Genomic DNA, 56299 nt, shown 5'->3' with positions numbered 1-56299 from the left:
CCTGCCGTTCCTACGACCCGGAGGTCTTCTTCGCCGAGTCGCCGGCCGATGTCGAGTACGCCAAGTCGCTCTGCCGCACCTGCCCGCTCGTCGAGGCCTGCCTCGCCGGCGCCAAGGAGCGCCGCGAGCCGTGGGGCGTCTGGGGTGGCGAGCTCTTCATCCAGGGCGTCGTCGTCGCTCGCAAGCGGCCGCGTGGCCGTCCGCGCAAGAACCCGGTCGCGGCGTGACCGCCGGCCTGGGAGCCACGGCTCCCAAACCCATGAAGCGCATCGGAACCATCGATCGTCCCCGGACCCACGACCCTCGAAATCAGGCACCAATGACCGTCCCCACGAATGAGCCCATCGGCTCCGCGACACCGAACGTCACGATCATCGGCGCGAACGACTCGCGTCAGAACAGGACCCGCGAGATGCAACTCATCCCAGAAGCCCTGGCGCGTGCGCATATGCACGACCGCCTGAGGGAAGCCGACGCGGAGCGCCGGGCCGTGCGCCTGGTCACCGCTCGGCGGATGCAGCGCCGGGCGGAGCGCGTTTCGATGCGCGCCCGCCGTGCGCTGGCCATGGCGGTCATGCACTAGCCAGGCCGGAAACCGCAGCACCCGCTGCCGGGCGCCGCTCCGCCCGGCAGCAGCCAGTACCCCCCCTTGTCAGTACCCCTTCCGCGGGGCCGGTCCGAACGGACCGGCCCCGCGGCCGTGCTGTGTGGTGCCGTGCCGCGCAGCGGGGACGGAGTTATCGTCACGGGGTGGACGAGGAGACTCATCACCCCGCGCACCCGGGTGCCGAGATCGTGGTGTGCACCCTGTGCGGCACCACCGCCGACAGCGCGTACGCTCCGCCGAGCTGGATCTGCTCCGTGGAGAACGGCAGGCGCCAGTACTTCTGCGACGACTGCGCCCGCACTCACATCAGGGCGATCGAGGGCCGCCTCGATTCGGCCTGGTGGTGACCTGCCCTTTGGCGCCGAGGCCCGTGCCGGCGCCGCGGTCGGGGTCGGCGGGGACGGTCCTGGACACCGTGCCGGATCCTAGTGCCCCTCCCGGCAAGCTTTGCCCCGTCGCGCCGCCCAGCACGCCCGCTCGTCACGTTGGCCAAAAGCCCTGGTAGCTCCTTCCCCAAACTCTCAACTTCGTTCGAGCAGGGGAGACCCCACTGGGGGACTTCCGGCCGCCTTGCGATCGCGCGCACCGGACGACGCTCCTCATGGGGCAAACATTGCCGGTCACGGCACTAGGCCGGCCGGTTGTCGAGCAGTTCGTCCTAGGTCAGCTCCTGGCCGGTCAGTTCCTGGTCCGGGAATCCAGATCCCGGCTCTGCTGATCGGGCAAATCCTCGATGGGCAGGAACCCCGGGACCCAGGACTCCAGTTCGTCCCGCAGCCGCACCGTCGCACCCAGCTGGCACAGCACCCCGATCGTGCTCAGCGTCACCCGGTGTATCAGCAGATAGGCGGGCGGCAGATTCAGCTGCTTGCCCAGCTGATGGGCGGGGGAGCGGGGGTCCGCTATCCGGGCCGCCTGATTGCGCATCCAGCTCCGGGTGAAGGTGAACTCCTCCACCTGCGCCGGCTCGATGATGGGCAGGAGGTAGTCGAGTACCTCATCCGGGTCGAGGTCGATGGATTCCTTGACGAAGCCCTCCTCGCGCAGCAGTTCGTACACTGCCTCCGCGTCACCCTCCAGCGTCAGCCGCAACGAGTCCCCGATGGGCTGAGGCAGGCCGCCCGGCAGCCGGTCCACCGTGCCGAAGTCCAGCACCCCGAGCCGCCATGGCCCGCTCCCACCGCCTTCCGCCGCCCCGTCCACTTCCCCGCCCCCGGGCAGGAGCCGGAAGTTGCCGGGATGCGGGTCGGCGTGGAGCAGATTCGTGCGCGCCGGACCCGAGAAGAGGAATCGCGCCAGCAGCTGACCCGCCCGGTCCCGTTGTTCCTGGGTGCCCTCCGCGATCACCTCGGACAGCGGGACGCCGTTGATCCACTCCGTCACCAGCACCTGGTCGGACTGGTGCACCACACCGGGAACCACCACATCGGGGTCGTTCGCGAACTCCTCGGCGTGTTCCCGCTGCGACTGCGCCTCCAGTTCGTAGTCCAGCTCCTCCGACACCCGGTCGCGCAGCTCCGCGATGAGCGGCTTGATATCCATTCCGGGGATCAGCGGGCCGAGCAACCGGGCAAAGCGGCTGAGTTGGGTCAGATCCGAGAGCAGGGCCTCCCCGGCGCCCGGATACTGAACCTTCACGGCGACGGCCCGCCCGTCGTGCCAGACCGCCCGGTGCACCTGCCCGATCGACGCGGCGGCCGACGGCTTGTCGTCGAATTCGAGGAACAGCTCCCGCCAGTCCTCACCGAGCCGCTCCGTGAGCACCGCGTGGACGGTACGGGTCGGCATGGGGGGAGCGGCTTCCTGCAGTTTGGTGAGCGCCGCCCGATACGGCCCGGCGACCTCCTCGGGCAGCGCCGACTCGAAGACGGACAGGGCCTGACCGAGCTTCATGGCGCCCCCCTTCAGCTCGCCCAGCGTGCGGAACAGCTGGTCCGCCGTGCGCTGCTGGAGCTCACGGGCCACTATCTCCGCGGACCTGCCGCCGATCCGCTTGCCCAGCCCCCACGTGGCACGGCCGGCGAAGCCGAGTGGCAGTGCGGCCAACTTGGCTGTACGGGTGACCGCTTTCCGGGGAAGATCAGACATACGCCCCTCCAAATCCCAGACTGCCGTGCCGCGTGCGGCGATTACCCGGCCATTGTGTCCTGCGCCGCGCCGAGCCCGAAGGTGCGCTCCCTCCCAGTGTGCCCACCCGCCCCGCAGGAACAGTCGAAGTGTGGCCCGATCCGCTCCGACCGCCAGTCCAACAGCGGCAGGGCGGCTTCGCATCTGGCTCCCGTGCCGGCGGGCAGTTCGCCATCGAGAAACGCCAGTGCCTGGGCCGCCGCGAGACCGGCCACCGCTGTCGCCAGCCCCAGGTCGCACGCCTGTACGGCGCCGCGCCGCCCGGACCGCCACTGCGCAAGCATCCGCGGCCACTGCGGATCCCGATCCGCGCGGTGCAGGTCCAGGCATCCCGCGCAGGCCGTACCGCCGGGCAGTACCAGCGGACCGACCACGCCGGTGGCCTCGATCACCCCGGCATAGAGATGAGGAGTGCCCGAAGCGATCCATGGCTCGGCTGCACGCGGGTCGGGGGCGTACGCCGCGAGACCGTCCCGCGGAGCGACCACGACCAGGGACAGCCCGGGACCACCACGCGACGGGGAGCGGTCCGGACCGGTCGTCCGGGGGGCGGGACCGACAGCGGATCGTCGCACCAACTGCCGGGCGGCGGTGTCCCTGCGCTCACCGACCGCAGTGGCCGGAAGCCCGCCGGGTGCGACGTCCGACTGCTCGGTGACCCCACCGTCCAGGACTTCGACCAGGCCCACACCGGACCCGGACAGCACCGCCGCGATTGCCGCACCGACCCGGCCGGAGCCCCGCACCTGGACCCGCATCGCGCGGCGGGCCGCCAGCCGCCTCAGCCCGCCCCCGGGTTCGGGGTGCACGACCGAGAGCGACGCGAGGTCGGGGCGCTGTCGCTCCAGTACGTCGGCCCGGTTCCGTAACGCATCGGCTTCCGGCCCGCCCGCCCGGACATCGTCGATCAGTCCCGCTTCCGCCAATCGCGCCACCAGCATGTCCACTTGATGGTCCGACAGATCCAGTGCCCTGGCTTCCTCGCGCAGCAGCGGCAGGCCGCGCGTTCCGTCGAGCAGTTCCAGGAAACTGCGCGTGGCGATATCCATCGGCCCCACCTTCACCGCGTGAGCGGGCGTCACCCCGAATTGCACGGTGTTCCTTCCACGCCACGCTCGGCGCAGTGCGGGTTTCAACATCGGATGCATGGCTTCCCCCTGGCCCGTGTTCGTCCTGCTGCTGTCGCTGTTCTGTGCGATCTCTGTGCGATCTCTGTGCGGTCCGGAGTGATCTGCGTGCGCCGGCCGCGGACCGGAGCTTCGCGAGATCCATTGCCAGAATGCAGGCCGGCGCCGAAGCGTGCAGAAAGTTATCCACAGGCATGGGGTATTAGTCGTTCAAATGGTGCATGCCATGGAACGGATCATGCGCGAACCCTCCCGGAGGCGGGACTTCCCGCACTGACAGCGGGTAACGTCGGGGCGTGCCCGCCGACCCGTCACCCGGCTTCGCCGGGGAGACCCCCGCGCGCAGCGCCAAAGACCATCAGCGCAGCGCGGCCAGCCATCCGCCCCGCGTCTCGGTGACGAGCGCGGTCGAGGTCCGCAGGAGCACCCGCCGTAGCAGAACGGTCTCCGCGTACCGGGAGGGCGACCGCACCATCGTGCTGATCCCCGCCAGGATGTCGGAGGCGGAGGAGCGGCGCTGGGTGACCGTGATGCTTGACAGACTCGCGGCCCAGGAGCGCAAGCGCATCCTCGGCGACAGCGAACTCGCCGAGCGTGCCGAGCGGTTGTCCGCCCAGTATTTCGCGGGCCGGGCCAGGCCCGCCTCGGTGCGGTGGGTGACCAACCAGAACACCCGATGGGGGTCCTGCACCCCGGCGGAGGGCAGCATCCGTCTGTCGCACCGTCTGCAGGGTATGCCGGAGTACGTCGTCGACTACGTGCTCATCCACGAGCTGGCGCATCTGCTGGTCCCCGGTCACGGTCCTCGGTTCTGGCGGCTGCTGGAGGCGTATCCGCGTACCGAGCGGGCCCGCGGCTACCTCGAAGGAGTGGTGGCGGCGGACCGGCTGCCTCATCTGCCTGCCGCGCGTGGTGAGTGACGTTCAGTGATTCTGTACCGGGTGTGTACCGACTTAGCTCAATGTCGGAGTTTGCGGTTAGCCTGGCGCGACGCATTCACATTCGGGATGGGGGACGGTCGTTACGCATGGCCAGGGAATTCCAACGCGGCCACAAGGCCAAGATCAGTGATCTCACGCCGGGGACGGATCTGTACGTAGGTGTGCAGATCGCCGGTCCTGGACTGACCTTCGACATCAGCTGCTTCGGCCTCGATGCCCATGAGCAGCTCTCCGACGACCGGTATTTCATCTTCTTCAATCAGCCGAAATCGCCCGAGGAGTCCATTCAGCTCCTCGGCGCCCAGTCCGGTGACACCGAGTCGTTCCGCGTCACTCTGGACCGCATTCCGGCGAACATTCACAAGCTGTCGTTCACCGCGACCGTCGACGGCGCGGGGCAGATGTCGCAGATCGGTCCGGGATACATCCGGATCGTCGCGGGTGGCGAGGAAGTCGTCAGGTACGCCTTCACCGGCTCTGAGTTCACCACCGAGCGCGCGGTGATGCTGGGCGACTTCTACCTGAAGGACGTCTGGCGGTTCGCCGCTGTCGGACAGGGCTTCGACGGCGGCCTCGACGCGCTGCTGAAGAACTTCGGCGGAGAGGTCGCCGAGGAGGCGCCCGCCGCACCGCACCCGCAGGCGGCGGCCCCGTCGTTCGCCCCGCCCGCGCAGGCCCCGGCGCCCGCTCCGTCCTTCGGTGTCCCGGCCGCCCCCCAGGTCCCTCAAGTCCCGCAGCCGGCTCCGTCCTTCGGTGCCCCGGCCGCGCAGGCCCCCACTCCGCAGCAGCAGATGCATGCCGCGCCGACGATCGCGGCGCCGATGGCACCGCAGGGTGGCACCGTCCCGCCGCCCGCGCCCGCCCCCGTTCCCTACGGTCAGCCGGGACAGCCGCCCCAGCAGCCCCAGTTCGGGCAGTTTCCCGGCCAGGCCGTGCCGGCCGCCCCTTACGGTCAGCAGGCCCCGGCTCCGTACGGGCAGCAGCCCCCCGGAATGCAGCCGGGCATGCCCCAGGGTGTGCCGCAGGCCGGCGCCGGTCTGCAGGCCGCGCTCCAGCCGTACAAGGAGACGGCCACCGGCCAGCGTTGGACGCCGCAGAACCAGCAGCTCATGCGGGTCGACCTCACCATGGGCGGTACACCGGTGCTCGCCCGTCAGGGCTCCATGGTGATGTATCAGGGGAAGGTCGACTTCAGCTACAAGGGGGCCGGTTTTGCAGGCCGCATGGTCGGGAATGCGACCGGCCAGGAAATGCAGCTGATGCGCTGTACCGGTCGCGGCCAGGTCTTCCTCGCCGAGGACGGCTCTCATCTGCACTCCATCGAGCTCCAGGGCGACGGCATCTGCGTCTCCGCGGAGAGCGTCCTCGCCTTCGACGAGTCGCTGCAGTACGAGGTCCGCAGGATCGAGGGTCACGGCATCCCCGGTGGCGCCCTGTTCACCATGCAGTTCCAGGGCAGCGGCACGGTCGTCGTCAAGACCCACGGCGTCCCCGTCGTCCTGCCGGTCACGCCGACCACGTTCGCCGACTGCAACGCCGTCGTGGCGTGGTCGTCCGCGTCCCAGGTGATCATCTCCAGCCAGGTCCGGCTGCGCCGCAACGCGTACCCGGGGCACAGCGGAGAGACCGTGAACCTCCAGTTCCGGGGAGCCCCCGGCAACTTCATCGTCGTCCAGCCCTACGAGGTCTGAGGGAGCCCGTCATGAACCAGCAACTCGCGGGCTTCGCCCCGACCCCCGTCACGGCCCGTATGGAGAACCACGGCCATACGATGCTCAAGGTCGCCATGGCCACGGGCCAGGACCTCTACGCACGTACCGGCTCGATGGTGTCCTCCGAGGGCTTCATCCAGTACGAGCCCAACCCGCCGGCCGTCCGGCAGATCGCCTCCCAGTGGATCACTGGCGAGGGTGCACCCCTGATGAAGTGCTCCGGTGACGGGCTGCTCTACCTCGCCGACTACGGCGCGGATGTGGTCGTCATCAATCTCAACAACGACTCCCTCTCGGTCAACGGCACCAACGTCCTGGCCTTCGACGGCCACCTCACCTGGGGCGTGGAGCGGGTCAAGGGGCTGGCGAAGTTCGCCGGCCAGGGCCTGTGGAACGTCTGCATCTCCGGCACCGGCTGGGTCGCGATCACCTCGCGCGGCACGCCGATCGTCGTCGACTGCGGACGCGGCGAGGACGAGACCTATGTCGACCCGGACGCCCTTGTGGCGTGGTCCCCGAACCTCAAGGTGAAGGGCAAGCGCAGCTTCAAGGCCTCCTCGTTGATCGGGCGGGGAAGCGGCGAGGCGTTCCAGATGGCGTTCTCCGGCCAGGGCATCGTCGTCGTCCAGCCGAGCGAGGACAGTACGGACCGCCTGCGGGTCCGGAACTGAGGGGGAGCGAGAACACACCATGCAGAGTCCGCTTTTCAACTACACGGAACAGCAGTCCCAGGACCGGTACACCCTGCAGAACCCGCAGCTCCTGCGGGTCTCGCTGACCGGCCACGACGACGTCCTCGCCCGTAAGGGAGCCATGGTCGCGTACCAGGGGCTGATGGAGTTCGACGGCGAGTACCAGTCGCACGGGCAGCGCCGCGCCCGCGCGAACACCGGTGAGGGCCTCGACCTGATGCGCTGCTCGGGGCAGGGCACCGTCTACCTCGCCAACCTTGCGCAGTACGTCCATGTCGTGGACGTCGACCGGGACGGCATGACGGTGGACAGCGCCTATGTCCTGGCACTCGACTCGTCGTTGCACACCGAGGTCATCGCTGTGGACAGCCAGTACGGCATCTCGGGCACGGGCAAGTACCAGCTCAACATCTCCGGCACCGGCAAGGTCGCCCTGATGACGTCCGGCCAGCCGCTGATGATGCAGGTCACGCCCGACAAGTACGTCAACGTCGACGCCGACGCGATCGTCGCCTGGTCCAGCTCGCTGCGCGTGCAGATGCAGGCACAGACGCACTCCTCGGGAGTCTGGCGGCGGCGCGGCAACACCGGCGAGGGCTGGGAGCTCAGCTTCCTCGGACAGGGCTTCGCCCTGGTCCAGCCGAGCGAGGTGCTGCCCCCGCAGAGCGCCCAGATCGGCCAGGGGGTGCGCGCGCAGTACGGCATGGGCCAGCAGGGAGCGCACGGCCAGAACCAGAACAACGCCTGGAACTGAACCGCGGCGCACGGACACGGGTAAGGGGCGACCTCGTGGGAGGGCGCCCCTCACCCGTTGATGTGCCGGTGCCGAGGGCCGTCGGTACGGCTACCGGCCGCCTTCCAGCGCCGCGCGCGTACGTGCCACCAGCCGCACGACCGAGGTGTCGGCCACCTCGGCCACTTCGTCGTACGCGAACCAGCGCAGATCCAGCGACTCGTCGCTGATCTCTTCCGTCGCGCCCGACGGCGCCAGCGCCGCGTACTGCACATCCAGATGCCAGTGGCAGGGCGCCGGGATCGCATGCCGGTCCAGCACCACCGGGCCGCCCGCCAGCAGCGTCAGACGACTGATGCCGGACTCCTCGGTGGCCTCACGCAGCGCAGCGGCCGCCAGCGTGGCGTCCTCGGGTTCGCAGTGGCCGCCCATCTGGAGCCACATCTGCAGCTTCCGGTGCAGTGTCAGCAGCACCCGTCCGCGCTCCGGATCGACGACCAGCGCGCTGGCCGTCAGATGCCCGGCCCCGCACGCCTTCCACATGCCGTCCGGATGCTGTGCCAGATGGTCGAGATAGGTCTGCCGCAGCTGCTCCTGATCAGCGTCGGCCCGGTCCTCGTACCTCTTCAGTACGAGAACGGCGTCGTCGTACAGGCTCACTGGTCGGTGTCGTCCTTGCCGTCGCTGTCGCCGGTGGCGCCGGTTTCCTCGCCCTTGTCGTCCGCGGGCTTCCGGGGCCCCTTCGCGGCCTCGCCGAGCATCTTGTCCAGCTCGGAGAAGTCCAGCTGCTCGTGGTGCACGAACCCGTCCGGGTCGTCCAGGTCATGCGCGGTCGGCAGCATGTCCGGGTGCTCCCAGAGCGCGTCGCGCCCGTCGAGACCGCGCGCGTCCGTGAGCGACGCCCACAGCCGCGAGGCGTCCCGCAGCCGCCGCGGCCGCAGCTGCAGCCCGATCAGCGTGGCGAACGTCTGCTCGGCCGGGCCGCCGGAGGCACGGCGCCTGCGCATCGTCTCGCGCAGTGCGTCCGCCGAGGTCAGCCGGGACTTCGCGGCCTCGTGGACCACCGCGTCCACCCAGCCCTCGACCAGCGCGAGCGCCGTCTCCAGCCGGGCCAGCGCCGCCTTCTGCTCCGGTGTGTCCTCCGGCTGGAACATGCCCTGCTGAAGGGCGTCCTGAAGCTGCTCGGGCTGCGACGGGTCGAACTGGCCGACCACATCCTCCAGCTTGCTGGTGTCGACCTTGATGCCGCGCGCGTACCCCTCGACAGCGCCGAACAGGTGCGAGCGCAGCCACGGCACATGGGCGAAGAGCCGCTGGTGGGCAGCCTCGCGCAGGGCGAGATAGAGCCGCACCTCGTCCTGCGGCACGCTCAGGTCCTTGCCGAACATCTCGACGTTCAACGGAAGGAGCGCGGCCTTGCCCGCCGGGCCGAGCGGCAGCCCGATATCGGTCGAACCGACCACCTCACCCGCCAGCACACCCACGGCCTGCCCGATCTGCTGACCGAACATCGCACCGCCCATCGATCTCATCATGCCGATCAGCGGGCCGGCCATGGCCTGCATCTCCTCGGGCAGCACATCGCCCATGGCCATGCCGACACGCTCCGCCACCGGGTCGACCAGCTTCTGCCAGGCGGGAAGGGACGCCTCGACCCACTCCGCACGGCTCCACGCCACGGTCGAGACCGCACCGGAGGGCAGCGACGTCACGCCGTCCAGCCAGTGATCCGCCAGGCGCAGCGCCTCGTCGACCGCCGACCGCTCGGACGGGCCGACGCTCGCGTCCTTCGTTCCGTCCGGCGTGCCCTGCGCAACCGTCTGGCGGGCGATCTGCTTGGCCATGTCCCAGTTCACGGGACCGCCCTCGTAGCTCAGCATCTGGCCGAGCTGCTGGAAGGCTGCTCCCAGGTCGTTCGGGTTCATCGTGCCGAACATTGCCGCGAACGGGTTGTCCCCGCCCGCGCCCGGCCCGAAGCCGAACGGGTTCGCCGGCCCGCCCGAACCCTGCCCACCTCCGGTGGGGTCCTTCTTCTTGCCCTCGTCGCCGTTCTCCGGCTCCTCCGGCGGAAGGCCGAATCCGAATGGGGTGTCACTCACGGGTTTCCTCGGCTCGTAGGGCCGCCGGCTCGAACCGACGGCGACTGCCCGACATCACCATCCAGCGTAGACACCATGTCCGCTCAGGGCCTCAGTGCTCCGCCGGGTCCCGGCCTGCGGCAGGATGGACGCCACCTGGTACGTACGCGTCATTCGGGTACGTACTGAAGACAACCGCTGGAGACGCCCGGTGAGTTCCCCAGATCCTCAGGTTCGCGCAGCGCGAAACCTGGCCGACCCTTCGCCCGAGAGCACGCCCTCGAAAAGCCGCTCCAAGAGCCGCGGCCCCGTCGTCGCGGTCACCGGTGCCGCGACCGGCGTCGGTGAGCTGCTCACCGCGCGCCTCGCGGCATCCGAGGAGATCAAGCAGGTCATCGCCATCGACGAGCGCCGAGGCGAGGTCTCCGATGCGACCTGGCACATTCTCGACGTGCGCGACCCCGCCATCGCCGAGAAACTGCGCGGCGCAGACGTCGTCGTTCATCTGGCACTCGATCTCGACCTGGAGACCGACCCCGCCGCCCGTACCGCGTACAACGTCCGCGGCACCCAGACCGTGCTGACGGCCGCCGCGGCCGCCGGAGTCCACCGGGCCGTGCTCTGCACCTCGGCGATGGTCTACGGGGCGCTGCCCGACAACGACATCCCGCTCGCCGAGGACGCAGAGCTGCGTGCCACGGCCGAGGCCACCGGTGTCGGTGACCTCCTGGAGATCGAACGGCTCGGCCGCCGCGCACCTCGTGCCCACCCCGGGCTCAACGTCACCGTGGTCCGCCCCACCGTTCTGGTCGGCGGTACGGACACTGCGCTGACCCGCTACTTCGAGTCGCCGCGCCTCCTCGTCGTCGCCGGATCGCGCCCCGCCTGGCAGTTCTGCCACGTCGACGACCTGGTCACGGCCCTCGAGTACGCCGCGCTGGAGAAGATCGACGGGGAGTTCGCGGTCGGCTGCGACGGCTGGCTGGAGCAGGAGGAGGTCGAGGAGCTCAGTGGTGTACGCCGGATGGAGCTGCCCTCCGCCGTCGCCCTCGGCGCCGCAGCCCGGCTGCACCGGATCGGTCTCACCCCGTCCCCCGCGGGCGACCTCGCATACACGATGCACCCCTGGGTGGTCAGCGTGAGCCGACTGCACGACGCCGGCTGGCGTCCCCGGTGGACCAACGAGGAGGTGCTTGCCGCGCTCCTCGAAGAGGTCGAGGGCCGCCACACCGTCGCCGGACGCCGGCTCGGCCGCAAGGACGCCACCGCTGCCGGTGCCGCCGGTGCGACCGTCGCGCTGCTCGGCACCGCCGCCCTGGTCCGTCGCGCCCGCAAGGCGCGCCGACGCATCTAGTGCCCCTCCCGGCAAGCTTTGCCCCGTCGCACCGTCCAGCACGCCCGCTCGCCGCGTTGGCCACAAGCCCTGGTAGCTCCTTCCCCAGGCTCTCACCTTCGTTCGAGCAGGGGGAGACCCCACTGGGGGACTTCCGGCCGCCTTGCGATCGCACGCACTGGACGACGCTCCTCATGGGGCAAACACCGCCGGTCACGGCACCAGCTAGGGTCTTTCGTCCGGATCATGCCGGGCGGGTCTGTAGAAGACTCCAAGGCTGCCGATGGTCCGCCGGTGAAAAGGGCTATTCCGCGATGTCGGCGCGGTACGGCACCATGGGCGGTATGGCACCCACCCACGACCACCCCGGTGAGCAGGCAGCGCAGGACCCGATCCGGCTGCTGGAGATCCGCGAGACACCGTTGTCGGTCGACGAGATCTTCCGCGCCGTCGGGGACGACGCCGCGGGCGGCACCGCGCTCTTCGTCGGCACGGTGCGCAATCACGACGGCGGACAGGACGTCGGCGCGCTGGGCTACTCCTGCCATCCGTCGGCGCAGGACGAGATGCGCCGGGTGGCCGAGAAGGTCGTGGCCGAGTTCCCGGTCCGGGCGCTGGCGGCAGTACACCGTGTGGGTGAACTGGAGGTGGGAGATCCGGCCGTCGTCGTCGCCGTCTCCTGCCCGCACCGCGCGGAGGCGTTCGCGGCGTGTCGCAAGCTCATCGACGACCTCAAGCACGAGGTTCCGATCTGGAAACACCAGCGGTTCTCCGACGGCACGGAGGAGTGGGTCGGCGCCTGCTGAGCTCAAACCCAACCGGCGGTCATCCGCCCCGATTTGCGTAACCGCACCCCTGCCATGAGCGTTGATTCTGCAGATGGCTAATCTGCTGATCGGCAGTTGCGGTCGCTCATGGGGTAGGGAGGTCGTCATGGCAGCACTTGCCTGGTTGCTGATTCCGCTTTTCGCTGCTCTCGGCGCTGCGATATGGGGGAGCTGGGCCGCCAGAAATCGCACGACCGGCGATGTCACCGAACTCGCCGGGTATGCCCGGTTCCGTGAGGCGATGGAGAAATCTCACTCCGGTTCCGACGCTGCCTGAGGCAGCACCGCACGTACGCAGTCGCCAATCCGCATCGCGGCGCTGCCCACGCCGATCGGCACAGCACCTCACCTGGCCCTCCGCCCCTTACGGACCGGCCCCGGCAGTGCACTGACAGACCCTTCCCGTACTGTCGTTCCATGCCACGCCGCACCGCGACGATGCTCGCCTCCACACTGATCCTCATCGCGCTGCTCTGCGCAGGCGTGCTGATGAAAGTGCCGTACTCGGAGATGTCTCCCGGTCCGACGGTGAACACGCTCGGCAAGGTCGGTGGAGAACCGGTCCTGCAGATCTCCGGGCACAAGACGTACAAGACGTCCGGCAACCTCAATATGACGACGGTGCGGGTCACGGGCGCCGACTACAACATGAACCTCGTCGAGGCCGTCTACGGCTGGCTCGCCCACGACAGCGTCGTCGTCCCGCACGACACGCTGTATCCGGACGGCAAGACCGAGCAGCAGTCGACGCACGAGAACGCCGAAGAGTTCAGCCAGTCCCAGGAGAGCGCCAAGGTCGCCGCCCTGACCGAGCTGGGCATCCCGGTGACCTCGCGCGTCGTGGTCTCCACGGTGATCAAGGACAGCCCCGCGCAGGGCAAGCTGCACGCGGGCGATGTGATCAAGGCGGTCGACGGTACGGCGGTCAAACAGCCCGAGGACGTCGCGAAGCTCGTCACCAAGCACAAGCCCGGTGAGAACGTCACGTTCACGGTGATCCCGGCCAAGACGGCGGCCGCCGCCGAGAAGGCCGGCAAGGAGCCGCAGGGTTCCGAGAAGATCACCATCACGACGGCGAAGGCGGCCAAGGAGAACCGGGCGATCGTCGGCATCCAGGCCGGGACGGACCACACGTTCCCGTTCCATATCGACATCAAGCTCGCCGACGTGGGCGGCCCGAGCGCCGGCCTGATGTTCTCCCTGGGCATCGTCGACAAGCTGACGCCCGGCCAGCTGACCGGCGGCAAGTTCATCGCGGGCACCGGCACCATCGACGACCAGGGCAAGGTCGGTCCGATCGGCGGCATCAACATGAAGCTGGTCGGCGCGCGCAACGCGGGCGCCAGGTACTTCCTGACGCCGGACGACAACTGCAGGGCCGCCGCGTCCGACACCCCCAGCGGGCTCACGCTCGTGAAGGTCAGGACGATCGACGACGCGAAGAAGTCGCTGGAGAAGATCCGCACGGGGGACACGGCCGCTCTGCCGAGCTGCTCGGCAGGCTGACCGCGCCCCCCACAGGGACGGCGGGCGCGATACCGCCCGCCGTGGTCGGACTCTCAGGACTCGAACGTGGCGGCCAGCGCCTCGGCCAGCCCCGGTACCAGACCCGCGCCGGTCAGTACCTCGCTCGCGGAGTCCTTCTCCCGGAGCCGTACGGCGGACTCCCGCGCACCGTTGCGCAGGACGGCCACGGTCATCCGCACCTCCTGCCGGTCGGGGTGCCGGGCGACCCACTTCGTCAGCTGGGCGTCACTGAGCCCGTCCGGTACGGAGGCCTCGGCGGACGGCGGCAGCATCAGGCGCTCCACCGTCATCGCGCATCCGGCCACCGCGTCGGGCCAGGCAATGGTGGCGAGGAACTCGTCCAGCGCCTTTCCGCGGGGGATCTCCTCCTGCTCGATCGGGGTGAGTGCGGCGGTCGTCGACTCCGGGCTGTCGAGACCGAGCTGGGTGGCGAGCCCCGGCTCCTGGGCGCGCAGCTTGGCGGTGTCGACGAGAGCGAAGAGCCGGGCGGGCTGGTCCCAGCCGAGGCCGGCGGCGTACTCGTCGATTTCGAGCACGGCAACGGTGAGGGGGCTTGCGGCCATCGGGGGGCCTGAGGGGGAAACGTTGGGCATGCCTAACATCCTGCCTCCTTCCGCCCCGGGAACGGGAACTAGGTAAAGCCTCAGTAAGTTGCATAGGTGGGCTCTACGATCGCTGGGCCCGCTTCACACGACAGCGAACTTCGAGGTGCGCACGTTGGCTTTCCAGATGCCGGACCGCGGCGGAGGCCCGACCGGGCCACGGATCAGAGTCGGCCGCCCGTCCCGGCGCGCCCGTACCCTGCTCATGACACTCGGCGTCCTGGCGATTCTCGCCATGGCGTTCGTCATGTTCGCCGGGTTCTGGACGGACTGGCTCTGGTACCGGTCGGTCGACTATTCGTCCGTCTTCACCACCACCCTGTGGACCAAGATCGGGCTGTTCCTCGTCTTCGGACTGCTGATGGCGATCGCTGTCGGCCTGAACATCTGGCTCGCGCACCGGCTCCGGCCGCCGCTGAGCGCGATGTCGGTGGAGCAGCAGAGCCTGGACCGCTACCGGATGAGCGTCGCCCCGTACAAGAGGTGGGTACTGCTCGCGGTCACCGCGCTCGTCGGGCTGATCGCCGGAGCGTCCGCATCGGGCCAGTGGCGCACGTGGTTGATGTACGTGAACGGCGTGGCGTTCGGGCAGAAGGACCCCCAGTTCCATCTGGACGTCTCCTTCTACGCCTTCGACCTTCCGTGGTACCGCTTCCTGCTGGGCTTCGGCTTCGCGGCCACGGTGCTCTCGCTGATCGCCGCCGCGCTGACCCACTACCTGTACGGCGGGCTCCGCATCACCAGTCCCGGCGCGCGGGCGACCGGCGCGGCCACCGGCCATCTGTCGGTGCTGCTCGGCGTCTTCGTCTCGCTGAAGGCCGTGGCGTACTGGCTCGACCGGTACGGGCTGGCGGTGAAGTCCAGCGACTTCAAGGCGACGGACAACTGGACGGGCCTGCGGTACGTCGACGCCAACGCCTATCTGCCGGCGAAGACGATCCTGTTCTGCATCGCCGCGATCTGCGCCGTGCTGTTCTTCGCGACGCTGTGGCGCCGCACCTGGCAGCTCCCGATGATCGGCTTCGGTCTGATGGTGCTCTCCGCGATCCTGATCGGCGGGCTGTACCCGGCGATCGTGCAGAAGTTCCAGGTCCAGCCGAACGAGCAGGCCAAGGAAGCCCCGTTCATCCGGAAGAACATCCAGGCGACGCGTGACGCGTACGACATCGACGACGCCCAGGTGACCGACTACTCGGGCAAGAGCACCACGACGGACGACGCGAAGCTGCGCGCGAGCGCGGACGACGCGGCGAGCTACCGGGTGATGGACCCCAACGTCGTCTCCCCGGCCTTCCAGCAGCTCCAGCAGAAGCGGAACTATTACCAGTTCCCCAAGACACTGGACGTCGACCGCTACAAGGACGCCGCCGGCAAGGACCAGGACACGGTCATCGGTCTGCGCGAGCTCAACCTGGACGGCATCCCCAAGCGCAACTGGATCAACGACCACTTCACGTACACCCACGGCTACGGCGCCATCGCCGCGCGGGGCACCACGACGGGCCAGAACCCGAAGGGGTCCCCGGACTTCACCGAGTCGGGTCTGCCGACCACCGGCGAGCTCGGCACGTACCAGCAGCAGATCTACTACGGCGAAAAGACCGAGCAGTACTCCATCGTCGGCGGGCCCCAGAAGGAGCTCGACTACGAGGAGGACGGCGAGAAGACCACCAGCTACAAGGGCAACAGCGGAGTCAGCCTCTCCAACGCGTTCAACCGCGCCGCGTACGCGGTCTCGTTCAGCGAGCCGCAGATCCTCTACTCGGGGGCCATCGGCGAGGGCTCGCGGATCCTCTACAACCGCACGCCCAAGGAGCGCGTCGAGGCGGTCGCCCCGTGGTTGACCATCGACGGCGACGCGTACCCGGCGGTGGTGAACCACCGCATCCAGTGGGTCGTCGACGCGTACACCACCACCAACGGGTACCCGTACGCCTCGCGCACGACGCTCGGTGACACCACGGCCGACTCGCTGACCACCAACCAGCGCGCGGTCGTCGCCCAGCAGAACCAGGTCAACTACATCCGCAACTCGGTGAAGGCCACCGTCGACGCGTACGACGGCAAAGTCACGCTGTACGAGTGGGACACCGAGGACCCGGTCCTCAAGACCTGGCGCAAGGCGTTCCCCGGGACGGTGAAGCCACGGGGCGACATCCCCCAGGACCTGATGGCCCACCTGCGGTACCCGCAGGACCTGTTCAAGGTGCAGCGCGAGCTGCTCACCCGCTACCACGTCACCAACCCCGCACAGTTCTACAGCGGCAGTGACGCGTGGCAGGTCCCGGACGACCCGACGAACAAGGAGTCCGGCGCCGTCCCGCCGTACTACCTGAGCATAAAGATGCCGGACCAGTCGGCCCAGAAGTTCTCGCTGACCACCACGTTCACCCCGAAGGGGCGGCCCGACCTCGGGGCGTTCATGGCGGTGGACGCGGATGCGGCCAGCAAGGACTACGGCACCATACGGCTGCTCAGAGTCACCACGACGGTGAAGGGCCCCGGGCAGGTGCAGAGCGAGCTCAACGGCAACGACGATGTCGCCGAGTTCGTGAGAAACCTCAAGGGAACCGACTCCGACATCGAGTACGGCAACCTGCTGACGGTGCCGCTCGACGGGGGCTTCCTCTACATCGAGCCGGTCTACACGCGCGGTGGCACGCAGAACTACCCGCTGCTGCGCAAGGTGGCTGCCTCGTACGGTTCGAAGATCGTCTTCGAGAACAGCCTCGGGGAGGCGCTCAACGCGGTCTTCGGGGTGGACGGCACCGAAAGCACGCAGCCGCCGGGCGAGACCACGAAGCCACCTGCGACCACCGGCGACGCCGCGCTCAAGCAGGCGATCGCGGATGCGCAGAAGGCCTATGCGGAGGGTGAGGCAGCCCTGAAGAAGCAGGACTGGACCGCCTACGGCAAGGCCCAGGCCGATCTGCAGGACGCGCTGAAGCGTGCGGCGGCGGCCGCGCCCAAGGCGGACAAGGGCAGCTGAGCAGCTGCCGGTAAAGCCCCACCCCGCGTCGTGGTACGGTTTGAACACAACGACGCGGGGTGGAGCAGCTCGGTAGCTCGCTGGGCTCATAACCCAGAGGTCGCAGGTTCAAATCCTGTCCCCGCTACTGAAAGACGAAGGCCCGGATTCTTTCGAGGATCCGGGCCTTCGTCGTGCCGTGAAACCTTCCCATGTGGTGGGCGTGAAGTGCGGTTCGCAGGGCACGAGTTGGGTCCGGACGTGTTTGACTTATCTCTCTGTGGGCATGTCGACAAAACGCTGAAGTGACCTCACTGGCCGCGGTATACCAGGTGTACGCGGGTTGCAGGTGGTGGGACGATGGTATTTATGGGGGACAGGGCAACTCTGTTGGAAACAGGGCGGTTTGTGCAGCGGCACGTCCATGGGATGGAAAACGTGACGGACGCGGCTTTTGTCGCTGACGCTGCGGGTAACGCCGTGACCGTTGAGAACGCCGGGACCGTGGCGGCTTCCGGCGAGGCCGAGAGTACGGAGAGCGCCGAGACCGAAGCGCGGCACCGCCGCGCCGCCGACGCCGGGGACACCGTGTCCATGAGCGTCCTCGGCGCACTGCTGCTGCGCCGTGGTGATCTGAACGGCGCCGAGCCCTATCTGCGGGGAGCCACGGCCGACGGCGACCGGGCTGCCGCCAACAACCTGGGTGTTCTCCTCCACCAGCGCGGCTATGCCGACGAGGCGGCCGGCTGGTGGCGTATCGCCGCCGTCGCCGGTTCCGCCGCCGCCGCGCACGCCCTGGGCCGCCACTACCGCGAGCGCGGCGACGAGCCCGGCGCCGAGTACTGGCTGCGCCAGTCCGCCGAGCAGGGCCATGCGCTGGGCGCGTACGCCCTTGCCGACCTGCTGGAACATCGCAGCGACGTCGGCGCCGAGCGCTGGTTGCGTACCGCCGCCGAGCAGGGCCACCGGGAGGCCGCTTACCGCCTGGCACGCGCCCTGGAGCGCAGGGCCGCGGACGACCCGCACGACGCGTTCGGCCGTCCCGGAGCGGACGTGGGGCTCGGGATGGGCATGGGGTCCGGTCCGGGTGCGGCCGGTGGTCCCGTGACCAGTACACGTAACGCGGGTGGGGCCGCCGCGCGCAAGGACGACGGACCCGTGGCCGGTTCCGCCACCGGGCAGGTCGGTGGGGCCGAGCAGTGGTACCGGCAGGCCGCGGCGCGCGGACACCGTCGCGCCGCCCTGCATCTCGGCGCCATCCTCGAACGGCGCGGCGAGCTCAAGGAGGCCGGCCGCTGGTACCTCACCTCCGCCAAGGACGGCGAGGCGCGGGCCGCCTGCGCGCTCGGATTCCTGCTGCGCGATGCGGGCGACGAGGAGAGCGCCGCCGTGTGGTGGCTGCGCGCCGCCCAGGACGGTGACGGCAACGCCGCCAACGCCCTGGGCGCCCTGCACGCCGCCCGCGGCGAGCAGCAGACCGCCGAGCGCTGGTACCGCGCCGCCATGGACGCGGGCGACGTCAACGGCGCGTACAACCTCGGACTGCTCTGCGCTGCCCAGGACCGTACGCCGCAGGCCGAGCAGTGGTACCGCCGTGCCGCATACGCCGGTCATCGCGAGGCCGCCAACGCACTGGCCGTACTCCTGCTCCAGGCGGGGGACGCGACCGGTGCGGAGCCCTGGTTCTCCAAAGCCGCCGAGGCGGGCAGCGTCGACGCCGCCTTCAACCTCGGCATCCTGCACGCAGGGCGCGACGAGGACCGGGCAGCGCTCAGCTGGTACGAGCGGGCCGCCGCCGCCGGGCACACGGAGGCGGCGCTCCAGGTCGGCATGGCGCTGCTGCACCACGGCGAGGAGCAGGAGGCCGAGCGTCATCTCCGCTGCGCCGCGGGTGGCGGCAGCGCCGAGGCCGCCTTCCGGCTGGCCGGGGTGCTGGACTCGCGGCAGCCGCCGCCGGGACCGCCCGCGCTCGGCGAGCCGATGCCGGAGAAGACCGAGTGCGAGGAGTGGTACGAGCGGGCCGCCGAGCAGGGGCACCGCCGTGCCCAGGTGCGCGTCGGCATGCTCGCCGCCGCTCGCGGCGATGTGGACAGTGCCGCCCGCTGGTACCGCGAGGCGGCCGAGGCGGGCAGCCGCAACGGGGCCTTCAACCTCGGGCTGCTCCTCGCCCGCGAGGGCAGCGAGCGCGAGGCCGCGTTGTGGTGGAGCCGCGCCGCGAACGACGGGCACGGGCGGGCCGCGCTGCGCCTCGCCCTGCTCGCCGCCCGCCGCGGCGAACTCACCGAGGGGCAGCGCTGGTGCGCACGGGCAGTCGAGCTGGGCCCGGCGGAGGTCGCCGAGCGGGCAGCGCGGCTGCGCGAGGCACTGCACCAGGAGCTGACCGCGTAGGGGAAGCACCAGGGGCACGGTACGGAGCGTGGCGCCGGCCCTGGCGCCCCACCCGTCCGAGCCGGTGCAGGGTCGCCGGGCATGCTGCATGCCACGGGGATGTGCCGGCGGGCCCGGCGCCGTGCCACGGGGATGTGCCGGCGGGCCCGGCGCCGTGCCACGGTCAGCCCCGTCACCCGCGATCCTTCCCCGAGCCCCCGGCCCCCTGTGCGGGCCGGTACGCCGAGTCTCCGCGGGCCGCCGCGCCACCCCGCAGAAACGGATTTGCGCTGGTCGGGGGCGTCACGTAATGTTGTGTTCATCGACGCGGGGTGGAGCAGCTCGGTAGCTCGCTGGGCTCATAACCCAGAGGTCGCAGGTTCAAATCCTGTCCCCGCTACTGAAGGCAGAGGGCCGGATCCTTTTACAGGGATCCGGCCCTCTGTTCATGTCCGAGGCCATCGCCTCAGAGCGTGTGGCCCACCGCCTCCCCGTACATCGCCCGGTCGACGATTTTCTCCTCCGGTACCGGCTTGCCCGCCGAGACGCCCGCATCGTGGTATGCCTGCTGCAGGCGGTCCGTCGTGCCCTCCCGGATCTCCCAGTCCATTCGCATCGACGGAGTCGACCGCAGCGTCGCCCCGTCGATCTCATCGTCGGCACCAGGTGCGGTCCGGCGCCCAGGCCCTGGGGCGGCGGCATGCGAAAGGCCCGGTGCGAGTGTCGCTCGCACCGGGCCTTTCGCGGCGTCTCAGGCCGTTGCCGCGCAGTTCGGGCAGATGCCGCGGTACGTCACCTCGACGTCGGAGACCGTGAAGCCGAAGCGCTCGTCGGCCGGCAGGTCCGCCAGCGGATCGCCCGCCGGGTGTACGTCACGGATGGCGCCGCAGCGGGCGCAGACCAGGTGGTGGTGGGGGCGGTGCGCGTTCGGGTCGTACCGCTTCGCGCGGCGATCCGTGGAGACCTCGATGACCTCGCCGAGGGTCACCATCTCGCCGAGCGTGTTGTAGACGGTGGCACGGGAGATCTCCGGCAGCTTGGCGACGGCCCGGGCATGGACCTCGTCGGCCGTCAGGTGCACATGGTCCCCGTCGAGGACTTCGGCCACGACACGCCGCTGCGCAGTCATGCGCCAGCCGCGTCCGCGGAGCCGTTCCAACAGGTCACTCATGGAAACAAGCCTAACAGTGAGGGGACCCTGGTCCCGAACGGGTGTGACTTTAGATATTCACTTGACTTGGACTTAGTCCATTGTAGGATCGGGACCGGCATACGCCAAGGGACAGGCTGTGCGGACATCAGGACATGACGGATGTGCAGGAATGACGCAGGAGGCGCACGTGACGCAGGGACCGCTCACCACGGAGGCCGGCGCGCCGGTCGCCGACAACCAGAACAGTCAGACCGCGGGCGTCGGCGGTCCGGTCCTGGTGCAGGACCAGTCGCTGCTGGAGAAGCTCGCGCATTTCAACCGCGAGCGCATTCCGGAGCGCATCGTGCACGCCCGCGGCGCCGGTGCGTACGGCACGTTCACGCTGACCCGCGACGTCTCGCAGTGGACGCGGGCGAAGTTCCTCTCCGAGGTCGGCAAGCAGACCGAGACGTTCCTGCGTTTCTCCACCGTCGCGGGCAACCTCGGCTCCGCCGACGCGGTGCGTGACCCCCGCGGCTTCGCGCTGAAGTTCTACACCGAAGAGGGCAACTACGACCTCGTCGGCAACAACACCCCGGTGTTCTTCATCAAGGACGCCATCAAGTTCCCGGACTTCATCCACACCCAGAAGCGCGACCCGTACACCGGCTCGCAGGAGGCGGACAACGTCTGGGACTTCTGGGGTCTGTCGCCCGAGTCCACCCACCAGGTGACCTGGCTCTTCGGTGACCGCGGCATCCCGGCCACGCTGCGTCACATGAACGGGTACGGCTCGCACACCTATCAGTGGAACAACGAGGCAGGCGAGGTCTTCTGGGTCAAGTACCACTTCAAGACCGACCAGGGCATCAAGAACCTCACCCAGGCCGAGGCGAACAAGCTCGCCGGCGAGGACCCGGACAGCCACCAGCGCGATCTCCGCGAGGCGATCGAGCGCGGCGACTTCCCGTCCTGGACCGTGCAGGTCCAGATCATGCCCGCGTCCGAGGCGGCCACCTACCGCTTCAACCCGTTCGACCTCACCAAGGTGTGGCCGCACGCGGACTACCCGCCGATCGAGATCGGGAAGCTGGAGCTCAACCGCAACCCGGAGAACATCTTTGCGGAGACCGAGCAGTCGATCTTCAGCCCCGCGCACTTCGTGCCGGGAATCGGTCCGTCCCCGGACAAGATGCTCCAGGGCCGCCTCTTCGCGTACGGCGACGCCCACCGGTACCGCGTCGGCATCAACGCCGACCACCTGCCGGTGAACCGTCCGCACGCCACCGAGGCTCGGACGAACAGCCGGGACGGCTACCTGTACGACGGCCGCCACAAGGGTGCGAAGAACTACGAGCCCAACAGCTTCGGCGGTCCGGTCCAGACCGACCGTCCGCTGTGGGAGCCCACCACGGTCACCGGTGAGATCGGTACGCACGAGGCCCCGAGCCACGCCGAGGACAACGACTTCGTGCAGGCCGGAAACCTCTACCGGCTCTACTCCGAGGACGAGAAGGCGCGCCTGATCGACAACCTCGCCGGGTTCATCGCCAAGGTCTCGCGCGACGACATCGCCGAGCGCGCGATCAACAACTTCCGTCAGGCCGACGGCGACTTCGGCAAGCGACTCGAAGCGGCGGTCCAGGGCCTGCGCGCCTAGTGCCCCTCCCGGCACTGGAGTATCCGCCGTGTACCGGCTCTCCGGCCGACGATGGGACTGTCCCTCTTCACCGAGGGGGACAGGCCCATCGGCCGTACGTACGTGGGGGTGCTCAGCCGACCAGCTCCACCGGGTGACGCCGGGCCGGTGCCCAGCAGCGGATGATGTCGCGGACCGAGACGATGCCGACGGGCCCGTGGTCGTCCAGCACGATCAGATGACGGAATCCGCCGTGTGTCATGGCCTCCGCGGCCTCTTCCAGGGTCCAGCTGGGCGCGGCGAAGACCACATCGTTGGTGGTGTGGGTGGACGCGGTCTCGGTATCGGGGTTCTGGCCGGAGCCGACCGAGTTCAGGATGTCGCGCTCGGTGAGGATGCCGATCCCGCTGGTGTCCCGGTCGAGGACAACTGCCGCCCCGATGCGGCGTGCCGACATCAGTTGGGCCGCCTGGCGGAGCGTATGGGTGGGGCCGATAGTGAGGACCATCGTGCTCATGGCGTCACGGACGAGCATGAAGGGAGCCACCTCCTTCGTGAAGCGACTGCGTGAGCCGATTCACAAGTTCACAAGTGGGGGACTCTCAGCGTTGCATCCTTAGGGGGAGTCCAACAAGGGGTGCGTGGAGATCATTCGAGGGGCGCGCGGAAGTGCACCACACGCCCCTCGGAGTCCGCACGCCTCGTGACGGCCCGGGATCAGTAGCGCTGGTTGAGATATCCCAGCAGCTCGTGGTGGAGCAGGCCGTTCGAGGCCGCCGCGTTTCCGCCGCCCGGACCGGAGACTCCGTCCAGGCTGGTGAACCGGCCCCCCGCCTCCTGGACGATGATCGCGTTCGCTGCCATGTCCCAGAGCGAGAGCTCCGGCTCCGCGCAGATGTCGACGGAACCCTCGGCGACCATCATGTACGGCCAGAAGTCGCCGTACCCACGCGTACGCCAGCAGGCCCGCGTCAGGTCCATGAAGCCGTCGAGCCGGCCCTGCTCCTCCCAGCCGGTCATCGAGGCGTACGCGAACGAGGCGTCCGCGATCCGCTCGACCTTCGAGACGTGCAGCCGGGTCGCGGAGGTGAGGCTGCGGCCTGAGTACGCCCCCGCGCCCTTCGCCGCCCACCAGCGGCGGCCCAGCGCGGGTGCCGACACGACACCGACCACCGGCTGGAACCCGTTCTCGCCCGCCTCCATCAGCGAGATCAGGGTCGCCCAGACCGGGACACCGCGGACGTAGTTCTTGGTGCCGTCGATCGGGTCGATGACCCAGCGGCGCGGACCGGTGCCCTCGATCCCGTACTCCTCGCCGAGGATCGCATCGCGCGGACGTGCCCGATGGAGGTGGCCGCGGATCAGTTCCTCGGCGGCCTTGTCGGCCTCGCTCACCGGCGTCATGTCCGGCTTGGTCTCGACCTTCAGGTCCAGAGCCTTGAACCGGTCCATCGTCGCCGCGTCGGCGGCGTCCGCCAGCACGTGGGCGAGGCGCAGATCATCGTGGTAATCGGGCATGTCGTCACAGTATCGACCGCAGGTGAACAGGGCTACACGGCCCCGGAGGCTGCTCGAAGTCTTGACAGTGCCCAGTGGCGCGTCAACTCTGAACCGCAGAGTCCCTGGCGTGGGAGGCGACGATGCCGACAGCGCGCGAAGCATTGCTGGACGCCGCCCTCTCGGCGCTCACCACCCGGCCCTGGCCGACCGTGCGGATGGTCGATGTCGCGTCCGCCGCCGGAGTCTCCCGGCAGACCCTCTACAACGAGTTCGGCAGCAAGGACGGCCTGGCCCGGGCCCTGGTCCGGCGCGCTGCCGACGGCTATCTCGCAGGTGTCGAACGGGCGCTGGGATCGCCTGGCGGCACGGGGGACAGGCTGGCCGCGACCGCCGCTTGGACGGTGCGGGCGGCGCGTACGAATGCCCTGGTCAGGGCGTTGCTCACGGGTTGCTGGAGCGAGCGATTACCCCGTCCCGTACGCCTGGCGGCGCCGGCCGGTTCGTCCGTACCGGCGCAGCGGCGGGCCGATGCCGGACCGCCGACCCCCGTCGAACTGCTCGGTCTGGTGCGCGACCGCGCGGTGGCCGCGCTGGACGAGGGGCGCCCGCCGCGCGAATCGGCGACACTGGCCACGACCTGCGAGGTCGCGATGCGGCTCGCGCTCTCGTACGCGGTCGCCGCGTCCGCCCTCCCCACGGACGCGGCGCCGCTGGTGCGCGAGGTGGTGGAGCGGTGGCCCGCGGCGTGACGGGCGGGCCACCGGCGCCCCGGAGCGCGAGCGCCGCGGGCGCCAGGTGCCCGGCCGTGGAAGCGGCCGGGCACAGTGCCGCCTGTCACTGTCAGTGGGACGAGCCCGACAGCTGCAGTCCGATCACACCCAGGATCACCAGCGAGATCGACACCAGCTTGAGGGTGGAGACCACATCGTCAAGGAAGACCATGCCGTAGATCGCGGTGCCTGCTGCACCGATGCCGGTCCAGACGGCGTAGGCGGGCCCCACGTCGAGCTTCTTCAAGGAGAGCGTCAGCAGACCGAAGCTGCCGAGCGCGAAGATGCAGAACGCGATGGTCGGCCAGAGCCGGGTGAAGCCGTGGGACAGCTTCAGACAGACGGCGAAGCCGGTCTCCAGAAGTCCTGCGACCACGACCAGCAGCCACGCCATCGTCAGTGCCCTCCCACGTCGGTGACTGCTCCGTCCCGCTGAGCGCGATTATGCACTTACCGTCAGCAGCAGGTCGCAAACGTACCCGGATCAGTCGCCCTCGCGGCGCTCCCGGGTGGCCAGCAGCCGGTGCAGGGAGTCCAGCCGTGCCGGATCGGCGTGCCCGGCGGCGACCCAGGCGCCCAGCGCGCATTCCGGTTGGGTGGCGTCATGGGTGCAACCGCGGGGGCAGTCCTCGGTGCCCGGCTCCAGGTCGGGGAACGCGTGGATGACCCGCGAGTGGTCGATGTGGTTCAGCCCGAAGGAGCGCACCCCGGGGGTGTCGACCACCCAGCCGCGCCCGTCCGGCAGCGGCAGCGCGAGCGCCGAGGTGGTGGTGTGACGGCCGCGGCCCGTGACCGCGTTGACGACGCCCGTCGTACGCCGCCGGTCCTTCGGCACGAGGGCGTTGACCAGGGTGGTTTTCCCGACGCCGGAATGCCCGACAAAGGCGGTCACCCGGTCGTTCAGCTGCTCGCGCACCCGGTCCGCCGCGTCGCCGTTCTCCAGCTCCTCGCGGCTGGTGACGATGTACGGGACCCCCAGGGGGGTGTACGCCTCCAGGAGCTTGTCCGGCGATGCGAGGTCGGACTTGGTCAGGACCAGGAGCGGGGAGAGTCCGCCGTCGTACGCCGCCACCAGACAGCGGTCGATCATCCGCGGGCGGGGCTCCGGATCCGCGAGCGCGGTGACGATCGCCAGCTGGTCGGCGTTGGCGACGACCACCCGCTCGTACGGATCGTCGTCGTCCGCCGTCCGCCGCAGCACCGAGCGGCGCTCACCGATCCGGACGATGCGCGCGAGGGTGTCCTTGTCGCCGGACAGATCTCCGACGATCGAGACGGTGTCGCCGACCACCGCGGCCTTCCGGCCCAGTTCCCGGGCCTTCATCGCCATGACCGTACGGCCGTCGACGAGGCACGTCAGGCGGCCGCGGTCCACGGTGAGGACCATGCCTTCCTCGGCGTCCTCGTGCTTCGGGCGGGTATGTGTACGAGGCCGGTTGCCCTTCGGGTTGGGGCGGAACCGGATGTCGTCCTCGTCGAGGTTCTTGCCGTAGCGACGCATGATTCAGGCCCCGAGCATTCGGGTCCACATCTGCGGGAAATTCGGCAGGGTCTTGGCGGTTGTCGCCACGTTCTCGATCTCCACTCCGGGGACGGCAAGGCCGATGATCGACCCAGCGGTTGCCATCCGGTGGTCGTCGTACGTATGGAAGGTACCGCCGTGCAGCGGGCGCGGCTCGATGTGCAGCCCGTCGGCGGTCTCGGTGACGTTGCCGCCGAGCTCGTTGATCTCCTTGGTGAGCGCGGCCAGCCGGTCCGTCTCGTGCAGCCGCAGATGTGCGACACCGCTCAGTGTGGAGGGGGAGTCGGCGAGGGCCGCGACCGCAGCGATGCCGGGGGTCAGTTCGCCGACCTCGCCGAGGTCCACGTCGATGCCGTGGATACGCCCCGATCCGGTGAATGTCAGACCGCGTTCGGTCAGTTCACAGCTGCCGCCCATCGTGGTGAAGATCTCGCGCAGCGTGTCACCCGGCTGGGTGGTGTGCTCCGGCCAGTCCGGGATCGTCACCCGGCCACCGGTGACCAGCGCCGCCGCGAGGAAGGGCTGGGCGTTGGAGAGATCCGGCTCGACCGTCAGGTCGCGGCCGAGCAGCGCCGACGGGGACACCCGCCAGACATTCGGCTCGCCGCCCGTCTCCGGCTCGTCGACCTGGGCGCCGACGGCCCGCAGCATGTCGACCGTCATCCGGATGTGCGGCATCGAAGGCAGCCGGGAACCGGTGTGGCGTACCTCCACGCCCTGGTTGAAACGCGGTGCCGACAGCAGTAGCGCCGAGACGAACTGGGACGACGAGGAGGCGTCGATCGCCACCGGGCCGCCGTCCAGCGCCCCGCCGCCGTGCACGGTCATCGGCAGCGAACCGCGCCCGTCGTCGTCGATCCGGGCGCCGAGCACCCGCAGCGCGTCGATCACGCCGGTCAGCGGCCGCTCGTACGCACGCGGGTCGCCGTCGAAGCGGATCGGACCGTCGGCGAGGGCGGCGACCGGCGGCAGGAAACGCATCACCGTCCCGGCGTTGCCGACGTCGACCGTGGTGGGGCCGTGCAGCCCGGCCGGAATGACCCGCCAGGCCTCGCCGGAGCCGTCCGGGCCGACGCCCTCCTCGATGCCGACGCCCATCGCACGCAGCGCCTGCGCCATCAGCAAGGTGTCGCGGGAGCGCAGCGGGCGGCGCAGCCAGCCCGGCTCGGCGGCGAGGGCGGCCAGGACCAGCGCCCGGTTGGTGACCGATTTCGATCCGGGCACGGTGACGGTCGCGTCGACGGCCCCGCTCGCGTGAGGGGCGGGCCAGAGGGCGGGGTGCACGGGACTTTCGGTCATGGACCTCACTTTAGTGGCTCGCCGCAATCCCGGATCTTGATCAAATTGGCCGAAACCGGGGCGTAATAGAAGCATGGTAGGCGTCGCCGCAGGCTGTCGTCCCTCACCGGCCGAGCATCCAGCGGCCGCCGCCGATCAGTGAGCAGATCGACACCGCATGGAAAAAGCACAGCCACAGCACGGCCGGCACGTCCGTGAGCCGGGACAGCTGGTCCGCGTCCGAGTCCGGCGCCCCGCCGCGCCGCCGCTTCGACTGCAGCTCGAACGCCGGACGTACGCCCCCGAGCAGCAGGAACCAGACCACGGTGTACCCGAACAGCGACTGCACCGCGGGTGAAGCCAGCCAGGACACCAGCAGGAACGCCGTACCGGTGAAGATCACCGTGAGCGCCCCGTACAGATTGCGGATCATCACCAGCATCACTGCGAGCAGCGCCGTCGACACCCACAGCAGCAGCGTGATCCGGCCGTTCGCGAGCAGCCAGGCACCGCCGAGTCCCAGCAGCGGTGGCGCGGTGTAGCCCGCCGCCGCGGTGAGGGTCATCCCGATGCCGGTGGGCCTGCCGCGGCTGACGGTCAGCCCGCTGGTGTCCGAGTGCAGCCGGATGCCTTCCAGCCTGCGCCCGCTGACCAGGGCGATCAGCCCGTGCCCGCCCTCGTGGGCGATGGTGATCGCGTTGCGCGAGAGGTGCCACAGGACGTTCGGCACGACGGCGATGAGCGCGACCGTGGCCGTCACGACCACCAGCCACTGCTCGGGTGCGGGCTGGGTACCGAAGACGCGATCCCACAGATTGCCCAGTTCGGTGCTGTCCATGTGCGGGCGGCTCCTTGCGGTTGTATCGGTGGGTCGTGGCAGTCTGGCACTTATGTGCGGACGGTATGCAGCGAGTCGGCGGCCCGAGGATCTGACCGGACTCTTCGGCGTCGAGAAATGGGAACCGGCGGAGACACTGGAGCCCGACTACAACGTGGCGCCGACCAAAGAGGTCTACGCCGTACTGGAACGTCCCGTGAAAGACGCGGATGATCAACGCCCGGTTCGCCAGCTGCGCGCGCTGAAGTGGGGACTCGTCCCCTCGTGGGCCAAGTCGCCCGAGGGCGGAGCCCGGATGATCAACGCCCGGGCGGAGACCGTCCACGAGAAGCCGTCCTTCCGCCGCCCCTTCGTCTCGCGCCGCTGCATCCTGCCCGCCGACGGCTACTACGAGTGGGCCACCGCCGCCGACGAGCGGCAGCTGGAGGAGAAGGGGAAGAAGAAGCGGCCGCGGAAGCAGCCGTACTTCGTGACGCCCGCCGACGGATCGGTCTTCGCGATGGCCGGACTGTACGAGTTCTGGCGTGACCGGACGCTGCCGGACGACCACCCGCAGGCCTGGTGGGTGACCTGCTCCGTGATCACCACCGAGGCGGAGACCACCCCGCTCGCCGTCGCCCCCGCCGAGGGCCCGGGCGCGCTCGCCGACATCCACCCCCGGATGCCGCTGATGCTGACCCCGGACCGCTGGGACGCCTGGCTGGACTCCTCGCGCACCGACATCGGGGAACTGCGGGCGCTGCTGGAACCGCCGCCCGGCGGACTGATGCGGGCGTACCCGGTGGCCACGGCCGTCAGTAATGTGCGCAACAACGGGCCCGAGCTCCTGGAGGAACTGACCGCGCCGGAGGTCGGCACGCTCTTCTGACCGGGCAGGATGGGCGCTGTGAGCCGTAGAGAGACAGCCCCGACGACCGAGACGGTCGACACCGCCACCGGGCCCGCCCGGATCACCTGGCTGCCCGCGCGCAGACCCCGCCTGGTGCTCGCCGTCAGTCACGGCGCCGGCGGCGGCATCGAGACCCGCGACCTCCAGGCACTGGCCGCCGCCCTGCCCGCACGCGGCGTGACCGTCGCCCTGGTGGAGCAGCCGTGGCGGGTCGCCGGGAAGAAGCTCGCGCCCGCCCCGAAGACCCTGGACACCGGCTGGCGCGACCTGTGGCCCGCTCTCACCGCCCCCGGGCTGCCCGTCGTGGCCGGCGGACGCAGCGCGGGCGCGCGGGTGGCCTGCCGCACGGCGGCCGAGCTCGGCGCGCTCGCCGTCCTCGCGCTCAGCTTCCCGCTGCACCCGCCGGGCAGGCCGGAGAAGTCCCGCAAGGACGAACTGCTCGGCGCGGGCGTGCCCACGCTCGTCGTGCAGGGCGGCCATGACCCGTTCGGGCGGCCGGCCGAATTCCCCCCGGGGGAGTACGAGATCGCCGAGGTGCCGTACGGGGACCACGGCTTTGCCGTACCGAAGAAGTCCGGACTGACCGAGGACCGGGCGATGGAACTCCTCACCGCCGCCGTGACGGAATGGCTGGACCGACTCCCGTAACGCAGGCCCGCACATCCCCAGGTGGATCGGATCACACCCGCGGACGACCCGGCGCACCCCGGGAATGTTGCGTCGGGGACCACTGTTGTTGGGGACATCGGTACATCAACGTCGTACGTGGAGAGGGAGTCCGTCGCATGGGTTCGACCATCTGCCCGCGCCGCTCGAACGCCGCTGACCTGGAGTGGACGGTGCTGCACGCGGCGAAGACCACACCCGGGCGGGCACGGAGCGGATCGGAACGACAGCCCGCGTCGAAGCAAGGTCGACTATTCTCCGATTCGAGCGGGTCCGGTCTCGGAACCGCCACAGCGTTGGAGGAGGTGGGTCCGGTCACCGGTACCGACACAGGGACCGACGACGGCCGCGCGGAGGAGACGACCGCCGAGCGCAATGCGCGCTTCGAGCGGGACGCCCTCGGTTTCCTCGACCAGATGTACTCGGCAGCGCTGCGCATGACGCGCAATCCCGCAGACGCCGAGGACCTGGTTCAGGAGACGTATGCGAAGGCGTACGGCTCCTTCCACCAGTTCCGCGAGGGGACGAACCTCAAGGCGTGGATGTACCGCATCCTCACCAATACGTTCATCAACTCGTACCGCAAGAAGCAGCGCGAACCCCAGCGCAGTGCCGCCGAGGAGATCGAGGACTGGCAGCTGGCGCGCGCCGAGTCGCACATGTCCACAGGTCTGCGCTCCGCCGAGTCGCAGGCGCTCGATCACCTGCCGGACTCGGACGTGAAGTCCGCGCTGCAGGCGATCCCCGAAGAGTTCCGCATCGCGGTATATCTCGCCGATGTAGAGGGCTTTGCCTACAAGGAGATCGCGGACATCATGGGGACTCCCATCGGTACGGTGATGTCCCGACTGCACCGGGGCCGCCGCCAACTGCGCGGCATGCTGGAGGACTACGCCCGTGAACGCGGGCTCGTCCCGGCCGGTGCCGGAGAGTCGGACGATCGGAAAGGCTCGGGCTCATGAGCTGCGGAGAGCCGCACGAGACAGACTGCTCAGAGGTCCTCGATCATCTCTACGAGTTTCTCGACCATGAGATGCCCGACAGCGACTGCAGCAAGTTCGAGGTGCACTTTGAGGAGTGCTCCCCGTGCCTGGAGAAGTACGGGCTGGAGCAGGCGGTGAAGAAGCTGGTCAAGCGCTGCTGCGGTCACGACGACGTGCCGGCCGACCTGCGCTCCAAGGTGATGGGCCGAATCGATCTGATCCGCTCCGGGCAGGCCGTGCCGGACCAGGACGTGGTGGCCGAGCTGCCGACCGCCGCCACGGAGTGACCGGCGGCCACCCCTGAGGACGGGGGCCTTTTCTGCACGCTGAGGGCGTGCCGCGACTGCCGCGGCACGCCCTTACCCGTACCACCGCCAACGTATGCACTTCACCCGAACGTGCTAATCGGGCTCAACCATGCTCGACCGAGTGCCCAACTCGCTAGCGTGGCGCCTCCATTGACCTAGTGGGGGCGGGCAGGGCGGGTGGGAGGCACCGGGGCTGCGGCGCGCGCGGTCATTCTGGCCGCCGCGGTCTGCGCTGTCCTCTGTGTGCGGCCCGCGCTGCCGCCCGGCGGTACGGGGGTGCCCCAGGGCACCGTCGGTCTGCTCACCGGGCTCTATCTGGCCTGTGAACTGCCCGGACGCCGCCCGTTCTCCGGTAGCTCCGTGCCGATCGGTGCCGGATCGTTCTTTCCGGTGCTGCTCGCGGCGGCGTTCCTGCTGCCGCCTGCTGCCGCGGCGCTGGTCGCGATCCCCGGCTCACTCGTCGGCCGGGTGGAGAACGCGCCCGTCGCGGCCCGCCGCGTCTGGCGCACGGCCCAGTTGGTGATCACTGTCTGGGTGGCGTCGACCGTCCACGGTCTGCTCGGCGGCGGCGCCACGCTCGGCGGGCCCGGCCCCGGCCTGCTGCCCGACTTCCCGTACGCCGTCCTGCCCGCCTGCGTTGCCGCGCTGGCCTTCAGCCTCGTCCTGACCGCCCTGGACGGCTCGATCCTGGCCGCGGCCGAACGGCTGCCCGTCCGGCGCGCCTGGTGCGGGCTGCTGCCGAGCTCGCTCGGACCGCACCTGGTGCACGGGCTCGCCGGACTGATGATGGCCCTGCTGTGGCGCAGCTCGTACGGGCCGCTGTCGGCGCTCTTCGTCCTGCTGCCGATGTACATCTCCTGCTGGGTCTTCTCCCAGTACCACCGCCAGCAGGCAGCACACCGCGCCACCATCCGGGCGCTGGTGCAGGCTGTCGACATCAAGGACACCTACACCCGGGGGCACAGCGAGCGCGTCGGGCTGGCCTCCGTGCTGATCGCCAGGGAGCTGGGCATGGCGGAGGACCGGCTCGAAGTGCTCCGGTTCGCCGGGATCCTGCACGACGTCGGCAAGCTCGGCGTGCCGACCCGGGTGCTGCGCAAGGACGGGCCGCTCACCCCGGAGGAACGGCGCGTGATCGAGCTGCACCCGGAGTACGGCCACGAGATCGTCCGGGGCATCGGCTTCCTGGGCGAGGCGCGGGCGGCGATCCTGCACCATCACGAGCGGCTCGACGGCAGCGGCTACCCCTACGGGCTGAGCGGGCGGGAGATTCCCGAGTTCGCACGGGTCGTCGCGGTGGCCGACGCCTTCGACGCGATGACGTCGACGCGGTCGTACCGCAGGGGACGGCCGGTGCCGGTAGCGGTGGAGGAGCTGAAGCGCTGTGCGGGGACGCAGTTCGATCCGCAGATGGTGCGGGCGCTGGCGCGGGTGGTGGAGCGGTGCGGGTGGGCTGCGGAGGCGGTGGCGGTGACGGCGGACGAGGCAGTTCCGTCGCCGGGTGCGGGCGCCGGGTTCGTCCCGCAGGCGTCTCGTCCTCGGCCGCCGGACAGGTTTGGTGGTGCGGACGGGCTTGGTGGTGCGGACGGGCTCGACGGTGCCGCGGAACGTCCCCGGTGACCGGCGCCGTCGCTGCCGTCCGTGGCGGTGCCGTTGTGCTTGCCCTCGGGGGGCTGGCCCACACTCTCTGGCACGGAGTTCATGAACCCGGGCATGCCCTTGCCTTCGGGGTGCTCATCACCGTCGGCGAGCTCGCCCGCTGGGGTGCGCTGCCCGGGGAGCGGGAGCCCGCGCCGCTCGGGGCCGCCGGCGCGCTCGCGTACGCCCTGCTCGGCCGCAGTGGCGGGCAACCCACCACTCACGGGCTCCTCCAGGTCATCGCCGTCCTGGTCGCCGCGCAGCTTGTCGCTGCCGTGCCCCATGTGGCGCGCGGCAGCGGGCCCACCGCCGACCAGCTCGCCCGGCGGATCATCACCGTCTCGTTCGCCGCCGTGTGCTTCCAGCCGCTCTACAACTCCGGCCGGACCGCCGACTGGTTCGGCGACGGCCCGTTCTTCGCGCTCTTCCTTCTCGTCCTGCTCGGGCTCACCGCCCTGTGCGACGCCGTGCTCGGCGCCCTGCTGCTGCGCTCCGGCACCTTCCCCCACGGCTTCAGGAGCAGGGGCGGCACCTCCATCCCGTACGGGCCGCTGCTCCGCGACGAGCTGCGCGCCCTCCTCGGCATCGGTTCGGCGGTCTGTGCGACCGGTGCGGTGATGGCGCTCGGGGTCGCCGTCGCCGGGCTGTGGGCGCTGCCCGTGCTCTGCGTACCGCTGCTGCTGACCCAGGTGTCGTTCCGCAGGTTCGTCGCGGTGCGCACCACCTACCGGCAGACCATCGCCTCGCTCGCCCGGTCCACCGAGATCGCCGGCTACACCCCCCACGGGCATGCCCGCAGGGTGGCGGTCCTCTGTACGGCCGTCGGCCGGGAGCTGGGGTTCTCCGGGGCCGAGCTCACCGTGCTGGAGTACGCCGCCCTGATGCACGACATCGGTCAGCTCTCCCTTGTCGACCCCGTGCCCGACGGGGCGACCGCCCCGCTGCCCGCCGCGGAGCAGCGCCGGATCGCGCTGCTGGGCGGGGCCGTGGTCCGGCAGACCGGCGTGGACTCCGAGATCGCCGTCGTGGTGGAGCGGCAGGCCGACCCGTACCGCGAGCAGCCGCTGCCCGCCCGGATCGTCCGCGCCGTCAACGCATACGACGACCTGTGCGGGGAAGGTCTCAGCGGCCCGCTCGGCGCTCTGGAACGGCTCCGGCTCGGGACCGCCCACGACTACCAGCCGGAGGTGGTCGAATCGCTTGCCAGGGTCCTGGCCCGGGGCGGCCTGACCCCCGTCCCACCTGGGTAACCCATGGGTAATGAGCGGGCGTCCTGCCAGGCATGGTTGGATGCGAAGGAGAGCGCAAGAACGAGGGTGTCCAGTCGGGACAGGCGGGAATCGTGAGGATCTTCGGGAAGGTACGGCATCGGCCCTCCGCCTCTTGGCGGCAGGCCACGGACCGCGCGTTCACGCTGATCGGCGACGGCCGGTACGAGGACGCGGGCGCACTGCTGACACGGGCGGCGGACCTGGAACCCTGGCTCTCCGAGTCATGGTTCAACCTGGCGCTGCTGCACAAATTCCGGCATGACTGGGAGCAGGCGAGAGCGGCTGGGCTGCGCGCCGTCGCGCTCCTCGACAAGGAGTCCGGCGCCCCCGACTGGTGGAACGTCGGGATCGCCGCCACCGCCCTGCAGGACTGGCCCCTGGCCCGCCGCGCCTGGCAGGCGTACGGCCTGAAGGTGCCCGGCGCCGGCCAGCACACCTCGGCGGCCAACAGTGAGCCGGTCGGTATGGAGCTGGGCAGCGCGGCCGTGCGGCTGTCGCCCGAGGGCGAGGCCGAGGTCGTCTGGGGCCGCAGGCTGGACCCGGCCCGGATGGAAGTGCTGTCGATCCCGCTGCCCTCCTCCGGGCGGCGCTGGGGCGAGGTCGTCCTGCACGACGGGGTGCCGCACGGCGAGCGGGTCACCGCGGCCGGCCCCTCGTACCCCGTGTTCGACGAGATCGAGCTCTGGGCGCCGTCCCCCGTACCCACCTGGGTGGTGCTCCTCGAAGCTGCCACGGAGGCGGACCGGGACGCTCTGGAGCAGCTGGCGTCCGATGCCGGGTTCGCCGCCGAGGACTGGTCGTCATCCGTACGGCTGCTCTGCCGGGCCTGTTCCGAGAGCCGGATGGAGAGCGACGAGGGTGACGGCGAGCATCTCGACCCGCACGACCACAGCGAGCCCGGCCATCCGGGTCCGCTCGGCCACCGCATCGCCGGAGACCTGTGGGTGCCGGAGCGCGAGTGCGGGATAGCGGCACCGGCCGGGCTGGTGCGGGGACTGCTGGACGGCTGGGTGGCGGACAGCCCGGACAGCCGTGAGTGGCGGGATCTCGAAGAAGTCTGCTGAGCCGTGCGTCCGCGGCCCGGCCGTAACGGCCTCCCCCGCGATCGGGAGCCCGCTCCCTGCCGCGGGGGGCGGCCGTTACGCTGTACGGGCATCGATTCGGGTTTTGAGGAAGGCGTACGGCGGACATGGCGCAGCAGGAGACGGACGAGCAGATCAGCGTCGACGACGAAGGCTTCGTCGTGGACACCGAGGACTGTGAGGCGCGCGAGGCGGCGTACCGCGAGCGCGGGACCTCCCGTCCGATCACGGTCGTGGGCAACCCGGTACTGCACAAGGAGTGCAAGGACGTCACCGAGTTCGGTGACGAGCTGGGCCGGCTGATCGACGACATGTTCGCCAGCCAGCGGACGGCGGAGGGCGTGGGCCTGGCCGCCAACCAGATCGGCGTGGACCTCAAGGTCTTCGTCTACGACTGCCAGGACGACGACGGCGTGCGGCATGTGGGCGCCGTCTGCAACCCGGTGCTCGAAGAGCTGCCGCCGGAGGAGCGCATCCTCGACGACTCCAACGAGGGCTGTCTCTCCGTCCCGACCGCGTACGCCTCGCTGGCCCGCCCGGACTACGCGGTGGTGCGCGGCCAGGACGCCAAGGGCAACCCGGTCAAGATCCGCGGCAACGGCTACTTCGCGCGCTGCCTCCAGCACGAGACGGACCATCTGTACGGCTACCTGTACATCGACCGGCTCTCGAAGCGGGACCGCAAGGACGCGCTGCGGCAGATGGCGGAGAACACGCCGCGCTACGAGATCGTGCCGAACAACTAGTGCCGTGACCGGCAGTGTTTGCCCCACTCAAGGACTTCCGGCCGCCTTGCGATCGCACGCACTGGACGACGCTCCTCATGGGGCAAACATTGCCGGTCACTAGAAGTCGTCGTCGAAGGCGACCGAGCCCTCCACCGCCACCTGGTACGCGGACGGCCGGCGCTCGAAGAAGTTCGTCAGCTCCTGGACACCCTGCAGCTCCATGAACGAGAACGGGTTCTCGGAGCCGTACACAGCCGGGAAGCCGAGCCGGGTGAGCCGCTGGTCGGCGACGCACTGCAGGTACTCGCGCATCGACTCGGTGTTCATGCCCGGCAGACCGTCGCCGCAGAGGTCGCGGCCGAACTGCAGCTCCGCGTCGACGGCCTCCTTCAGCATGTCGGTGACCTGCTGCTGGAGGGCGTCGTCAAAGAGCTCGGGCTCTTCCTTGCGGACAGTGTCCACGACCTCGAACGCGAAGTTCATATGCATCGTTTCGTCACGGAAGACCCAGTTGGTCCCCGTGGCGAGGCCGTGCAGCAGACCGCGCGAGCGGAACCAGTAGACGTATGCGAACGCGCCGTAGAAGAAGAGCCCCTCGATGCACGCCGCGAAGCAGATCAGGTTCAGCAGGAAGCGACGGCGGTCGGCCTGCGTCTCCAGCCGCTCGATCTTCTCGACCCCTCCTTGCCCGTCCAGGGCGGCCATCCACTTGAAGCAGAACTGCGCCTTCTCGCGGATGGAGGGGATCTCCTCCACCGCGTCGAACGCGGCCGCACGGTCGTCCGGGTCGGGCAGATAGGTGTCGAGCAACGTCAGATAGAACTGGACGTGCACGGCCTCCTCGAAGAGCTGACGCGACAGATACAGCCGCGCTTCCGGGGAGTTGATGTGCTTGTACAGGGTCAGTACGAGGTTGTTGGAGACGATCGAGTCACCGGTCGCGAAGAACGCGACGAGCCGGCCGATCATGTGCTGCTCGGCGGGTGTCAGCTTGGCGAGATCGGCGACGTCGGAGTGGAGGTCGACCTCCTCGACCGTCCAGGTGTTCTTGATCGCGTCGCGGTAGCGCTCGTAGAAGTCCGGGTAGCGCATGGGGCGCAGGGTCAGCTCGAAGCCGGGGTCGAGCAGGTTCTTGTGTCGTTCGGGTGCGGTGCTCATGAGCTGAGAGGGGTGGATTTCCCAGAGGCTATGCCCGGGGAGGCCCCTGCCTCCTTCTCTGTGGTGTAGGCGTATCCGTCGGCTCGCTGGAGGAGGAGGACGTGCCGGTGATGGATTCCCTGCACAGTGCCGTGCCGGGTGGTGATGTTGAAGCTGCCAGTAGTGCGGACCGCGACCCGGCCTGTGTGGGTTCCCGCCTTCCTGCCGGTGGGAACTACTGCCCGAACGAAGTCCCCGGTTTGAAATCCGCGGACTGTCTTTCTCCGGGGCAGACGTAAGCGGGGGAAGCCGTGCTTGTCGGCGCGGGTGCGGGCGTACGCACCTCGTCCTGTGCAACCGACGATCAGCACCTGCGATGGATGGCGGGTGATGGCATCGACCTTGCCTACGGCGAGGGCGTCGTGGGTGTGAGTCTTGGGCAGACGGTTGCGGATGCGATTCCACTTGGTGCGTCCGCCGGAGGAGACGTGGGTTCGCCAACGGGCATCGAGGGCACGCCACAACGCCCATCTGGTGCTGTTGACGGCGGCGGCATCTGTCAGAGGCGCCTTCGCCTGGGCGAGAATCTTCGCGAGCCGCTGGGGTTTGCGTGCCAGGAACTCTTCGACCGGGGTGTTGTCCTTGGCTTGATTGCAGGGAATGCAGGCCAAGGTGAGATTGGAGATTCGATCGGTGCCGCCCCGCGAGCGGGGGCGGATGTGATCGATATTCAGAGGCACGCCGGTAGCTCCGCAGTAGGCGCAGGCGTGGTGCCACTTGGCGAGGAGGTACTCACGGGCCTCGCAGCCGGCGAGTGTGCCCTGCTGATACTCGATGCCGTCCATGGAGTCCCTCCCGAGAGTGAGGGCGTGGGTGTCGAACGCCGCACGTTCCATGTGCACCGTTCTCACCGGAGTCCAGCGAGTGAGTCTCTCCAGCCAGGCGAGAGTGGTGTCCACCCGATGGCGCAATGAGGGAGGGAGCCAACCAGCCGTAACAGCACGGTTGTTGAAGCGCGGAGCGCGGTGGCGCAGATTCGCCGAACGCCGCCGACGCCGGAAAGCGGCACGCTGGAGCATCTTCTTGCGGATGGTTGTGCCCCGATGATCGAGCTGAAGCGCGAATCGGCCTTGTCGCTCACCAGCGAGTGCGGTGAACAACGCGACCCCTGTGTGCCTGCTGCCAGGATCGATACCGATCTCCACTCCGTCCACCACGGATTCGACGATGGTGCGGTCCCTCGGACGGATCACAAACGGCGTGTGCCGGTGTACAACTGCCCGCCCCGCCCCCAGCAGTTTCCGCGCGCGGGCTGGACTGCACGGCTGCAACGGTATGCCGTGTTTATCGATGACAAACACGTATGGATGGGCCTCACGACCCTCCTCCCGGACCGGATGGTCCGAGGTTACGCGCCCGGCGGCAGGTGAACTGCCGGGCGTCTCCCCTCGCACATGTCCCGTACCGGATGCCGGGTTGCGGCGCCCGGCTCCCGTTTCGTCCATGCTCCTGAGGTTGTCTGCTGAGCCGGGTTCCAGAGCCGACTGCTGAGGAAGCACAGTCGGGTGGGTCTGCTGTCCTGTACGGAACGTAGCCACCAAGGTCACCTCCTTCTTGGTGATGGCTGGTGCTGGTCACAGCAGGCGTCGGCCGCAAGGGCCGACGCCTCCCACTCTTCGAGCGGAGAAGCCTGTGACTACTGGCAGGCCTCGCAGCTCTCCGGGTTCTCCAGAGAACAGGCGACCGCTTCGGTCGTACTGTCCAACTGCTGTGCGGGGATCGAAGTTACGGACGATGCCGCACGGGCGATCCGCGTCGCCGGGCGCGAGCGCAGGTAGTACGTCGTCTTCAGCCCCTGCTTCCAGGCGTACGCGTACATCGAGGAGAGCTTGCCGATCGTCGGCGTCTCCAGGAACAGGTTCAGCGACTGGCTCTGGTCCAGGAACGGCGTACGCGCCGCCGCCATGTCGATCAGACCGCGCTGCGGGATCTCCCATGCCGTGCGGTACAGCGCCCGTACGTCCTCCGGGATCCAGGCGAAGCCCTGCACCGAGCCGCTCGCCTCGCGCAGCGCCTCGCGGGTCCGCGCGTCCCACACGCCCAGCTGCTTCAGCTCGTTCACCAGATAGGCGTTGACCTGGAGGAACTCACCGCTGAGCGTTTCGCGCTTGAAGAGGTTGGAGACCTGCGGCTCGATGCACTCGTACACCCCGGCGATCGAGGCGATCGTGGCGGTCGGAGCGATGGCGAGCAGCAGAGAGTTGCGCATGCCGGTCTTCGCGATCCGGGCGCGCAGCGCGTCCCAGCGCTCCGGCCAGCTCAGCTCGGTGTCGTAGTGGTCGGGGTGCAGCACGCCGCGGGCGGCACGCGTCTCGGACCAGGCGGGCAGCGGACCGGACCGCTCGGCGAGGTCGCAGGACGCCTCGTACGCGGCGAGCATGATCCGCTCGGAGATTTTCGTGGAGAGCGCGCGGGCCTCGGGGGAGTCGAACGGCAGCCGCAGCCGGAAGAAGACGTCCTGGAGCCCCATCGCGCCCAGCCCCACCGGACGCCAGCGGGCGTTGGAGCGGCCGGCCTGCTCGGTCGGGTAGAAGTTGATGTCGACGACCCGGTCGAGGAACGTCACGGCGGTACGGACGGTGGAGTCCAGCCGCTCCCAGTCGATGTCGCCGTCGGCCACGAACGAACCGAGGTTGACCGAACCGAGGTTGCAGACGGCGGTCTCGCCGTCGTCGGTGACTTCGAGGATCTCGGTGCACAGGTTCGACGAGTGGACGACGCGACCCGGCTCGGCGGTCTGGTTGGCCGTCCGGTTGGAGGCGTCCTTGAACGTCATCCAGCCCTGACCGGTCTGCGCGAGCGTCCGCATCATCCGGCCGTACAGCTCACGCGCGGGCATCGACTTGCGGGCCAGGCCCCTGGCCTCGGCGGCCCGGTACGCGGCGTCGAACTCGTCACCCCAGAGGTCGACCAGTTCCGGCACGTCGGCGGGGGAGAACAGCGACCAGTCGCCGTCCGCGTCGACCCGGCGCATGAACTCGTCCGGGATCCAGTGCGCCAGGTTGAGGTTGTGCGTACGCCGCTGGTCCTCGCCCGTGTTGTCGCGCAGCTCCAGGAATTCCTCGATGTCCGCGTGCCACGTCTCCAGGTAGACGGCGGCGGCGCCCTTGCGGCGGCCGCCCTGGTTCACTGCGGCGACCGAGGCGTCGAGCGTCTTCAGGAACGGCACGATGCCGTTGGAGTGCCCGTTGGTGCCGCGGATCAGCGAACCGCGGGCGCGGATCCGGGAGTACGAGAGGCCGATGCCGCCCGCGTGCTTGGACAGCCGCGCCACCTGGTGGTAGCGGTCGTAGATGGAGTCGAGCTCGTCCAGCGGCGAGTCCAGCAGATAGCAGGAGGACATCTGCGGGTGCCGGGTGCCGGAGTTGAAGAGTGTGGGGGAGGAGGGGAGGTAGTCGAGGCGGCTCATCAGGCCGTACAGCGAGGCGACCTCGTCCAGTGCGCGCACCGACTCGTCCTCGGCGAGACCGGCGGCGACGCGCAGCATGAAGTGCTGCGGCGTCTCGATGACCTGGCGGGTGAGCGGGTGGCGCAGCAGATAGCGGCTGTGCAGTGTCCGCAGCCCGAAGTAGCCGAACCGGTCGTCGGCGCCGTCGGCGAGGGACTGCTCGACCAGCGCGTCGAGCCGGGCCGCGTGGAGCGCCACGAACGCGGCCGTACGGTCCGCGATCAGACCCTCGCGGTGGCCGACGGCGACCGAGGCGGAGAACGACAGTGCGCCCTGACCGGCCGCCTCGTCCGCGATGGTGCGGGTCAGGAGGCGGGCGGCGAGCCGGGAGTACGCGGGGTCCTCGGCGATCAGACCCGCGGCGGCCTCGGTGGCCAGCGCGCGCAACTCCGCCTCGTCCGACGCGGCGTTGCGGCCGCGCAGCGCGGCGGCGGCGACTCGGCCGGGGTCGGTGTCCGGCAGATCGGCAGTGAGGTCGGTCAGGGTCCGCAGCAGTGCGGTCCCGGGTCCGTCGTTCGTGGTTCCCGCGGACTCGGCGACTGAAGCCGGATCGGCTGGCGCGATGGTCACGTGGTGCTCTCCCTCGCTCGGCTCGGGGCCGGCGGGGGAGCGGGGCAGCCGCGTGGAGGCATGCCCGAAGAAGGAAGGCAGCACTGCGTGCGGCGTCCACCGGCCCATCCGCGAGGCCCGGACGTCTGGGCGTCCGGATCGGTCGAGCCGGACGCGCTGTCGGCAGGTCCTCGGACTTTCAGGGTGCGCAAAAGGGCACCGAATATACCGTTGCGGGACAGTTCCGGATTCGCACCGGATTTCCCTGCGGCGACAGCGAGCACGAGCATACATGTGGGGGCCGCCTGATGAGGTGGCCCCCACATGTTGTGTCGCGTCGGTTCAGAGGCTCAGGCTGTACGTGAGCAGCGGGAGGCCTGGAATGGGATCCCAGTCGCGCGCCGGAGTCCGTAGGAAGCCCAGGCGGCGGTAGACCCGGTGGGCCGCGAGCATGGTCGGTGTCGTCGACAGGACGAGCCGCGCGACGCCGTCCGTACCCCGGGCCCGGTCGATACAGGCCCGCACGAGCGCCTCGCCCGCCCCGAGGCCGCGCGCCGCCCGTGCGACGGCGAGCATCCGGAACTCGGCCTCGTCGGGGCCGGCAATGTCGGCCCACGGGTTGCCGGGCGGTGCGTACGTGACTCCGCCGAGGAGCGTGCCGTCGGCACCGACGGCGACGAGCACGTCGGCCTCGGCCGCGCGACGGGGCACGTCCCGGAGCTTTTCGAGATACGGGTCGTCGGCGCCGAAGTCGAGCAGGCCGTCGTCGAGGTAGGCGTGGGCGGTGATCTCCCCGAGGGCGGTGTGTTCCGCGGGGGCGATCGGGCGGATCGACAGGTCCATGCTGGGAGTGTGCCGTACGGGTGGGTTGGGGTGGGGTGGTGCCGGACGGGCGCGGTGCAGCCCGTCCGGCGAGGGAACTAGTGCCCCTCCCGGCAAGCTTTGCCCCGTCGCGCCGCCCAGCACGCCCGCTCGCCGCGTTGGCCAAAAGCCCTGGTGGCTCCTTCCCCAAGCTCTCAACTTCGTTCGAGCAGGGGAGACCCCATCCAAGGACTTCCGGCCGCCTTGCGATCGCACGCACTGGACGACGCTCCCTATGGGGCAAACATTGCCGGTCACGGCACTAGTTGGCGGACGGGCTCGCGTCGGGTGACGGGCTCGACTCGGGCCTGGCCGAGGGGAGTTCCACCCGGACGTCCGGGTCGCCCGCGTCCGCCGTGTAGTCCGCCGGGGAGGTCTCGTCGACGCCCGCCGGGGCCTTCACCGCGTTCAGGACGAACGTCAGCACCACGGTCACCACGGCGTTCAGCACGAACGCCGTCAGACCGATGTAGCCGATCTCGCCGATCCCCGGAATCTCCTTCGAGGAGCCGCCGAAGTGCGCCTGGGTCGGGCTCGCCACTCCGTACGCGGCGAGCGTGCCGTACACCATGCCGACCGCCCAGCCCGCTAGCAGCGCCCAGCGGTGGAACCACCGGGTGAACAGGCCGCCGACCAGTGCCGGGAACGTCTGCAGGATCCAGATCCCGCCGAGCAGCTGGAAGTTGATCGCGACCGTCTTGTCCATGGTGAGGACGAAGACGAGCGCACCGACCTTCACCAGCAGCGACACCAGCTTGGAGACCTTCGTCTCCTGGGCCGGGGTCGCGTCGGGCTTCAGGAAGTCCTTGTAGATGTTCCGGGTGAAGAGGTTTGCCGCGGCGATCGACATGATCGCGGCGGGGACCAGCGCGCCGATGCCGATCGCAGCGAACGCCACGCCGGCGAACCAGTCGGGGAACATGTTCTCGAACAGCTGCGGGATCGCCAACTGTCCGTTCTCCACCTTGACTCCGGCGGCGATCGCCATGAAGCCGAGCAGCGCCAGCAGGCCCAGCATCAGCGAGTACAGCGGCAGGATCGTGGTGTTCCGCCGGATCACCTCACGGCTGCGGCTGGAGAGCGTCGCCGTGATCGAGTGCGGGTACATGAAGAGGGCGAGCGCCGACCCCAGGGCCAGGGTCGCGTAACCCCATTGGCCGGGATCGGCCGGCGCGAGGGCGCCGCGCGGTTTGCCGGTTGCGGGGTTGGTCTGCGAGAAAGCGTGGCCCGCCTTGGCGAAGATGTCGTCGAAGCCGCCCAGCTTGATCGGGATGTAGATGATCGCCACCGTGATGACCAGGTAGATCAGCCCGTCCTTGACGAACGCGATCAGCGCGGGGGCGCGCAGCCCGGAGGAGTACGTGTACGCGGCGAGCACCGCGAACGCGATCAGCAACGGCAGGTCCTTGACGAACCAGTTGGTGTTCTCGCCGCCGCCGACGCCCATCACGTCCAGCACCGCCTGGATGCCGACGAGCTGGAGCGCGATGTACGGCATGGTGGCGAGGATGCCGGTGACGGCGACCGCCAGCGACAGACCCTTCGATCCGAAGCGACCTCGGACGAAGTCCGAGGTGGTGATGTACCCGTGCTTGTGCGAGACCGACCACAGGCGCGGCAGGAAGGTGAAGATCAGCGGGTACACGAGGATGGTGTACGGGACCGCGAAGAAGCCGGCCGCTCCCGCTGCGTAGATCGCGGCGGGTACGGCGACGAAGGTGTACGCGGTGTACAGGTCGCCGCCGAGCAGGAACCAGGTGACCCAGGTGCCGAACGACCTGCCGCCCAGGCCCCATTCGTCGAGACTGGCCTCGTTCTCGGCCTTGCGCCAGCGCGCGGCCATGAAGCCGATGACCGTGACGGCCAGGAAGAAGAAGATGAAGACGCCGAGTGCGACGCCGTTCACGCCGTCCTTCATGCCGACGCACCCCCCTTGCGGGCGCGCTGGTCACGCTGCCAGAGCTTGTACGCGACCATCGTGAGCGCCGTGGAGATCAGCACCCAGACCATCTGGTACCAGTAGAAGAACGGGATGCCGATGAAGGTGGGGTCCACCTTCGCGTATGAACCCACCCAGAGCATCGCCACGAACGGGGTGGCGAGGCAGAGGGCGATGAGTACTCTCGCCGGTGTGACTGTCGGTGGTTTCGTGTCTGTTTCTTCGCGCATGTGGCGACTCCGTCCCCTCGCTGATCACCTGTTGTAATGCGCAGGAAATCTAGGGGAGTGTTCCGGCCATCGTCACCCCCTGTCCGCATTGCGGTCCGGCAACGGTGTGGCGGAGCCGCTGGAGGGATTCTGTCCGGGGGACCGACTCCTGATGCTCTGTCCGGGTCCGGACAGTTGTCCGGTCAGGAGCCGGTCCGCGGATTCAGTCGGTCGGCCGCTTCAGACGCGCCACGAACTTGTAGCGGTCGCCGCGGTACACCGACCGCACCCACTCGACCGGTTCGCCGTGTCCGTCCAGGGAGTGACGGGACAGCATGAGCATCGGCAGGCCGACGTCCGTACCGAGCAGACCGGCTTCGCGCGGGGTGGCGAGCGAGGTCTCGATCGTCTCCTCGGCCTCGGCGAGCCGTACGTCGTACACCTCGGCCAGCGCCGTGTAGAGCGAGGTGTACTTCGCCAGCGAACGACGCAACGCGGGAAAGCGTTTGGCCGAAAGGTGCGTGGTCTCGATGGCCATCGGTTCACCGCTGGCCAGGCGGAGCCGCTCGATCCGCAGCACCCGGCCGCCGGTTGTGATGTCCAGCAGCCCGGCGAGGGTGTCGTCGGCCGTGACATAGCCGATGTCCAGCAGTTGAGATGTCGGTTCCAGACCCTGGGCGCGCATGTCCTCGGTGTACGAGGTGAGCTGCAGGGCCTGCGAGACCTTCGGCTTGGCCACGAACGTGCCCTTGCCCTGGATGCGCTCCAGCCGGCCCTCGACGACCAGCTCCTGGAGCGCCTGGCGCACGGTGGTGCGCGAGGTGTCGAACTCGGCGGCCAGGGTCCGCTCCGGTGGCACCGGGGTGCCGGGCGGCATGGTGTCCGTCATGTCGAGGAGGTGGCGCTTCAGCCGGTAGTACTTCGGGACCCGCGCGGTGCGCGTGCCCGCGCCCGTCTCGTTCTCCGTACTGCCCCCGTCGGCACTCATGGCCCGCCTTCCCGACTGCTGCGTTGCTGCCGTCACCTGCTCCTCCGTCTGTTGCGGCTCACATGGTGGCACGGTCCGGTCACGGCTCGTCGCCCTCCCTCAGGTGTCGGTCCTATAACGGACGCGAGTGCACTTCTTATACACCCTTGACACCCCTAAAGGTCTAGGCCAAGCTCCGAGTACTGGTCTAAACCATTAAAGACCAGGTCCCAGCCCCACGGGCAGTACCCGTCGCATGCAATTGTGCGACGGACGGCGATCTCGGGTGGTGGGGGGGAATTCTCTTGCATCCCTGAGGAGGGTGTCGTGAAGCGCGGACTCATCGCGGCCACTGCCTGTGGCTCGGACGACAAGACCGACAGCAGCAGCAAGAAGACCGGCCCCGACAGCTACAAGGGCCAGACGCTGACCGTCTGGGCCATGGACGGCTCCACGCCTCCCGGCTGGACGAAGGACCTCACCGCCGCCTTCAAGAAGAAGACCGGCGCCACGCTGAAGTTCCAGACCCAGAAGTGGGACGGTATTCAGCAGAAGATCACGACGGCCCTCTCCGAGTCGACCCCGCCGGACGTCATCGAGGTCGGCAACACCCAGACTCCGGCGTACGCGGCCACCGGTGGCCTCGCCGACCTGAGCGACCTCAAGCAGGAGATCGGCGGCGACTGGGTCGACGCGCTCAACAAGTCCTCCGTCTTCGACGGCAAGCAGTACGCCGCCCCGTGGTACTTCGCCAACCGCGTCGTCATCTACAACAAGAAGGTCTGGGCCGACGCCGGCATCAAGGACACCCCGAAGACGCGCGACGAGTTCTTCAAGGACCTCGACGCCATCAAGAAGAAGGGCAAGGCCGAGCCGATCTACATGCCCGGCCAGAACTGGTACTTCTTCGACGGTCTGACCATCGGTCAGGGCGCGGACCTTGTGAAGAAGGAAGGCGACAAGTACGTCTCCAACCTCTCCGACCCCAAGGTCGCCGCGGCCATGGAGCTCTACAAGAAGTACCAGTCCTACTCCAAGGCCCCCAAGGACAAGGACGAGGCCACCCCGCAGCAGGCCGAGGTCTTCGCCAAGGGCAAGGTCGGTGCCTTCATCGGCATGGGCTGGGAGGCCGGCACGGCCATCGCCGCCAACAAGAAGATCGAGGGCGACATCGGCTACTTCACCATCCCGGGTGAGACCGCCGACAAGCCCGAGGGCGTCTTCCTCGGTGGCTCCAACTTCGCGGTCGCCGCGGGCACATGATGATGGTCCTGCCCTTCACCGTCCTGACGCTGCGCGGCTTTATCGCCGCGGTGCCCAAGGAGCTGGAGGAGTCCGCCATGGTCGACGGCTGCACCCGCCCGCAGGCGTTCAGGAAGGTGATCCTGCCGCTGCTCGGCCCCGGTCTGATGGCGACCTCGCTCTTCGGTTTCATCACCGCCTGGAACGAGTTCCCGCTCGTCCTCATCCTCAACAAGGACATCGAGTCCCAGACCCTGCCGCTCTGGCTCTCGCAGTTCCAGACCGCGTTCGGTGACGACTGGGGGGCGACCATGGCTGCCTCCTCGCTCTTCGCGATCCCGATCCTGATCCTCTTCGTCTACTTGCAGCGCAAGGCCGTCAGCGGTCTTACCGACGGCGCCGTGAAGGGATAACGCCGCGTCATGACCACACTCACCTCCACCACGGACACCGTCACGCGCGACGCCCTCGCCGTCCTGCAGCCGGGGTTCGCCGGCACCACCGCGCCGGACTGGCTGTTGCGCCGAGTCGGCGAGGGACTCTCCTCCGTCGGTCTGTTCGGCCGCAACATCGAGACGCCGGAGCAGCTCTCCGCGCTCACCGCCCAACTCCGGGCCGAGCGGGACGACGTACTCGTCGCGATCGACGAGGAGGGCGGTGACGTCACCCGGCTCGAGGTGCGTCATGGCTCATCCTTCCCCGGCAACCTCGCACTCGGCGCCGTCGACGACCTGGGACTGACCCGTGCGGTCGCCCAGGAGCTCGGCCGCCGGCTTGCCGAATGCGGAGTCAACCTCAACTGGGCGCCGTCCGCCGACGTCAACTCGAACCCGGTCAACCCGGTCATCGGCGTACGGTCCTTCGGAGCCGACCCGCACCTGGTCGCCCGGCACACCGCCGCGTACGTCGAGGGACTCCAGGCCGCCGGGGTCGCCGCCTGCACCAAGCACTTCCCGGGGCACGGCGACACCGCGGTCGACTCGCACCACGCGCTGCCCCGCATCGATGTGGATCTCGACACCCTGCACGCCCGCGAGCTGGTGCCTTTCCGCGCGGCGATCGCAGCGGGTTCCAAATCGGTGATGAGCGCGCATATTCTGCTTCCCGCACTCGACCCCGACCGCCCGGCGACGCTGAGCCCGCAGATCCTCACCGGTCTGCTGCGCGAGGAACTGGGTTACGACGGGCTGATTGTCACCGACGGCATGGAGATGCAGGCCATCTCCTCGACGTACGGGATCGAGCGCGGTTCCGTCCTCGCTATCGCCGCGGGCGCCGACGCGATCTGTGTCGGCGGCGGGCTGGACGACGAGGACACCGTGCTGCGGCTGCGCGACGCGCTGGTCGCGGCGGTACGGACCGGCGAACTGCCCGAGGAGCGGCTGGCCGACGCGGCGGCACGGGTACGTGCCCTCGCGTCCTGGACGCTGCGGGCGCGGGGGGCTGTCCGGGAGCCGGATGCGGCGACGCAGGAGGGGACCGCGCCCGGCGCCGGTATCGCTTCCGACATCGGCCTGGTGGCCGCCCGTCGTGCGGTGCAGGTGACCGGCACGGCCGAACCGCTGACCGAGCCGGCGTACGTCGCCGCGTTCACCCCGGTCGCGAACATTGCGGTCGGCGACGAGACCCCGTGGGGCATCGCGGCCGAACTGGCCCGGATCCTGCCGGGCACCGGCACCGACACCTGCAACAGCGAGGCCGAGACCCCCGTGACAGCGGTCCTGGACGCCGCGGGGGACCGCCGCATCGTCGCGGTCGTCCGCGACGCCCACCGCCACCCGTGGATGACGGACGCCGTGGACGCCCTGATCGCCGAGCGCCCCGACACGGTGGTCGTCGAAATGGGGGTCCCCCAGGAGTCCCCGAGAGGCGCCCTGTACGTAGCCACCCACGGCGCAGCCCGAGTCTGCGGCCAGGCAGCCGCAGAGGCGATCACGGGAACATCCGGCCCGTCCGGAGCCTGACACGGGAACGGTCCACACGCCGTCAGGGTTCCGATTCCGGTCCGGCGTTCGAGGACGACGCGCAAGCCGGTCGTGCATCCGGCACACGAAAGGGCCGGGACACCCCACACGGTGCCCCGGCCCTTTCGAGCCCTTACGGCCTCCCCCGCGATAGGGAGTGGGCTCCCGGCGTCATGCGACTCCGCTTGCGGCGTTGTCGTCAGTCACCGACGCTCCGCGTCGACTCCCTCCTCCGCCGTGCCATCGAAGCCGCATGACGCCGCTCGCTGATCCACTCCCTGTCGTGGGGCAGGCCGTTAGATCCCCTGCCACCGCGGCTTCGCCGCATACGTGGCCCGGAAGTACTCCGCCAGCTTCAGCTTCGACGCCGCGGCCTCGTCCACGACCACCGTCGCATGCGGATGCAGCTGCAGGGCCGACGCCGGTACGAACGACGCCACCGGCCCCTCCACCGTCAGCGCCACCGCCTCGGCCTTGCCCTCGCCCGTCGCCAGCAGGATCGGGTGGCGGGACTCCAGGATCGTGCCGATGCCCTGCGTGATGACGTGGTGCGGCACCTGGCTGATGTCGTTGTCGAAGAAGCGCGCGTTGTCGACCCGGGTCTGCTCGGTCAGCGTCTTGATCCGGGTACGGGACGCCAGCGAGGAGCACGGCTCGTTGAAGCCGATGTGCCCGTCCGTGCCGATCCCGAGCAGCTGAAGGTCCACTCCGCCCGCCGCGGCGAGCGCCTTGTCGTAGGCCTCGCAGGCGGCCTGGACGTCCTCGGCGGAGCCGTCCGGGCCCATGAAGGACTCCTCGGACAGTCCGAGCGGCTCGACGACCTCGCGCAGCACCACCGAACGGTACGACTCGGGGTGGCCGGCCGGCAGTCCCACGTACTCGTCGAGCTGGCAGATGCGCGCACGCGAGGCGTCCACCTCGCCGGAGCGCACCTTGGCCGCCAGCGCCTGGTAGATGGGCAGCGGGGTCGAGCCGGTGGCAACGCCGAGAAGGGCGTCGGGCTTGCGGCTCAGCAGGGCGCCGATGGCTCCCGCGATGAGTTCGCCGCCTGCCTTGGCGTCCGGGACGATGACAACTTCCACGCGGGGCCTGCCGATCTGAAGAGTCGCGATATGTGGTATAGACCAATCTAAGGCTAATCTAGCAGAGCCTGGCAACCCGCAGGCGACCTCCAGGTTCCCTTCGTGCGCTGTCCGGCCGCCGCCCGCTGGCGGCGCTCCCGTACCCCGTGGTCGACTTGGCCGAACGGCGCTCCGGACGCACCGAGACACCTCTGGGAGGCACCCGACATGTCCGCCACGATTTCGGCCGGTGAGGGCGAGCAGCCGGGCCGGATCATGTCCGGCGAGATGGCCGAGCAGCCAGGGGTGCTGCGCCGCATCCTCGACCGGGGCGCCCCCCTGATCCGCGCGGTGGCCACCGAGATCGTGGCGAAGAAGCCGCGCTTCGTCCTCCTCACCGCCCGCGGCACGTCGGACAATGCCGCGCTCTACGCGAAGTACCTGCTGGAGATCCAGCTCGGGCTGCCCTGCGGTCTGGCCTCGATGTCGACCACCACCGCGTACGGCGCGAAGCCGGACCTGCGGGACGTCCTCGTCATCACAGTCAGCCAGTCCGGGGGCTCGCCCGACTTGGTGGCATCGACCAGAGCGGCCCGCGAGGCCGGTGCCCTCACCCTCGCCGTCACCAACAACCCGGACTCGCCTCTCGCCGCCGTCTCCGAGTACCACATCGACATCCTGGCGGGTCCGGAGAAGGCCCTCCCGGCCACGAAGACGTACACCGCGTCCCTGCTGTCCCTCTATCTCTTCGTCGAGGGCCTGCGCGGCGGTGACGGCGCCGCCGCCGCGATCCTGCCGGAACTGGCGGAGGCGATCCTGGCCCGCAAGGGCGAGGTCAAGGACCTGGCCTCGCGCTACCGTTTCGCCGAGCGCATGGTCATCACCTCGCGCGGCTACGGCTACCCGACGGCCAAGGAAGCCGCTCTGAAGCTGATGGAGACGAGCTACATCCCCGCTCTCTCCTACTCGGGCGCGGATCTGCTGCACGGCCCGCTCGCCATGGTCGACAACATCTCCCCAGTGATCGCCGTCGTCACGGACGGCCGGGGCGGCGAGGCCCTCCAGCCGGTCCTGGACCGGCTGCGCGGCCGCGGCGCGGACCTCTTCGTGGTCGGCCCCAAGGCCCAGGTGGAGGCGGCGTCCGCGGGATTCGTCCTGCCGACAGCCGGGGTCGCCGAGGAGGTCCAGCCGATCCTGGAGATCCTGCCGCTGCAGATGCTGGCGTACGAGGTGACGATTGCCCGCGGCCAGGACCCGGACGCGCCCCGTGCCCTGGCCAAGGTCACCGAGACCCGCTGACCGTGCCGGTCTCCGGTGGGAGGCCCGCAGAAACACCCGCGGGCCGCGGCGCCAGGACGGGACCCTCAGCCCGTCCGGCACCGCAGCCCGGAGTTGCTCGGCCGGCGGTGTGCGGTGCCCCCGGCCGGGGGAGGTACTGGCGCAGTCAGGGCAGAGAGCGCGGGTACCTCGATCCACTCTCCTGTGCGGGGAGAGCGGAAGCTCTGTCTTGAGCATTGTGGACTAGACCATTCTCGTCTGTCCATCCATCGGAGCACGCCAATTTCCGGCCCCTCTCCCCTTGCACGTACGGGCAGGTCGTTCGGTTCGGAATCAGCGCGTATCCACAGGTACGCTCGCACACGTGCCCTCCATGAACGACCTCGTCCGCCAGCACACAGCCCTCGGCGACACCGACCTCGAGTGGCTGCATCTGCTGGTCTCGGAGTGGCAGCTGCTCTCCGACCTGTCCTTCGCCGACCTGGTCCTGTGGGTGCCCACCCGCGACGGGACCCGCTATGTGTCCGTCGCCCAGATGCGGCCCAACACGGGACCTACCTCGTACCAGGACGACATGGTCGGCCATCTGGTGCCGCGCGGCCGCCGCCCGCTGCTGGACGCGGCGCTCGACGAGGGCCGGATCGTGCGCGAGGGCGACCCGGAGTGGCGCGAGGAGGTGCCGGTACGGGTCGAGTCGATCCCCGTACGCCGTGAGGGCCGGGTTCTGGGCGTCATCGCCCGCAACACGAACCTCCTGACCGTCCGTACCCCGTCCCGGCTGGAGCTCACCTATCTGCAGTCGGCCTCGGACCTGGCCCAGATGATCGCCGCGGGGTCCTTCCCGTTCCCGGGCCAGCAGGTCGACATGGATGCCTCGCCCCGCGTCGGTGACGGTCTGATCAGGCTCGATGCCGACGGTGTCGTCCAGTACGCCAGCCCCAACGGCCTCTCCGCGTACCACCGCCTCGGTCTCGCCTCCGACCTCGTCGGACACCACCTCGGCCGGACCACCGCCGAACTCGCCCCCTCCCGTGGCCCGGTGGACGAGGCCCTGGTCAAACTGGCGAGCGGTTACGCGCCCCGCGAGTTCGAGGTCGAATGCGCGGGCGGCGTGATCCAGCTCCGGGCGATCCCGCTCAAGCCCAAGGGGGTCCGGATCGGCTCCCTGGTCCTTCTCCGTGACGTCACCGAACTGCGTCGCCGCGAGCGCGAGTTGATCACGAAGGACGCCACCATCCGGGAGATCCACCACCGGGTGAAGAACAACCTCCAGACGGTGGCTGCCCTGTTGCGTCTGCAGGCCCGCCGGATGGACTCCGCGCAGGGCCGCGAAGCCCTCAACGAGGCGGTACGGCGCGTCGGTTCGATCGCCATCGTCCATGAGACGCTGTCCCAGAATCTGGATGAGCGGGTCGAGTTCGACGAGATCGCCGACCGCGTCATCGCGATGGTCGCCGAGATCTCCCCGGGCCGGGTCACCTGCCGGCGTACGGGGCGCTTCGGCATCCTCGATGCGGAAGTGGCCACTCCGCTCGCCATGGTGCTCACCGAGGTGCTGCAGAACGCCCTGGAACACGCGTTCACCGTCGGCCAGACCGGCACGGTCGAGGTCTCGGCGGTGCGCGGCGGCTCGTCGGCCGCGGCGCGATTGCTGATCACCGTCCAGGACGACGGGTGCGGGCTGCCCGAGGGGTTCGACCCGCAGCGGGCCGGCAACCTGGGGCTGCAGATCGTACGGACGCTGGTGGAGGGCGAGTTGGGCGGATCGTTCGGCATGGTCCCGGCCCCCGAGCGCGGCACCCAGGTGGTCCTCGACATTCCGGTCCGCGCGGGGAAGTGACCGGCCGCCGCCGGGGCGCACCCGGCGGGCGGCACGAACGGAAATGCGCAAAGCAGTGGGCCCGGACCGTTGATCACGGTCCGGGCCCACTGCTTCATGCATGCGCTTTTGGGGTGCTGCGCGCTGCGACTCGGGGGGCGGGTTCGTGCGTACGCTCTGTACGCGCCGCCTGGCTGAGGCTCGTAGCGGTGGCGTCGAATCAGGCGCTGGCGTTACGCGCCCGGTTGCGAGCGGCACGGCGCTTCATTGCGCGGCGCTCGTCCTCGCTGAGGCCACCCCAGACGCCGGAGTCCTGGCCGGACTCGAGCGCCCACTGCAGGCACTGCTCCATGACGGGGCAGCGACGGCAGACGGCCTTGGCTTCCTCGATCTGCAGCAGCGCAGGACCGGTGTTGCCGATGGGGAAGAACAGCTCGGGGTCTTCCTCACGACAAACGGCGTTGTGACGCCAGTCCATGGCTGCTACCTCTCCTTGGTATTACATACACGTTGCTTGTGAATGTGAACGCTTTCACGAATCCCCCCGCAGGTGATGGGCCGACGCCCAGATGAACTGGTTGTGGTCCTGTGCAAGTGAGGAGGGGTTCTGGCTCTCAGTGGAGGCCGTTGTTGCGGGCCGTCCCGATCGCCATGTAGAGATTCGCAAACCTCGGCGGCGGATACAACCCCTTCTGGAAACTTTTTTTTGATTCCTCGGTGTCGGCTAGGTCACAGCCGTACTTCCATGGGGTGGAAGCCAGTCCAAACGTTCGAGTTAAAGGACTTTGGGTCCTTCCGCTCACACAATCACACGCAGTGCACGGCGTACGCCTGTGAACGTCACACTCTTACGCAGGCCCAGGTGGTCGCCGTCCATCTGGAAGGGCAGCGGGGCCTTTGAATGCAAGGTGAAGTCCGTGAGGTCATGGAGTGAAACCGCGTGCTTGCCGTGCGGGCCCTTCTCGGGGCTCGAGGTGAGCAGCTGGGTGCCGTACCGGGCGACCGCCGGAGTGGAGAGGCGCTTCAGCCCGAGGACGTCCAGGGCGGTGTCGAACGACGCCTTCGGGGACGCGTACATCGGGCGATTCCCCAGGTAGGTCCAGGGGGCGGTGTTCGAAATTATGGAGAGCGCGAGATCGGTGACCGGGTCCTGGCCGGGGGCGTCCAGCGTGATCACCCCGTGCCGCCGGTGCGGCTCCTCCAGGAACTGCCGGACCACCTGGCGCACGTACAGCGCATGCGTGGACCGCTTCCCGAGTTCGCGCTTCTGTTCGACGCGGCCGACCACGCCCGCGTCGAATCCGAGACCGGCACAGAACGTGAACCAGCGTTCGGGGACCGACTCGTCCTCGGTGCCCGGCGTGCCGGCCGCAAGTCCCAGGCCGACCGTGCGTTCGGTCCGGTTGGCGAGCGCGTCCAGGATGGCGCCGGTCGCCTCCACCGCGTCGTTCGGCAGGCCGAGGGCGCGCGCGAAGACATTGGTGGAGCCACCGGGGACCACGGCCAGGCTCGGCAGACTGTCGATGTCGGGACCGCGGTGCAGCAGACCGTTCACGACCTCGTTGACCGTGCCGTCGCCGCCGAGGGCGACGACGAGATCGATGTCGTCCGAGTCCGCGGCCCGCCGTCCCAGGTCCCGGGCATGCCCCCGGTACTCCGTGGTCACCGCCTCCAGCTTCATCTCGCTGGCGAGCGCGTGGATGAGCACGTCACGGGTACGCGCACTGGTGGTGGTAGCAGCTGGATTGACCACGAGGAGTGCGCGCATGACCGCCAGACTACCTACCGTGGGGTACCGGTCTGAAGTCCTGCCCCCTGCCCTTCACGTTCGGTGACGGCCCGGCTGCGAGGGGCTCGGGTGCGGCACCCCGGCCCGGACCCCGGCTTCGCTTTCACCGGGCCGGGATGTCAACCTGCAAGGGTGAGTACTCAGCAGAACACGCCGTCCTCGTCGCCCATGGCCGAGCCGACGAAGCCGGCCAGGATCACTCTCGTGGCCGGGCTCAATGCCCTCGAAGGGGCGGCGCTCGCTCTCGGCGGGATCTACATGCTGGTCATGGGACTGCTCGGTCGGCCCGAGAGCCCGCAGCAGGCGGAGACGGGCGGGCTCACTCTGATCGCCCTGGGCCTGATCCCGCTGATCGCGTCCCGCGGACTGATGCGGCGGCGCAGCTGGAGCCGCGGCCCGGCGCTCATCACACAGATCATCGCGCTGCCGGTGGCCTGGACGCTGCTGCGGTCGCACGGCGCGCTGATCCCGGCCGGGATCGTCCTCGCCGCGGTTTCGTTGACGGCGCTTTTCCAGCTGGCCAGGCCGGCGACCCGGGAAGCGCTCGGCATCCGGGGACCGGGCGCGACGCCGGAGGCGTGACCTCGCGGCGCAGCACGTCCGTAGCCGGGCGCGGAAGCGCACCGTACGGCCGCTGAACCACAGCGCCCGCAGCCCGTCCGGCTACTCCTCGACGAGCAGCCGCTCGCGCAGCTGCGCCAGCGTGCGCGCCAGCAGACGCGAGACATGCATCTGCGAGATGCCGACCTCCTGCGCGATCTGCGACTGGGTCATGTTGCCGAAGAACCGGAGCAGCAGGATGCGCTTCTCCCGGGGCGGCAGGTCCTCCAGCAGCGGCTTCAGTGACTCCCGGTACTCGACGCCCTCCAGCGCCTCGTCCTCCGAGCCCAGCGTGTCCGCCACCGCCGGGGACTCGTCGTCCGTGTCCGGCACGTCGAGCGACAGCGTGCTGTACGCATTGGCCGATTCGAGGCCCTCCAGGACCTCTTCCTCGGAGATGCCCAGCCGCTCCGCCAGCTCGTGCACCGTGGGCGACCGGCCGTGCTGCTGGGAGAGCTCGGCGGTGGCTGTGGTGAGCGAGAGGCGCAGCTCCTGCAGCCGGCGCGGCACCCGGACCGCCCAGCCCTTGTCGCGGAAGTGGCGCTTGATCTCGCCGACGACGGTCGGCGTGGCGTACGTCGAGAACTCGACGCCCCGGTCCGGGTCGAACCGGTCCACCGACTTGATCAGGCCGATGGTGGCGACCTGGGTCAGATCGTCGAGCGGCTCGCCGCGGTTGCGGAACCGGCGGGCCAGATGCTCCACGAGCGGCAGATGCATCCGCACCAGCCGGTTGCGCAGCTCGGCCTTCTCCGGCGAGCCGTCGGGGAGTTCCCGCAGCTCGTAGAAGAGTGCCCGCGCCCCGCTGCGGTCATGTGGATCGTGGTGCCTGTGTTCGCTCATCTGGCCTGCCCGCTCCGCCTGCGACTGCTCCATCGCGACCGTACGGACCACCGGCCCGTCCGCCCCGTCCACCGGATGGGGCAGGGCCTGCTGCTCCGGGATGCCTGCTGCTCGCACCACCCCTGGTCGGATCGTCTCGTCCCGCACAGGACCGTCCCCGTTCCCGTTGCTCACGCCGGCCCGGGTCCCGCGCCGCGCTGTTTGTACAGGCTGATGCTGACCGTACGGTCATCGGCGACTGTGGAGTCGACCTTGCCGGCCAGCGCGGAGAGCACTGTCCAGGCGAAGGTGTCGCGCTCCGGGGCCCGGCCGTCTGTCGTCGGGGCGGCCACCGTCACCTCAAGGGAATCGTCGACGAGCCGGAACACGCAGCTGAGGACGGAGCCCGGCACGGCCTGCTGAAGCAGGATCGCGCAGGCCTCGTCGACCGCGATGCGAAGATCCTCGATCTCGTCGAGAGTGAAGTCCAAGCGCGCTGCGAGACCGGCCGTGGCCGTACGCAGCACCGACAGGTAGGCACCCGCAGCGGGCAGCCGGACTTCCACGAAGTCCTGATTCCCGGGCTCGCCTGCGATCTGGGACACCCTCACCTCCAAGGTGGCACAAACTCATTCGAGGTTCCGGGAGGGTGCCCCGGAGCCATGTGGT

At 69.5% G+C, this 56299-nt stretch carries 51 protein-coding genes, 2 tRNA genes, 3 pseudogenes and 1 riboswitch (1 of these 57 cut by a window edge); of the genes and pseudogenes, 31 read left to right on the top strand and 25 right to left on the bottom strand.

The annotated features are described in order from the left end of the window. The 3 genes from ACWD6R_RS11165 to ACWD6R_RS11155 all read left to right on the top strand — a co-directional run. Window positions 1-227: the 3' portion of a WhiB family transcriptional regulator gene (locus ACWD6R_RS11165; protein ID WP_451818432.1), read on the top strand. 142 nt of this gene lie to the left of the window's left edge; only the last 227 of its 369 coding nucleotides appear in the window; the start codon falls outside the window, past its left edge; it ends in the stop codon at window positions 225-227. 32 nt (window positions 228-259) lie between these two features. Further along, window positions 260-583, top strand: a complete 324-nt coding sequence (locus tag ACWD6R_RS11160; RefSeq protein ID WP_359106212.1) for a hypothetical protein — start codon at window positions 260-262, stop codon at window positions 581-583. Window positions 584-750: 167 nt separating this feature from the next. After that, window positions 751-954, top strand: coding sequence for a hypothetical protein (locus ACWD6R_RS11155; RefSeq protein ID WP_451818431.1), 204 nt, complete (start codon window positions 751-753; stop codon window positions 952-954). A gap of 331 nt (window positions 955-1285) precedes the next feature. Here ACWD6R_RS11155 and ACWD6R_RS11150 read toward each other — a convergent pair whose 3' ends face one another. Together ACWD6R_RS11150 and ACWD6R_RS11145 are read right to left on the bottom strand one after the other, a co-directional pair. Further along, window positions 1286-2695 carry an ABC1 kinase family protein gene (locus tag ACWD6R_RS11150; protein ID WP_451818430.1) on the bottom strand — a complete coding sequence of 470 codons (1410 nt, stop codon included), beginning with the start codon at window positions 2693-2695 and terminating at the stop codon, window positions 1286-1288. A gap of 41 nt (window positions 2696-2736) precedes the next feature. Beyond that, a complete protein-coding gene (locus ACWD6R_RS11145; RefSeq protein WP_451818429.1) occupies window positions 2737-3882 on the bottom strand; it encodes a ThiF family adenylyltransferase in 1146 nt (381 codons plus the stop codon). A 275-nt stretch (window positions 3883-4157) separates the two neighbouring features. On the opposite strand from ACWD6R_RS11145, the gene ACWD6R_RS11140 reads away from it, so the two are divergent. From ACWD6R_RS11140 to ACWD6R_RS11125, 4 genes are all read left to right on the top strand, one after another. Next, entirely contained in the window at window positions 4158-4781 is a 624-nt protein-coding gene (locus ACWD6R_RS11140; protein WP_451818428.1) for a M48 metallopeptidase family protein, read from the top strand. 107 nt (window positions 4782-4888) lie between these two features. Further along, complete coding sequence (locus tag ACWD6R_RS11135) at window positions 4889-6493, top strand: TerD family protein (protein WP_451818427.1); 1605 nt, start codon at window positions 4889-4891, stop codon at window positions 6491-6493. A gap of 11 nt (window positions 6494-6504) precedes the next feature. Next, window positions 6505-7185 carry an AIM24 family protein gene (locus tag ACWD6R_RS11130; protein ID WP_451818426.1) on the top strand — a complete coding sequence of 227 codons (681 nt, stop codon included), beginning with the start codon at window positions 6505-6507 and terminating at the stop codon, window positions 7183-7185. A gap of 19 nt (window positions 7186-7204) precedes the next feature. Then, entirely contained in the window at window positions 7205-7960 is a 756-nt protein-coding gene (locus ACWD6R_RS11125) for an AIM24 family protein (protein ID WP_451818425.1), read from the top strand. A 90-nt stretch (window positions 7961-8050) separates the two neighbouring features. Here ACWD6R_RS11125 and ACWD6R_RS11120 read toward each other — a convergent pair whose 3' ends face one another. Next, entirely contained in the window at window positions 8051-8599 is a 549-nt protein-coding gene (locus ACWD6R_RS11120; RefSeq protein WP_451818424.1) for an NUDIX hydrolase, read from the bottom strand. Beyond that, window positions 8596-10038 carry a zinc-dependent metalloprotease gene (locus tag ACWD6R_RS11115; RefSeq protein ID WP_406515211.1) on the bottom strand — a complete coding sequence of 481 codons (1443 nt, stop codon included), beginning with the start codon at window positions 10036-10038 and terminating at the stop codon, window positions 8596-8598. Before ACWD6R_RS11115 ends, ACWD6R_RS11120 begins: the two co-directional genes overlap by 4 nt. A gap of 190 nt (window positions 10039-10228) precedes the next feature. Here ACWD6R_RS11115 and ACWD6R_RS11110 point away from each other — a divergent pair, with 190 nt between their 5' ends. The 4 genes from ACWD6R_RS11110 (at window position 10229) to ACWD6R_RS11095 (ending at window position 13683) form a co-directional block, all read left to right on the top strand. Then, a complete protein-coding gene (locus ACWD6R_RS11110) occupies window positions 10229-11371 on the top strand; it encodes an SDR family oxidoreductase (protein ID WP_451818423.1) in 1143 nt (380 codons plus the stop codon). A 323-nt stretch (window positions 11372-11694) separates the two neighbouring features. Then, window positions 11695-12156 carry a molybdenum cofactor biosynthesis protein MoaE gene (locus tag ACWD6R_RS11105; protein ID WP_406421934.1) on the top strand — a complete coding sequence of 154 codons (462 nt, stop codon included), beginning with the start codon at window positions 11695-11697 and terminating at the stop codon, window positions 12154-12156. Between the two features lie 127 nt (window positions 12157-12283). Continuing rightward, entirely contained in the window at window positions 12284-12454 is a 171-nt protein-coding gene (locus ACWD6R_RS11100; protein ID WP_366136868.1) for a hypothetical protein, read from the top strand. A 140-nt stretch (window positions 12455-12594) separates the two neighbouring features. Continuing rightward, window positions 12595-13683 (top strand): YlbL family protein, encoded by a 1089-nt coding sequence (locus ACWD6R_RS11095; RefSeq protein ID WP_451818422.1) that lies wholly within the window; start codon window positions 12595-12597, stop codon window positions 13681-13683. Window positions 13684-13736: 53 nt separating this feature from the next. On the opposite strand, the gene ACWD6R_RS11090 is transcribed toward ACWD6R_RS11095, so the two are convergent. Continuing rightward, a complete protein-coding gene (locus tag ACWD6R_RS11090; protein ID WP_451818421.1) occupies window positions 13737-14306 on the bottom strand; it encodes a PPA1309 family protein in 570 nt (189 codons plus the stop codon). Between the two features lie 127 nt (window positions 14307-14433). Between ACWD6R_RS11090 and ACWD6R_RS11085 the strand changes: the two genes are divergently transcribed. From ACWD6R_RS11085 to ACWD6R_RS11070, 4 genes are all read left to right on the top strand, one after another. Then, window positions 14434-17295 (top strand): UPF0182 family membrane protein, encoded by a 2862-nt coding sequence (locus tag ACWD6R_RS11085; RefSeq protein ID WP_451818445.1) that lies wholly within the window; start codon window positions 14434-14436, stop codon window positions 17293-17295. 53 nt (window positions 17296-17348) lie between these two features. Beyond that, window positions 17349-17422: transfer RNA gene (locus ACWD6R_RS11080), tRNA-Met, on the top strand. Window positions 17423-17634: 212 nt separating this feature from the next. Next, window positions 17635-19662, top strand: coding sequence for a sel1 repeat family protein (locus ACWD6R_RS11075; RefSeq protein ID WP_451818420.1), 2028 nt, complete (start codon window positions 17635-17637; stop codon window positions 19660-19662). A gap of 305 nt (window positions 19663-19967) precedes the next feature. Continuing rightward, a tRNA-Met gene (locus tag ACWD6R_RS11070) sits at window positions 19968-20041 on the top strand. Between the two features lie 66 nt (window positions 20042-20107). Here ACWD6R_RS11070 and ACWD6R_RS11065 read toward each other — a convergent pair. Then, window positions 20108-20287: pseudogene (locus tag ACWD6R_RS11065) on the bottom strand (ABC transporter substrate-binding protein); the annotation flags it as partial. A 105-nt stretch (window positions 20288-20392) separates the two neighbouring features. Next, on the bottom strand, window positions 20393-20812 hold the full coding sequence (locus tag ACWD6R_RS11060; RefSeq protein ID WP_266981714.1) for a Fur family transcriptional regulator: 420 nt from the start codon (window positions 20810-20812) through the stop codon (window positions 20393-20395). Window positions 20813-20963: 151 nt separating this feature from the next. Between ACWD6R_RS11060 and ACWD6R_RS11055 the strand changes: the two genes are divergently transcribed. Beyond that, window positions 20964-22433 carry a catalase gene (locus tag ACWD6R_RS11055; RefSeq protein WP_451818419.1) on the top strand — a complete coding sequence of 490 codons (1470 nt, stop codon included), beginning with the start codon at window positions 20964-20966 and terminating at the stop codon, window positions 22431-22433. 112 nt (window positions 22434-22545) lie between these two features. Here ACWD6R_RS11055 and ACWD6R_RS11050 read toward each other — a convergent pair whose 3' ends face one another. Both ACWD6R_RS11050 and hisN read right to left on the bottom strand, forming a co-directional pair. After that, window positions 22546-22947 carry a CBS domain-containing protein gene (locus tag ACWD6R_RS11050; protein ID WP_266981710.1) on the bottom strand — a complete coding sequence of 134 codons (402 nt, stop codon included), beginning with the start codon at window positions 22945-22947 and terminating at the stop codon, window positions 22546-22548. Window positions 22948-23129: 182 nt separating this feature from the next. After that, entirely contained in the window at window positions 23130-23930 is an 801-nt protein-coding gene (hisN, locus tag ACWD6R_RS11045; RefSeq protein WP_451818418.1) for a histidinol-phosphatase, read from the bottom strand. A 122-nt stretch (window positions 23931-24052) separates the two neighbouring features. Here hisN and ACWD6R_RS11040 point away from each other — a divergent pair, with 122 nt between their 5' ends. Continuing rightward, entirely contained in the window at window positions 24053-24661 is a 609-nt protein-coding gene (locus ACWD6R_RS11040) for a TetR/AcrR family transcriptional regulator (protein WP_451818417.1), read from the top strand. Window positions 24662-24752: 91 nt separating this feature from the next. Here the strand turns inward: ACWD6R_RS11040 and ACWD6R_RS11035 are convergent, their stop codons facing one another. The 4 genes from ACWD6R_RS11035 to ACWD6R_RS11020 all read right to left on the bottom strand — a co-directional run bounded on the left by ACWD6R_RS11035 (window position 24753) and on the right by ACWD6R_RS11020 (window position 28320). Continuing rightward, window positions 24753-25076 (bottom strand): DMT family transporter, encoded by a 324-nt coding sequence (locus ACWD6R_RS11035; RefSeq protein ID WP_030915586.1) that lies wholly within the window; start codon window positions 25074-25076, stop codon window positions 24753-24755. A gap of 90 nt (window positions 25077-25166) precedes the next feature. Beyond that, a complete protein-coding gene (gene rsgA, locus ACWD6R_RS11030) occupies window positions 25167-26183 on the bottom strand; it encodes a ribosome small subunit-dependent GTPase A (RefSeq protein WP_451818416.1) in 1017 nt (338 codons plus the stop codon). 3 nt (window positions 26184-26186) lie between these two features. Next, complete coding sequence (aroA, locus tag ACWD6R_RS11025; protein ID WP_451818415.1) at window positions 26187-27503, bottom strand: 3-phosphoshikimate 1-carboxyvinyltransferase; 1317 nt, start codon at window positions 27501-27503, stop codon at window positions 26187-26189. Window positions 27504-27606: 103 nt separating this feature from the next. After that, window positions 27607-28320 (bottom strand): M50 family metallopeptidase, encoded by a 714-nt coding sequence (locus ACWD6R_RS11020; RefSeq protein ID WP_451818414.1) that lies wholly within the window; start codon window positions 28318-28320, stop codon window positions 27607-27609. 52 nt (window positions 28321-28372) lie between these two features. On the opposite strand from ACWD6R_RS11020, the gene ACWD6R_RS11015 reads away from it, so the two are divergent. The 8 genes from ACWD6R_RS11015 (at window position 28373) to def (ending at window position 35903) form a co-directional block, all read left to right on the top strand. Next, on the top strand, window positions 28373-29188 hold the full coding sequence (locus tag ACWD6R_RS11015) for an SOS response-associated peptidase (RefSeq protein WP_451818413.1): 816 nt from the start codon (window positions 28373-28375) through the stop codon (window positions 29186-29188). A gap of 18 nt (window positions 29189-29206) precedes the next feature. Next, a complete protein-coding gene (locus ACWD6R_RS11010; RefSeq protein ID WP_451818412.1) occupies window positions 29207-29857 on the top strand; it encodes an alpha/beta hydrolase family protein in 651 nt (216 codons plus the stop codon). Window positions 29858-30180: 323 nt separating this feature from the next. Continuing rightward, the gene (locus ACWD6R_RS11005) at window positions 30181-30837 is read left to right on the top strand and encodes a sigma-70 family RNA polymerase sigma factor (RefSeq protein WP_266990480.1); all 657 of its coding nucleotides are present in this window, start codon (window positions 30181-30183) and stop codon (window positions 30835-30837) included. Beyond that, window positions 30834-31145 (top strand): mycothiol system anti-sigma-R factor, encoded by a 312-nt coding sequence (gene rsrA, locus ACWD6R_RS11000; RefSeq protein ID WP_451818411.1) that lies wholly within the window; start codon window positions 30834-30836, stop codon window positions 31143-31145. The genes ACWD6R_RS11005 and rsrA overlap by 4 nt, the downstream gene beginning before the upstream one ends. Window positions 31146-31343: 198 nt before the next feature. After that, the gene (locus ACWD6R_RS10995; protein ID WP_451818410.1) at window positions 31344-32786 is read left to right on the top strand and encodes an HD-GYP domain-containing protein; all 1443 of its coding nucleotides are present in this window, start codon (window positions 31344-31346) and stop codon (window positions 32784-32786) included. Continuing rightward, a complete protein-coding gene (locus ACWD6R_RS10990; protein WP_451818409.1) occupies window positions 32783-34054 on the top strand; it encodes an HD-GYP domain-containing protein in 1272 nt (423 codons plus the stop codon). The genes ACWD6R_RS10995 and ACWD6R_RS10990 overlap by 4 nt, the downstream gene beginning before the upstream one ends. A gap of 92 nt (window positions 34055-34146) precedes the next feature. Further along, window positions 34147-35139, top strand: coding sequence for a tetratricopeptide repeat protein (locus ACWD6R_RS10985; protein ID WP_451818444.1), 993 nt, complete (start codon window positions 34147-34149; stop codon window positions 35137-35139). 125 nt (window positions 35140-35264) lie between these two features. Beyond that, a complete protein-coding gene (def, locus tag ACWD6R_RS10980; protein WP_451818408.1) occupies window positions 35265-35903 on the top strand; it encodes a peptide deformylase in 639 nt (212 codons plus the stop codon). A 99-nt stretch (window positions 35904-36002) separates the two neighbouring features. On the opposite strand, the gene ACWD6R_RS10975 is transcribed toward def, so the two are convergent. The 7 genes from ACWD6R_RS10975 to ACWD6R_RS10945 form a co-directional block, all read right to left on the bottom strand. Beyond that, the gene (locus ACWD6R_RS10975) at window positions 36003-37043 is read right to left on the bottom strand and encodes a ribonucleotide-diphosphate reductase subunit beta (protein ID WP_451818407.1); all 1041 of its coding nucleotides are present in this window, start codon (window positions 37041-37043) and stop codon (window positions 36003-36005) included. Then, on the bottom strand, window positions 37040-38527 hold the full coding sequence (iscB, locus tag ACWD6R_RS10970; protein ID WP_451818406.1) for an RNA-guided endonuclease IscB: 1488 nt from the start codon (window positions 38525-38527) through the stop codon (window positions 37040-37042). The genes ACWD6R_RS10975 and iscB overlap by 4 nt, the downstream gene beginning before the upstream one ends. Window positions 38528-38718: 191 nt before the next feature. Further along, complete coding sequence (locus ACWD6R_RS10965; RefSeq protein WP_451818405.1) at window positions 38719-41100, bottom strand: ribonucleoside-diphosphate reductase subunit alpha; 2382 nt, start codon at window positions 41098-41100, stop codon at window positions 38719-38721. Between the two features lie 156 nt (window positions 41101-41256). Further along, a riboswitch (adenosylcobalamin-variant (AdoCbl-variant) riboswitch) is annotated at window positions 41257-41356 on the bottom strand. Window positions 41357-41421: 65 nt separating this feature from the next. After that, window positions 41422-41922 carry a GNAT family N-acetyltransferase gene (locus tag ACWD6R_RS10960; protein ID WP_451818404.1) on the bottom strand — a complete coding sequence of 167 codons (501 nt, stop codon included), beginning with the start codon at window positions 41920-41922 and terminating at the stop codon, window positions 41422-41424. A gap of 280 nt (window positions 41923-42202) precedes the next feature. Next, window positions 42203-43858 carry a monocarboxylate uptake permease MctP gene (mctP, locus tag ACWD6R_RS10955; RefSeq protein WP_451818403.1) on the bottom strand — a complete coding sequence of 552 codons (1656 nt, stop codon included), beginning with the start codon at window positions 43856-43858 and terminating at the stop codon, window positions 42203-42205. Next, window positions 43855-44109, bottom strand: a complete 255-nt coding sequence (locus tag ACWD6R_RS10950) for a DUF3311 domain-containing protein (RefSeq protein ID WP_451818402.1) — start codon at window positions 44107-44109, stop codon at window positions 43855-43857. The genes mctP and ACWD6R_RS10950 overlap by 4 nt, the downstream gene beginning before the upstream one ends. Window positions 44110-44311: 202 nt before the next feature. Then, entirely contained in the window at window positions 44312-45076 is a 765-nt protein-coding gene (locus ACWD6R_RS10945; protein ID WP_451818401.1) for a GntR family transcriptional regulator, read from the bottom strand. A gap of 306 nt (window positions 45077-45382) precedes the next feature. Between ACWD6R_RS10945 and ACWD6R_RS10940 the strand changes: the two are divergent. From ACWD6R_RS10940 to ACWD6R_RS10930, 3 genes and pseudogenes are all read left to right on the top strand, one after another. Continuing rightward, window positions 45383-46315: pseudogene (locus ACWD6R_RS10940) on the top strand (extracellular solute-binding protein); the annotation flags it as partial. Beyond that, window positions 46312-46710: pseudogene (locus ACWD6R_RS10935) on the top strand (carbohydrate ABC transporter permease); the annotation flags it as partial. The pseudogenes ACWD6R_RS10940 and ACWD6R_RS10935, both read left to right, overlap by 4 nt. A gap of 9 nt (window positions 46711-46719) precedes the next feature. Continuing rightward, complete coding sequence (locus ACWD6R_RS10930) at window positions 46720-48261, top strand: glycoside hydrolase family 3 protein (RefSeq protein WP_451818400.1); 1542 nt, start codon at window positions 46720-46722, stop codon at window positions 48259-48261. Between the two features lie 296 nt (window positions 48262-48557). On the opposite strand, the gene nagB is transcribed toward ACWD6R_RS10930, so the two are convergent. Continuing rightward, a complete protein-coding gene (gene nagB, locus ACWD6R_RS10925) occupies window positions 48558-49343 on the bottom strand; it encodes a glucosamine-6-phosphate deaminase (RefSeq protein WP_451818399.1) in 786 nt (261 codons plus the stop codon). Window positions 49344-49550: 207 nt separating this feature from the next. Between nagB and ACWD6R_RS10920 the strand changes: the two genes are divergently transcribed. Both ACWD6R_RS10920 and ACWD6R_RS10915 read left to right on the top strand, forming a co-directional pair. Further along, window positions 49551-50621 carry an SIS domain-containing protein gene (locus tag ACWD6R_RS10920; protein WP_451818398.1) on the top strand — a complete coding sequence of 357 codons (1071 nt, stop codon included), beginning with the start codon at window positions 49551-49553 and terminating at the stop codon, window positions 50619-50621. Between the two features lie 352 nt (window positions 50622-50973). Then, window positions 50974-52440, top strand: a complete 1467-nt coding sequence (locus ACWD6R_RS10915) for a sensor histidine kinase (protein WP_451818443.1) — start codon at window positions 50974-50976, stop codon at window positions 52438-52440. A gap of 199 nt (window positions 52441-52639) precedes the next feature. On the opposite strand, the gene ACWD6R_RS10910 is transcribed toward ACWD6R_RS10915, so the two are convergent. Together ACWD6R_RS10910 and ACWD6R_RS10905 are read right to left on the bottom strand one after the other, a co-directional pair. Next, window positions 52640-52897 (bottom strand): WhiB family transcriptional regulator, encoded by a 258-nt coding sequence (locus ACWD6R_RS10910; RefSeq protein ID WP_003953983.1) that lies wholly within the window; start codon window positions 52895-52897, stop codon window positions 52640-52642. Between the two features lie 321 nt (window positions 52898-53218). After that, complete coding sequence (locus ACWD6R_RS10905) at window positions 53219-54187, bottom strand: diacylglycerol/lipid kinase family protein (RefSeq protein WP_451818397.1); 969 nt, start codon at window positions 54185-54187, stop codon at window positions 53219-53221. Between the two features lie 225 nt (window positions 54188-54412). On the opposite strand from ACWD6R_RS10905, the gene ACWD6R_RS10900 reads away from it, so the two are divergent. Next, window positions 54413-54790: a hypothetical protein gene (locus ACWD6R_RS10900; protein ID WP_451818442.1), complete on the top strand. Its 378-nt coding sequence runs from the start codon at window positions 54413-54415 to the stop codon at window positions 54788-54790. 81 nt (window positions 54791-54871) lie between these two features. Here the strand turns inward: ACWD6R_RS10900 and ACWD6R_RS10895 are convergent, their stop codons facing one another. Next, entirely contained in the window at window positions 54872-55825 is a 954-nt protein-coding gene (locus tag ACWD6R_RS10895) for an RNA polymerase sigma factor SigF (protein WP_451818396.1), read from the bottom strand. Then, the gene (locus ACWD6R_RS10890; protein ID WP_030915678.1) at window positions 55822-56235 is read right to left on the bottom strand and encodes an ATP-binding protein; all 414 of its coding nucleotides are present in this window, start codon (window positions 56233-56235) and stop codon (window positions 55822-55824) included. Before ACWD6R_RS10890 ends, ACWD6R_RS10895 begins: the two co-directional genes overlap by 4 nt. Window positions 56236-56299: the final 64 nt, after the last annotated feature.

The sequence above is a fragment of the Streptomyces sp. NPDC005151 genome (genome assembly GCF_053599875.1).
Note: the sequence above shows the minus strand (reverse complement) of the source record. Positions and strands in the feature narration are given on the sequence as shown.

What these genes read in the sequence shown, in the direction of transcription:
- ACWD6R_RS11160 (WP_359106212.1), top strand. Translation starts at nt 260, where the DNA reads ATGAAGCGCATCGGAACCATCGATCGTCCCCGGACCCACGACCCTCGA.
- ACWD6R_RS11150 (WP_451818430.1), bottom strand. Translation starts at nt 2,695, where the DNA reads ATGTCTGATCTTCCCCGGAAAGCGGTCACCCGTACAGCCAAGTTGGCC.
- ACWD6R_RS11145 (WP_451818429.1), bottom strand. Translation starts at nt 3,882, where the DNA reads ATGCATCCGATGTTGAAACCCGCACTGCGCCGAGCGTGGCGTGGAAGG.
- ACWD6R_RS11135 (WP_451818427.1), top strand. Translation starts at nt 4,889, where the DNA reads ATGGCCAGGGAATTCCAACGCGGCCACAAGGCCAAGATCAGTGATCTC.
- ACWD6R_RS11130 (WP_451818426.1), top strand. Translation starts at nt 6,505, where the DNA reads ATGAACCAGCAACTCGCGGGCTTCGCCCCGACCCCCGTCACGGCCCGT.
- ACWD6R_RS11125 (WP_451818425.1), top strand. Translation starts at nt 7,205, where the DNA reads ATGCAGAGTCCGCTTTTCAACTACACGGAACAGCAGTCCCAGGACCGG.
- ACWD6R_RS11105 (WP_406421934.1), top strand. Translation starts at nt 11,695, where the DNA reads ATGGCACCCACCCACGACCACCCCGGTGAGCAGGCAGCGCAGGACCCG.
- ACWD6R_RS11100 (WP_366136868.1), top strand. Translation starts at nt 12,284, where the DNA reads ATGGCAGCACTTGCCTGGTTGCTGATTCCGCTTTTCGCTGCTCTCGGC.
- ACWD6R_RS11095 (WP_451818422.1), top strand. Translation starts at nt 12,595, where the DNA reads ATGCCACGCCGCACCGCGACGATGCTCGCCTCCACACTGATCCTCATC.
- ACWD6R_RS11090 (WP_451818421.1), bottom strand. Translation starts at nt 14,306, where the DNA reads ATGTTAGGCATGCCCAACGTTTCCCCCTCAGGCCCCCCGATGGCCGCA.
- ACWD6R_RS11085 (WP_451818445.1), top strand. Translation starts at nt 14,434, where the DNA reads ATGCCGGACCGCGGCGGAGGCCCGACCGGGCCACGGATCAGAGTCGGC.
- ACWD6R_RS11075 (WP_451818420.1), top strand. Translation starts at nt 17,635, where the DNA reads ATGGTATTTATGGGGGACAGGGCAACTCTGTTGGAAACAGGGCGGTTT.
- ACWD6R_RS11060 (WP_266981714.1), bottom strand. Translation starts at nt 20,812, where the DNA reads ATGAGTGACCTGTTGGAACGGCTCCGCGGACGCGGCTGGCGCATGACT.
- ACWD6R_RS11055 (WP_451818419.1), top strand. Translation starts at nt 20,964, where the DNA reads ATGACGCAGGAGGCGCACGTGACGCAGGGACCGCTCACCACGGAGGCC.
- ACWD6R_RS11050 (WP_266981710.1), bottom strand. Translation starts at nt 22,947, where the DNA reads ATGCTCGTCCGTGACGCCATGAGCACGATGGTCCTCACTATCGGCCCC.
- hisN (WP_451818418.1), bottom strand. Translation starts at nt 23,930, where the DNA reads ATGCCCGATTACCACGATGATCTGCGCCTCGCCCACGTGCTGGCGGAC.
- ACWD6R_RS11040 (WP_451818417.1), top strand. Translation starts at nt 24,053, where the DNA reads ATGCCGACAGCGCGCGAAGCATTGCTGGACGCCGCCCTCTCGGCGCTC.
- ACWD6R_RS11035 (WP_030915586.1), bottom strand. Translation starts at nt 25,076, where the DNA reads ATGGCGTGGCTGCTGGTCGTGGTCGCAGGACTTCTGGAGACCGGCTTC.
- rsgA (WP_451818416.1), bottom strand. Translation starts at nt 26,183, where the DNA reads ATGCGTCGCTACGGCAAGAACCTCGACGAGGACGACATCCGGTTCCGC.
- aroA (WP_451818415.1), bottom strand. Translation starts at nt 27,503, where the DNA reads ATGACCGAAAGTCCCGTGCACCCCGCCCTCTGGCCCGCCCCTCACGCG.
- ACWD6R_RS11020 (WP_451818414.1), bottom strand. Translation starts at nt 28,320, where the DNA reads ATGGACAGCACCGAACTGGGCAATCTGTGGGATCGCGTCTTCGGTACC.
- ACWD6R_RS11015 (WP_451818413.1), top strand. Translation starts at nt 28,373, where the DNA reads ATGTGCGGACGGTATGCAGCGAGTCGGCGGCCCGAGGATCTGACCGGA.
- rsrA (WP_451818411.1), top strand. Translation starts at nt 30,834, where the DNA reads ATGAGCTGCGGAGAGCCGCACGAGACAGACTGCTCAGAGGTCCTCGAT.
- def (WP_451818408.1), top strand. Translation starts at nt 35,265, where the DNA reads ATGGCGCAGCAGGAGACGGACGAGCAGATCAGCGTCGACGACGAAGGC.
- ACWD6R_RS10975 (WP_451818407.1), bottom strand. Translation starts at nt 37,043, where the DNA reads ATGAGCACCGCACCCGAACGACACAAGAACCTGCTCGACCCCGGCTTC.
- iscB (WP_451818406.1), bottom strand. Translation starts at nt 38,527, where the DNA reads ATGGACGAAACGGGAGCCGGGCGCCGCAACCCGGCATCCGGTACGGGA.
- ACWD6R_RS10960 (WP_451818404.1), bottom strand. Translation starts at nt 41,922, where the DNA reads ATGGACCTGTCGATCCGCCCGATCGCCCCCGCGGAACACACCGCCCTC.
- mctP (WP_451818403.1), bottom strand. Translation starts at nt 43,858, where the DNA reads ATGAAGGACGGCGTGAACGGCGTCGCACTCGGCGTCTTCATCTTCTTC.
- ACWD6R_RS10950 (WP_451818402.1), bottom strand. Translation starts at nt 44,109, where the DNA reads ATGCGCGAAGAAACAGACACGAAACCACCGACAGTCACACCGGCGAGA.
- ACWD6R_RS10945 (WP_451818401.1), bottom strand. Translation starts at nt 45,076, where the DNA reads ATGAGTGCCGACGGGGGCAGTACGGAGAACGAGACGGGCGCGGGCACG.
- ACWD6R_RS10930 (WP_451818400.1), top strand. Translation starts at nt 46,720, where the DNA reads ATGACCACACTCACCTCCACCACGGACACCGTCACGCGCGACGCCCTC.
- ACWD6R_RS10920 (WP_451818398.1), top strand. Translation starts at nt 49,551, where the DNA reads ATGTCCGCCACGATTTCGGCCGGTGAGGGCGAGCAGCCGGGCCGGATC.
- ACWD6R_RS10915 (WP_451818443.1), top strand. Translation starts at nt 50,974, where the DNA reads ATGAACGACCTCGTCCGCCAGCACACAGCCCTCGGCGACACCGACCTC.
- ACWD6R_RS10910 (WP_003953983.1), bottom strand. Translation starts at nt 52,897, where the DNA reads ATGGACTGGCGTCACAACGCCGTTTGTCGTGAGGAAGACCCCGAGCTG.
- ACWD6R_RS10905 (WP_451818397.1), bottom strand. Translation starts at nt 54,187, where the DNA reads ATGCGCGCACTCCTCGTGGTCAATCCAGCTGCTACCACCACCAGTGCG.